This window comes from Fontibacillus phaseoli, from assembly GCF_003337355.1.
Taxonomy (GTDB): Bacteria; Bacillota; Bacilli; order Paenibacillales; family Paenibacillaceae; genus Fontibacillus; species Fontibacillus phaseoli.
On the sequence record NZ_QPJW01000007.1, the window covers coordinates 57,672 to 115,342 of the forward strand.

The window sequence follows — 57,671 nt, forward strand, 5'->3', positions numbered from 1 at the left end:
CGTGAAATCCCGCAGTAATCAGCGCACCGCCGAAATCCCGAACCACCGTGTCGGGCCCAATCCAGGCATCCGCTTCTTCCTTCGGCCCGACCGACGTTATCACATTTCCCGAAACCGCCACATATCCGGGCTCCGGCTTATCCGCCAGGCCGGTAAACAGGCTATCCGAGACCAACACCAAATCTGCCCGTTCCGTCATCATCATCGCCTCCTTTTAGAATATGAACCCGGCCGCCAGATAAGCTCCCGCGGAAAGCACCAGTGCAATCAAAGCATACGGAATCGTGGAGATACCGTGCCTGTATAGATCGATTTTCCCGGAAGCGGAAACCACGATACCTGCATCCGAGTAGAAGCACGCATTGCTGCCCCAAATCCCCGCCGAGATCAGCGCGCCGATCGTGAGATAAGGATTGGCTCCCGTCGCCTCGCAAAGAGGGATCAGAATCGGAATCGCCATAATGTACAAGGCCCAGTTCAGCGATACCAGGAACTCCGTAATCGAGAATGCCGCAAAGATCAGGAACGGCAGCAGAGCAGCAGATACCTTCGAGCCCGTAATCCCGACGATATACTCGGTAAATCCGATTTCATCGACGGAGTTACTTACGACGAAAGAAACGATCAGAAGCACGGTAAGCATCAGCATGTCCTTCATACCGCCCAACAGGGTTTCGATATACTCCTCAGCATTGAAAATACCCTGAGCAATAAACACAATCGCCGTAACAATCACCGTGACGATCAGCCCCATTTGAATGTTCATGTCAAAGTAAATCGTGGAAGCCAGAAGCACGATGATCGGAATGAAGAAATTGATGATCTTCGCCGGCTTTTTCACCGGTTTCTGCGCCACGTCCTCTGCAGCAACAGCGGCAACGGCGTCCGCAGCTTCCGGCGTCTCGTCTTCAGGGATTTCCTCCGGAGATACCGAACCCCCGGCGGCAACGCGTGCATAAGCCTTTTTCATCGGTCCGATCTTCGGAATAATACCGATTATTGCGAGCAAGGTCACTAGAATAATGATGATCGGATAGAACAGGAACGGTACCATTTTCATATACTCTGCCATGCCCTTACCGGGCGCCGCGAAATGGTTGGCGACAAGCAGACTGGCGATAAATATCGACCACGAGCCGATCGGATGCAGCGTACATGGCGGAACCGCGGTCGTTCTCAACACCATGGCGTTCATTTCGCGCGGAGTTTTGAACTTGTCGTTGACCGGCGTCATGCAGGTTCCGACCGTTAATGCGCTTAGGTAATCATCGATCGACAGCAGCAGGGTCATCAGATAGGTGATGAACAGCCCCATTTTGCCGCCCTTCGCTTTTTTCGATGCCCATTCGCCGAATGCCGCCGCCACGCCGCTCTTCTCGAACACGGCGATCAGACAGCCGAACAGCATAAAAATCACGATCAGCGACAAATTATCCGGATCACTAAGCTGCTCGATGAGCTTATCATTGTAAACGGTCAACGTTTGCGCCTTATATTTCATAAATACGGCCAGAAAGCTGCCCCACAGGAAGCCTTCCAGAATTTTTCTCGTGGTAAGCACGAACAAGAACATGACTACCGGTGGAACCAGCGTCCAGACCCCGTAGCTTTCCGCACCCTTCGGCGCTGCAAAACCGATAACTATAAATACGATGAGAATGGCCAAATAAACGACTTTATTCTGCTGAACCGCCCAGAATCTTTTGGCTTTTTCCATGAATATGCTCCCCTTTGCCCTTCAAAGGATTAGAATCTTTCAGACATAAGCTTTGCCGTAACCGAACGAGCCTTCCACCAGGCAGATTTGCGCCGAAAACGCCGCCGCCTTCCGCAATCCCTCAATGACTGTCCCTTCTCCAGGGAAATGCCCCTTTCTCCAGCCGGAATCCAGCAAATGGATCAGAAACGCCGTTACGAAAGCATCTCCGGCCCCCATCGTGTCGACAGGAACGACATAATCGACTTTCCCTTCATAAAACCGGACGCCGTCATAGAAGAGCGAACCTTTCGAGCCCCGGGTAATCAGGGCCGCGCCAGCGCCAAAACCGGTTACCCGCTTCAGCATTTGCTCGATCTGCGAAGTCGTAAGCTCGCTGCACGACAGCAACGCAAAATCTATATAAGGACAAACCTTCGCCAAATAAGCGTCATCATGGAACTGGGGTTCATCCGAAAAGTCGAACGATACAAGCGCATCCAGCCCGCGCAGCTTCGGCAGCTCATTCTCCAGTCGCGAAAAGCAACTGGAATGAATCAAACGAAAATCCTGCAGATAATCAAACTGTGCCTGTTCCACCTCGATGGGCTGCTCCGTGGAGATACCGCCTTCGTTCCAATCGACGAATACCCGGTCCCCATCCACCAAATTGACCTGGCAGTAACCGCTTACACCATTGCGATCAATGCATTGTGAAATATCGATTCTTTCTTTCAAAAGCGATGCTTTGATCAAATCCGCTGCTTCATCACGCCCGAACACGCCCAGATAGGCCGAATTCACGCCCAGCTTTTGGGCGTAAACCGCAAAATTAACCGCATTCCCTCCGGGATACATCACCCCGGTGTGCTGATATTGGTCGACGACATTGTCACCGAATCCGATAACTTTCATGGTTCCTTATCTCCTTTCCCCTCGTGCGAAAATCATTCCGGTCCGGTCCGAAGCTCCTGGCCTCGGACCCGATCCTACCTTAAGCATCCTTGAATCTTAATATTCCACGGTTCTGTAATATCTGCGGGTCGACAACGGATGATTGCGCTGCGCCTCCAACTGCACGCTCACACGCTCAAACAGCGAGGCGATGATCAGCGGGGACAAATACTTGCGGAACTGGTCGCTGATTCCCTTCAACTCGTATTCCTTCGTATCGAATATGCTCAGCTTGTCCGTATATTTCCGGGCAAAACGTTCCACCCGCTCCATCAGCGGACGGCTTTCGTCTTCGCCGGTCATCAGGATCATGCTCGTGTCCCGTTCGACCAGTTCAAGCGTGCCATGGAAAAATTCCGCGGCATGAACCGATTTGGTGCGGATCCATTGCATTTCCTCCAGCACGCACATCGCATAAGAATACGTCTCTCCCCATACGCTTCCCGATCCGATCAGCATATGGTAGGTTTCATCTTTGTATTTGTTGACGAAAGCTTCGGCCGGCCCCTCCGTTGCCCGTTTCACGTCCAACAGCACTTCGGGCATGGCCTCCAGTTCATCCGCAAACCGCGCATATTCCGGAAACTCGCCCCGGGCGGCCAGCAATTTGAAAATGAGCAGGTACAGCTGCAAATAAATCGAATCGGAGGCCGTATCGTTTTCCGAATAATTTACGAGCGTATAGTCGGTTAAGTCAGCCAAAGGCGTGCCGAGCTCGCCGACGAGGCCGATGGTGGTAGCCCCTTTATCTTTGCAGAATTTCGCGGCCTCCACGGTTTCCTTCGTGGTTCCGGACAGCGAGGACAGGATCACCAGGGAATCCGGACCGAACTGCTTGTGGTCGTAAAGCACGAATTCCGCTGCGATTTCCGCATATACCGGCAGGGTTGACGTTGTTTTGATCATATATTCAAAAGGATACATAATCGCGATCGACCCACCGGAACCGATCAAGAACAAGTTTTTGTAGCCGCGTGCCGTGAGCTTCTCGCCGATCTCCTCGATTTGCCCGCGCAGGCCGACCGCACCTTTCGTTACTTTCCGGAAATTGTCTTCGTTAAAGTTAAACATGCCTGTTTCCTCCTTCTTAAGCTGCACTGAAATCGCTTTAATGGTATATACCATATTGATTGGTATATACCATTTATGGATTTAGTATAACTTCATAGTTTAGAGGAAGTCAATGCTTTTTCCGATATTGGTATATACCAATATCGGAAAAAGTTAATTTAAAGACTCAATTCGGTATAAAAGCTGACGATGTCGCCGCGCGTGACCGATTGCGAAAATTCGATGCTCCGCCCTTCCGTATCATAGGCGACCGTTTCCAGTAAAATGCAGGCGCTTTCGTTTTGGATCTTTAAAAGCCGGCTCTCCATCTCGTCGCTGATCGCAATCCGGGTATACTGGCTCGCTTTATGCAGCTGGATCGAGTAAATGTCCTCCAAAATTTGATACAGGGATACATTTTCATTCATGTACTTCTCGATGCCCTGGCAATAACGGTACGGAATTTGCGAAAGTTCGATGGCGACCGGAATCCCGTCGGCCAGCCGCAATCTTTTCAGCGAGAAAAGCATTTCGTCCCCCGACAGATTCAACGCCTTCGCCACCGAAGAGGTTGCCGGCACCATCTTCATGTCCAGCGTCTGCGTCGTCGGTTTCATCCCGATATCAAGCATCGCTTTGGAAAAGCTGTTGAACGTAAAATCCATCCGGATTTTCTTGTTGGATACAAACGTGCCGGCCCCGACCGTCCGTTCCACGAAGCCTTCCCTCTCCAGCAGCGAAAGGGCGTGCCTGGCCGTCATCCGGCTGATTTTGTGCCGTTCCGCGAGATCGCGTTCGGACGGAAGCTTGTCTCCCTGCTTGAGCTTGCCGCTCTCGATGTCCTCCACGATCATTTCCTTCAACTTCTTGTAAAAAGGCACGGATTCCTCCGTTTCAAAATTTTTCATAAGGTCTACCTCTTAAATTTAATCATAGTATGAGTCCTATTCCATTATATGGAGGGTTCGAAATAAAGTCCATGGCCCCTGCCGTTTTCTCCCCCTCCGTGCAATTACTTCAATTCGAACCCTCGCCGCCGCAAAAACTCCCGCATATGAAGCCGGGCGGGCTGGGCAAGCTTCTCAGCCATCAACACGGACCATGGCGTATCCTTCACTCCGCCGGTCCGCTCCCTGAGGTACTTCACCATTACTTCATCGTATTGCTCCACGCCGTTTTCCGAACGCTCGCGGTCATACTCGTTCCAATGCAGCACCGCTTGCTGAGGCAGGCGCGGGCGGTGGCCCGGCTCCTGGTCGGGATAACCGACGCACATCCCGAACACGGGATATGCCAACTCCGGGAGGTCAAGCAGTTCGGCGACTTCCTCGCTCCGATTGCGGATTCCGCCGATGTAGACGATACCGAGCCCGAGCGATTCTGCGGCGACAGCCGCATTCTGGGCCGCCAGCGCCGCGTCGACCGTAGCCACGATAAAATTCTCCGTCGTGTCCTCATAGGTTTCCTGCTCCGGCAGATGCCGCTCCGCGGCGGACTTCAATCGGGACAGGTCTCCGCACCAGACGAGGAAAACCGGGCATTCCCCAATGTAGCTTTGATGTCCGCAAAGCTCCTCCAGCTTGTCCTTCCGTGCCTGATCGGTGACCGCGATCACGCTGAACGCCTGGACATTGCTTGAGCTGGATGCCATCTGGGCCGCCCCTACGATATCCTCAATCTGCTCCCGGGTAACCGGCTGCGCGGTGTATTTCCGAATCGAGCGGTGATTTTTAAGCTGCGCGATGACGTCATTCATTCCTTATTCACTCCAAACGTCTTAATATAAATTGTACCGCTTGCGCAAGATAGGTTTCCGAAAAGTCTTCCCGGATATCCGTAAGTTGTTCCAGTCCCTTTAATATAACCACTAGTTTTATTATCAAACTTTCATCTCCGGCGCGCAAGGTCTTCAACTTGAACACCGGAATGCTGGCGATGGGGACAGCCAGCAAAAAACATCCGGAATCATGCAAGCAACCGGTAACTTGGCGTTGTTGACTTGCGACCGACAACTCCATCCGGGAGCAAAGTCTTATTTACGGCCCCATTACTCCTGGTTTGGCGGTCCTGGGGAAACTAATGCTTTTTCCGGAACGTCTATATGTTGAAAGGGAGGTTATCTCATGAGGGTCAAACAAATTGCGGTTGTTCTGCTAGCTTCTTCCCTTCTTCTGAGCGCCTGCGGTAACCATAAAGACAGCGAATCCAGCACGTATGCCGAATCCGGCAATAACCCGAAAACAAACAGCCGGGAGATCATCGACAAAGGGGATTTAAACGATTTGTCCGGCAGTTTGAACGGATCCCAAATGCAGCCGGACGGTTCGGGTTCAGCCCCCGACGGTGGAACAACCTCAGAAACCGATTCAAGTGAGGGTGATCCGCCCTTGGACAAGGAAATGAAGGGGACGGCCGGACAGCTGTACAGCCTTGCTTTTCATGCCATGTTTGAGATGGATGAAGGTTTGAATTCCGACATGAAGTACATTGCTATCGATTTCAGCGAAATGACGCAACTAACGGAACAAGATAAAACCTACATTTTGGCCTCCTTCGATTCCTATGGGGTGGAAGTCCGGGACGCAGCCTTTGATGAGCTAAAACAGGAAGAAGGCTTCAAGGACAAAATGGTGCTGGAGGGCATCCTGCTGCAGGTCAAAAAGGTAGATGTCAGCGAAGCTGCCGCCGTGATCGAAGGTTCCAAGTATCGAGCCGGTAACGGAGCCGTCGGGACCAAAATTACACTAAAGCTTGAAGACGGGTCCTGGAGCGTAAGCGATGCCGGAACGACCTGGATTAGCTAAATGGGTTCAAGGCACGCATAGAGTTTCCATTCTGAAACGAAAACCGATTGTCCCCAAGTCATGCCAGTGACTGCGGGGATATTTTTTTAAGTTAGTAATTTACAATATATTCAAAAAGTAATATCATATAAATATCAAAATAATATTTAACTCAAAGGAGTGCTCGGACATGTTGAAAGAGAGAGAACTTTCTTATTTAAACGGCTTTATCGCCCTGGTGTTCATTCTGGGAATTACGGGTGCTGGCGTTTATCTGATTACGTTGGGGGACGTCCTTCCTATGGTCATCGGTATTATCGCTTGCTGTGCTGCCTTCGTGCTGCTCACCGGCTTAACGATCGTACAGCCGAATCAGGCCAACGTCGTGACCTTTTTCGGACGTTATATCGGCGTCATCCGCAAAAGCGGCTTCTACCTGGCGATACCGTTTTCCACCCGGAGAAGAGTCTCCCTGCGGGTTCGTAACTTTAACAGTGCGAAGCTGAAAGTAAACGATGTGAGCGGAAATCCGATTGAAATCGCCGCCGTTGTCGTATTCTCGGTGGTCGATTCGGCCAAAGCCCTGTTCGAAGTCGATGAGTACGAAACTTTCGTCGAAATTCAAAGCGAAACGGCCCTGCGCCATGTGGCCAGCAAGTATCCGTACGATCAGCCGGATACTACCGGATTCTCCCTGCGCGCCAATACGGAAGAGATCGCACTGGAATTGACCGATGAATTGCAGAAACGCCTGACCATTGCCGGAGTAAAAGTGATCGAATCACGGCTGACCCATTTGGCTTACTCGACGGAAATCGCCAGCGCGATGCTGCAGCGTCAACAAGCCGAAGCGATCATCGCCGCCCGGGAAAAAATCGTCGACGGCGCCGTCACGATGGTTCAAATGGCCATCGCCCGCCTGCAAAGCGACAATGTGGTCGAACTGGACGACGAACGGAAAGCCGCCATGATCAACAACCTGCTCGTTGCCGTCGTATCCGACCGTTCCGCCCAGCCGGTCATCAATGCGAGCACGTTGTATTAAGGGGAGCTATTTACAATGGCCGGCAAAAAGAGCTTTCCGCTGCGCCTGGACCCCATTCTTTATGAAGCTTTGGAGCGCTGGGCAGCTGACGAATTCCGAAGTGTGAATGGTCATATCGAATATCTGCTCCGGGAAGCTTTACGGAAAGAAGGGCGTCTTCCTTCGCCACGGGGGACGGCCCGCAAGGAGGATAAGAGTGATGCAGAACACTAAGAAGATCCGCAAGCCATGGTGGGTATCGAAATCAACGGCTCTGCTGCAGGAGTACGCGCCTTCCGCACGCGGAACCTATGTCCCCGCGTCGTTCAAAGACTGGAAATACACGGGGCAGCATGTAAAGATACCATTAGGCCATGGATTGGGTACGATTATTGTAACAGCAACGGATTCCGATTCCGATTCTTCAAACCAACTGGTCGTCGGCATGAAGTACAGCTATTCTCCCCGGCGTAAACTGGAATTCCATCTATGCAAATTAAGTCGTCCGCTATTTCTGCCGTTTCATCCGCAGCTTCGCCACGTTACGCTGCCCAATACGGCCATGAATAAGCAGTTTCACGCCAAAGCCTCGCATCCCAGCCTGCTCCGTTCCATATTGAAGCAAGATGGGCTGCATGAGGAGTTGGAAGCCCAACCTTCCGCTTATATCAAGCTCCAGCCCAATAAACAGATGGCGATCCTGAGCTTGGACGAAACCAGCAAAAAGCCGGATACTCACCTCTTGGACCGCAATATCAAGCTGATGAAGCATTTCATTGCCGCACTCCACGAACAAGGCTATATCCGGGAAAAAAATAAATAGCAAGCATACAAGAAGCCTTCCGCGAACCGAAGAATCTTGGTTCAGGGAAGGCTTCTTTCTTTAAAAATTCATTTACAATTTGACTCTTTGCAGACGGAGTGCGTTAAGCACTACGGACACCGAGCTGAGCGCCATGGCCGCCCCGGCGAGCCAAGGGGCGAGGAAGCCTATGGCGGCTACCGGGATGCCGATGGTGTTGTACGCCAACGCCCAGAAGAGATTCTGCTTAATATTGCCCATCGTGCGCTTGCTCATCAGGATGGCATCCGGAACCCCTTGGAGGTCGCCGCGCATCAGCGTGACGTCCGCAGCTTCCATGGCCACGTCCGTGCCGGTGCCTATAGCGATCCCGACGTCCGCGATCGCCAGCGCCGGGGCATCATTGATGCCGTCGCCGACCATGGCTACCTTGCGTCCCGACTCCTGCAGCTTCTTCACTTCTGCGGCTTTGCCTTCCGGTAGTACCTCGGCCAATACTTCATCGATGCCGACTTCCCCGGCAATCGCCTTGGCCGTTCTTTCGTTGTCGCCGGTAATCATGACGACGCGCAAGCCAAGCTCCTTCAGCCGGGCGACTGCTGCCTTGGAGGTTTCCTTCACTGTGTCGCTGACGGCAAGCATCCCGGCGTACACCCCGTCGATGGCGATCAATAGCACGGTCTTCCCCGCTTCCTCCATCGCCGTCATTGCGGCGAAGGCGGCGCCGGCGTCAACGCCCTCCCGCGCCATCAAGCGGCGCGTTCCGGCCAGCACGCGGCGGCCTTCCACCACGGCGGCGATGCCATGGCCGGGCACCGCCTCGAATGCGGAAGCTTCCGGCAGATCGAGGCCCCGTTCCCGGGCCCCGGCTACGACCGCTTCCGCCAGCGGATGCTCCGAGCTGCGCTCGGCACTGCCGGCCAGGCGCAGCAGCTCTTGCTCGTTCCAGCCTGCGGCCGGAACGACTTCGTTCAGCTCAGGCTGTCCGCGGGTGATCGTGCCGGTCTTGTCGAGCACGATCGTATCCAGCGCCTGAGCGCTCTCCAGATGCTCACCGCCCTTGAACAGGATGCCGTATTCGGCCGCCCGGCCGGATCCGGCCATAATCGAGGTCGGCGTCGCCAGACCCAGGGCACAAGGACAAGCAATGACGAGGACGGCGATCGCCTTCTCCAGCGCTTCCGGGAAGTTCCCCGGCTGCACCAGGAAGAACCAGACCAGGAAGGTTACTACGGCGATGCCTACTACGATAGGGACAAAGATACCGGAGATGACATCGGCCACCCGCTGGATCGGCGCCTTCGAGCCCTGAGCCTCCTCAACGACCCGGATGATCTGGGCCAGGGCGGTTTCATGGCCGACCTTAGTCGCCCGGACGCGGAGTGCGCCGTTTTTATTAACCGTGGCGCCGATGACCGTATCGCCTTCTTTTTTCTCCACCGGAATGCTTTCCCCGGTTAGCATCGACTCGTCCACGGCCGATATGCCAAACACGACTTCGCCGTCGACCGGGATTTTCTCACCGGGCTTAACGATCAAAATATCACCGGGTACCACCGCCTCAATCGGCACGGTCGTCTCCACCCCGTCTTTAAGCACAAGCGCCGTTTTGGCCTGCAAACCTATCAGCGTTTTTATCGCCTGCGATGAACGCCCTTTAGCCAAAGCCTCGAACCATTTGCCGAGCAGAATCAGCGTGATCAGAATAGAACTAGTTTCATAATACAGCTGGGGGGTATGCCCGTGCGGCATCGACAGGGCTTCGAAACTTAGATAGAGGCTGTAGAAATAAGCAGCCGATGTACCCAGCGCAACCAGCACATCCATATTGGCACTGCGGTTGCGCAGCGCTTTATAGGCGCCGACATAAAAACCGCCGCCGATGATGAATTGGACCGGCGTCGCCAGTACGAGCTGAAACCAGGGATTCATAAAAATCTCGGGGGTCCAAATGAACGAAGTAAAGGAAAAGTGTCCAGCCATGGCCCACAGCAGCGGAAAAGACAAAATCGCCGACAAGATCAGCTTGACTTTTTGCCGGGAAATTTCCTTGGCCCGGGCATCCTCGGTCTCCTGCTCGGATTTTTTGACCGCCGCACTGTATCCTAACTGACTCACTTTTTTCATGATGTCATCCAGGGAAACATCACCGGGCGAAAATTTGACCTGAGCCGTTTCCAGAGCAAAGTTAACGTTCGCCAGCTCTACCCCTTCAAGCCGGTTTAACCCCTTCTCGATCCGGTTGGCACAGGCCGCACAGGTCATTCCCGTAATTTGCAATGTCGTCGACTGATCATTTTTTGAAGCGGATATTGCCTTATCCATCTGTATTTCCTCCTTCACGCATACATACCGGGGGTATATTTCGAACGACAGAAAATAATTCTGTCTCACTTCTGGCTGGATTAAAACTTTGCTAACAACAAAATAATGCAGCCTTCACCGTGATCTAAGTTATAATGAGAGCCATTTATGAAACTACGTCGTACCCTTGCTCCTCGATGGCTTCTTTAATAGCTTTTACAGTCAGCTTGCTTTCGTCATAAGTGACGGCTACGCTTTTTGCCGAAAGATCTACCTTCGCCGTAGCGCCAAGCTCCTTCATAGCCCCTTCGACCGAATTGACGCAGTGATTGCACGACATGCCTTCCACTTGCAGCGTAACGTTTGTCATAAATAAGTACCTCCTAAATTAAGTTATTATTTCATTAATTTATTTACCGTAATCAGCAGTTCATCGACGACTTCCATCTCGCCCGCCTGAATGCGTTCAATGACGCAACTCTTCATATGCCCTTCCAAAAGCAGCTTGCCCACGCTATTCAATGCGGATTGAACCGCCGCGATCTGATTAAGGACATCGTCGCAGTAAGTATCCTTCTCGATCATTCCCTTGATCCCGCGGATCTGACCTTCAATCCGGTTAAGCCGGCTTGTCAGATTGCTCTTGACCGCTGCCGAGTGATGGCTATTTCTTCCGTGCCCCCCACTCTCGCAGCATGTCTCCGCCGCTTCGTGAGTTGTCTTCGTCGGCTCAAGTTCAGCAGCCATGCTCCACCTCCTTCCGCCTGCCTGCAAAAGGCTGGCGTTTTGTTGTCTTTTGCATCCTTATTATATTATACCCCCAAGGGGTATGTAAAGTCCTTTTTGAAAAATGATTATTTCGCTTATCATTCGCTCTTGGTCTCTGAATCTATTCACTTTAAAGTAATCGTTTACCATGTAGCTATCACCTTCCCAACAACAAAGGTAAATTTAACCATTTGTTCAACCGATATTATTTCAAAGTCCGTAAAATCACATTTTCACTAAAATCAATTTACATAGAATCAAATCTGCCAGGAGGTCTGAAATGAAAATTGATCTTTCGTATCAAGGCGCTTATTCTGCCCGCTTGAAAAATTCCGTGGATTGGCAGGACAATGCCGATTCCGCGGCAGGAAAAGAAATAGCAGTTTCAAAAAACGGACAATCCGTCAAACTAACGTATTCCAACGAGTTGATCCGGTTCAAAGATTATACGGGTGAAATATTCTTAATGGACATCCATGCACAGAACGGCGATCCTAACGATATTTTCTCTTACAAACCGAAGGAACAATGGCCGGTATTCAGCCAATATTTGTCCGAAACGAAATATTTTGATTCCTATGATGCAAAAGAAATTACCGAGATCGAATCGGCATTGCAAAAAATCATGGACGGCTTGGACACACTCCCTTCGCAGGAGGGTGAATAGATGTCGGAGAATAGCTTCTTCAAAGCATTATCTTTCTTTGGCAAGAAATCTGCCGAAGCAAAGATCAAAGGCCCCGCAAATCATCCTTCGGCAGAAGAAGGGGCGACGCTTCTTACCAATAGGGATAGATTTAACAGGGCCATCGGTTTTGCCATAACTTTCAAGAATTCCGAAGAAGGTCTGAGGTTCATAATCCAGGCGTTAGCCCGGGAGCATCAATCTCGCCTGATTTCCAGATTGATATTGGGAGAGCATAATTATCACGGCGGCGGCAATAGCCATGCAGCTTCCTTCGATAAACTGTTCTTCCCTTTAAACGAAGCCGTAACACCCGATGGCAATAGAGCGTCCAATTTGCTGGTCGGAAAGAACACTTACGCCGGAAAATTAAATTTAAAGAGAGATCCGCTTATATCTTCTCCCTGGAACGTAGGGCGCCTAAAAAGAGCGATTCATAATATCAGAGCAGATGATTGGCAGCCCGACGGAAATCATGACTATGAAATTTATTATCCGCAAAGGCTGGGTTTAGTGATCGGTGGCACGCATTCCTCTTCCATCGGTATCGTGAACGCCGAGGATGTCTATGTATCGGGATGTACGGAATATGACATGGGCATCCTTTTCCGATATGTCCATACGGATGGGGAATGGTATTATACTTCTCATGATAATAAACCGTTTCACAAAGTCGAATTCATTGAATTCGCGATCATTTATGAAATCGGCAAACTGATGTCCAATGTTCCCGTGATATCCTATATCCCTCCGAAAGACCCTTACGCGGACAATCCTGTTGTCCAAGAAATAAACCGGCTATGCAGCTCAAGAAACGACTCTGAATAGCAAAAAAATAAGCCGCAGCCTCCTTTCCCAAGGAGGCTGCAGCCTTTATATTATCCCTTCTTCCCTCACGCGGTGAAAAGAACGGAGAGAAAATTTGGAGCCGGAGAAGCGTCAGCGGTCGCCTTTGCCGTTGGATTGTAACCATCAGGATCAAATCAAGAAGTAATCCAACGGCAACAGCGATTGAAGGCCCAAAGTTTCTCTGAGTTCCGCCTTCACCGCACCCTCTCTTACCGATATCCCCAAATCATCGTGAACAGCGTACCGAATATAGTGACCAGGCCGACGAACAAAGCGTAGGCGATATTCGTATACAATTCCTTTTTGGAGCCATTCTCGCCGATGTGCATAAACAGGATGAGTTGAACTCCCATTTGGATGACCGCACTTACGAGAAGAATGGTCATTCCGACAGCCAGAGACAAGTCGAAGAAAACAACAGACAATGCAACAATGGACAGGATCAATGAGAACAAATATCCCATGACGTGTTTAACAGGGAATAGTTTTTTCATGTCACATCAGTCCTTTCAAATAGACGAAGCTGAAGATAAAAATCCAGACCACGTCCAGGAAGTGCCAATACAACGAGAATATAAACGACTTGTTCGCCGTATCGGACGTGAAGCCTTCACGCCCGATCTGAATCATCAGCCCGATGCCCCACAGCAGCCCCAGCGTTACGTGGGCGCCGTGCGTCCCGAGCAGGACGAACAGGCTGGACAGGAACGCGCTCGTTTGCAGCGTCGCACCTTCATTTACATAAGTTACAAACTCCATGATTTCGACCCCGAGGAACCCGGCGCCCAGCAGCAACGTGATGAAAAAGAACACCAGCGCCGGCTTTTTCAAGCCCTGCCGCATACTATTGATAACCAGGCCGATCGTAAAGCTGCTTGTAAGCAACAGGAACGTTTCGATCATGACCGGTCCGATTTCGAAAATCTCATGCCCCGACGGTCCGTTGCCCGTACGATTCCAAAGAGTAAAGTAGACGGCAAACAAAGTCGAGAACAGAACAATTTCAGCTCCGAGGAACAGCCAGAATCCGAAAATACGGTTGCTGTTTTCTTCGGAACGATACTCCAGCGGTAACGTATGATCTAATTTCACGCCTGTTCACCCCGCAATCTTGATTCCGTCTCCAGAATTTCTTTTACCGGGATATGCCGCCCATGGTCGCGTTCAAACGAGCGCACCGCCAGCATAACCACTACGCCGATGCCGGCGACGATCGCCGGTACCCACCAGCTGAACACCATGAAGAATCCGAAGAAGAAGAAAATGATTCCCAAAATAATCGGCTGCCCGCTGTTATTCGGCATATGAATTTCTTCAATTTCACCTTTGTAGAGCTGATGTCCGCCTTTTTTGGCTTCCCAGAACGGATCCAGCCCCTTAACTGTCGGTACAATCGCGAAGTTATACTCCGGAATCGGGCTGTGCGTACTCCACTCGAGTGTCCGCGCATTCCAAGGGTCACCCGTCTTATCTCTCGGAGCATAACGGAAGCTCCAGTAGATATTATAGACCAGCAAAATGAAGCCGATGGCAAGACCGACAGAGCCGATCGAAGCAAGTAAATTCAGCGGACCAAAGCCCGTACTTTCCGAATAAGTGTACATCCGACGCGTCATCCCTTTGAGTCCAAGGAAGAACAGCGGGAAGAACGTGACATTGAAGCTGATGATAATCCACCAGAAAGCACGTTTTCCCTGGCGCTCATTAAGCCGGAACCCGAACAATTTCGGGAACCAGTAGTAGAATCCGGCAATAACGGCGAACACGGTACCTGGAATAAGCACGTAGTGGAAATGGGCCACCAGGAACATCGTGTTATGGTATTGATAGTCGGCGCTCGCCATCGCAAGCATAACGCCGGTCACGCCGCCGATCGTGAAGATCGGGATAAAGGCGAGCGAGTACAGCATCGGCGTGGTGAACTCAATTCGGCCTTTCTGCATCGTAAAGAGCCAGTTGAATATTTTAACCCCGGTTGGTATCGCAATCGCCATCGTGGTAATCGAGAAGACACCGTTGACCATCACGCCGTGGCCCATCGTGTAGAAGTGGTGAGCCCATACAAGAAAGGACAGCAGCGAAATGACGACCATACTCCAAACCATGGATTTATAACCATACAAATTTTTCCGTGAGAACGTGGAAATAATTTCACTGTAAATACCAAACGCAGGCAAGATAACGATATATACCTCAGGATGCCCCCAAACCCAGAACAGGTTGGCCCAAAGCATATCCATCCCGCCATTGGCCATCGTAAAGAACTGCGACCCGAATAAGCGGTCGAACATCATTAACGCCAGCGCCACGGTCAATACCGGGAAGGCGAACAGGATAATGACGCAAGTAATGAGTACCGACCAGGTAAACATCGGCATCTTCATCAGGGTCATCCCTGGTGCACGCATTTTCAGAATCGTTGCGATAAAGTTGACGCCTGTCATCAGCGTACCGATACCCGCAATCTGAATCGCGATCGAATAGTAGTTATTCCCTACCGTCGGACTGAACTCCAAACTAGCCAGCGGGAAGTATGCCGTCCAGCCCGCATCCGGCGATCCGCCGATGACGAAGGAGATGTTGAACAGCATCGCTCCGGCAAAGAACAGCCAGAAGCTGACCGCATTGAGCCGAGGAAATGCCACGTCGCGAGCTCCGATTTGCAGCGGCACTACGACGTTCATCAAGCCGATAATAAACGGCATGGCCATGAATAGAATCATGATGACCCCGTGGGTCGTGAAAATTTCGTTATAATGCTGCCCGTCGAGCAGCCCATTGTCCGGCATAGCCAGCTGTCCCCGCATCAAAAGCGCATCAACGCCGCCGCGGAACAACATGAGCAGCGCGGAGATAATATACATGATCCCGATCCGCTTATGATCCACGGTAGTCAACCATTCGCGCCATAAGTAGCCCCATTTTTTAAAATAGGTCAGGCCGATCAGAATCGCTAACGATGCAACGACGATGCTGACCATCGCGCCATAAATCATCGGCTCGCCAGTGACGAAAAATTCGTCCCATTTCATGTCTAGCTAACTCCCTTCCGTTCTATTAATTGCCGTGCGAGCTATGATTTGCCGCTCCGGCATTGTCTGTACCTGTTTGTTCCATATCCATCTCGGAGTGGTCCATCTCGGAGTGGTCCATCTCGGAGTGGTCCATTTCTCCGGACTCCGAATCCATATTATCCATGCCTTCCGAACCCCCATGATTGTGACCGCCATTTTCGCCCTCTGGAGCCGGTCTGAAAGTCAGATGCGTAGACGCATACGTTTTTCTGCCGACATGGCTTTCTTTAAGCAATGCCTCGAATTCCTGCTCCGTCAGCTCCGGAGCTGTTGTTTTTACTTCTTCAAGCCATTCTTCGTATTCCTCAGGCGTCATGGCCAGTGCCTCAAACTCCATGTGAGCGAAGCCTTCGCCCGAGAAATTGGAGTTTTTGCCCATGTATGATCCCGCGTGCTCGGCCACAAGGTTAAGCTTGTTGACCATGTCGCTCATCGCATACTTCTGTCCGCCAAGCTGCGGGATCCAGAAGCTTGTGATCGGCCCATAGGCATACAATCTGAACTCAACCGGACGGTTCGTCGGGAAGTTCACATAGTTGACCGTCTCAATCCCTTCCTCCGGATAACTGAAGTGCCACTTCCAGTTGGAAGACGCCGCGTAAATCACGAGCGGTTTTTGATCTTCGTAGCCTTCAGGCACCTTCTCTACTGCGGAAGTACTCCGAACCGTAACGACCGATAAAACCGCAACAATAATGACCGGAATCGCAATCCAGGTGATCTCCAGCCATTTATTCCCCTCCACATGAGGCGGCTCATAGTCGGGAGCGGCTTTGGAAGCACGGTATTTGGTAAGCATGTAAACGTACAGAATATAGACAACCAGCAAAACTAGCGCCATTACCAGAATCGAGAAGATAATGACATTAGATTGCGTCTTGGCCACCGGACCTTTCGGGTTAAGTACAGCTAAATTGTTGCATCCGGTCAGGAGGACAAGAAACGCTGAAAAAACAGCTAACAGCAATCCCTTCCTTTTCATAGGATTCCGATACCCCTTTCTAAATTGCGAACCTCATCATCATGAGCGAGATGAATTCTTATATATCAGTTAAGTTTTATGTTAGGGAAGGAGCGAAATAATGACAATTCATAGAGATAGGTATATTTTCAATATTTTTACATTTAACATCTTGTCTCTTTCTCTCTTCTCTTCCTCCAATTCCGATTTAGGGTCGTTTAAGTTCGAATTTCGCCAAATTCGGCGATTTTGATAATTGTTCACATTGCTTCATCCAAAGGCTTGAGTTCGCAAAATTGTCATATATAGAATGGTTGTACGTGATATAAATCACTTACTTCTTCGTATCATTTGAATGACAGGCTTATAAATGTTCAGGGTCATAAAAAAAGAGCCGCCCGGCTAAATGACCCAGGCAGCCCTTGTAATACTGAATTAACCAGTTAATTTAGATGTTAAACTATAGCAGTTCTTTGCGAAGTTGTTCCGGCGTTTTCGGAGACAGCAGCCCGAACGGAATATCGAACACGGTTTTCGCTCCCGATTGTCCTTCTTTGGAGAGCTTGTACACCGCACGTGCATAGGCTACGAGCACACTTGCCGTAAATTCCGGATTGCTGTCCAGCTTGAGTCCGAATTCGATGATTTGCGTGCTGTTCTCCCCGGTACGTCCGCTGCGGAGAACGGTACCGCCGTGTGGCATGGTGGAGTGGTTTTGCTTAAGCTCCTCTTCACTGATAAAGTTTACGGTCGTCAAATAATCCGCAAAGTAATTTGGCATTTCTTTAATTTCCCGTTCGATCTTCGCCAAATCCGCTCCTTCTTCAGCTACGACGTAACACTCACGCAGGTGCTTCTCTTTGGTCGACAACTCCGGATTCTCACCGCTACGGACACGCTCCACAGCCGATTCGATCGGGATCGTATATTGCACTCCGTTCTTCACGCCCTGTACGCGACGGATGGCATCGGAATGCCCTTGGCTCACGCCTTTGCCCCAGAAAGTATACTCTTTGCCTTCCGGCAAGACGGCCTCGGCCAGCAAGCGGTTCAAGGAAAACAAGCCTGGGTCCCAACCGGTCGAGATCACGCTGACATTTCCGCCTTTGACCGCAGCCGCATTGACTTGCTCAAAATAGCCGGGGATTTTCGCATGCGTGTCGAAACTATCCACCGTATCAAACAAAGCCGCAAGTTCCGGTCCTTGTTCAGGAAGGTCGGTGGCCGAACCGCCGCAAAGGATCAGGACATCGATCTCGCCCTTGTACTTCTCCACCTCGGAAATATGTACGACGCCGTTTGCCGCCGCAACATCATTAGGGTGTCTTCTTGAAAAGATCGCGCTGAGTTCCATGTCCGGGTTTTGCTTGATCGCCTTTTCTACGCCACGACCCAAATTTCCATATCCTACTATACCCACCTTGATGTTCGATGCCACTAACGTTTCCTCCTTCAAATGTAAATATGTTTATCATTTTAACGCACTCCAGCGGATTTTTAAATATCTAACATATGGGGTGAAGAATTATCCCTCTTATTCATAGTACAATAAAGGGCTAATATTCACATTTTAGACATATTGAGCTTCAATATTGGATTGGATTAGAAGTTTTAGCTATACTCAACCGGAAATAATAATTGTAAAATGGTATCGAAATGTTAAATATGTCATTGCATTTGCGGGTGATACTCTTTGGTTTTCGTGAAAATTCGAAAAATCTTCTTGATCTTGATGCTCCTCTTGGGAAGTTGGTTCGCTGTGGGGCCGTCATCAGTTGCCGCTCACGCTCATGTCGTATCTTCATCTCCCGCATCCAATGAAGTATTGGCGGAATCCCCCACCTCGATCTTCATTCAGTTTGATGAGTCGATTGAGCCTGCCTTTTTCTCGCTGAATGTGCTTAGCCCTACTGGAGAGCGGGTAGATCAAAATAATGCCGCCATCGATCCGCAACATCCCGACAGGCTTGTCGCGGGACTGAACCCCCGGTTGGCTAACGGGGCCTACACCATCAAGTGGAAAGTCGTTTCCAGTGATGGACATCCGGTTAAGGGGACTATTCTTTTCCAAGTCGGCCCAACTGATGCAAATGCCGGTCCTCAGAGTAGCTCGGGCGAAGGGGATGATGCGCCTGGCGGGCCCAGCGGGGACCTGCTGGTTATCCGTTGGCTTTGGTATGCGGGAATGGTCATGTATTCCGGAACTATACTCTTCCATCTTGTTTTGCTGCCGCGCAGAGCGCGAGTTTCGGGACAGTTACTTACGCCCCGCAGCAAATCTGTGCTTCTCCTCGGCCTTGCGTTTACTGCTGCAGGCATCATCATTAGCCTGCCCCAGCAAGCCGTCAGCATTGCAGGCAGTTCATGGACACGCGTCTGGAATTGGAATCTGCTAAGAACAACCCTGGAGCAGACCAGTTTCGGTACCGTCTGGTTCATTCAGTTGTTGCTACTGTTGTTGCTAGCCGGGACAACGCTGCTCTTAACCCACAGCAGCCAAGCTCGCCGCCCGCTTCACGGTCTCGGCAGCCTTGTTGTTGCCGGAGCCGCCTTTCTTTTCAGTCAGGGGCTCTTTCTCTCCAAAGCATTCATCGGCCATGCGGCCGCTGCGGAAGGAAAGACTCTGGCCATAGCCGCGGATTATTTGCATCTGTCTTCTTCATCCCTTTGGCTAGGCGGCCTGATGGCGATTGCCTTCTTGCTGCCGGATGCGGTAAAAAGACATATACCTGGCGACTTGTCGTCAGATGTCTCGTTGCAAGCTGCGGCGGAAATCGGCACGGATGGCGATTCGCCGCCGGACACCCGCACGACCCTTTACTGGGAAACGGTCAACCGCTTCTCGGCAATGGCTGCCGGATGCGTCGCCGTACTGCTGTTATCCGGCTCCTACGGCGCCCTGCTCCATATTCCGTCGCTGTATGCTCTTTTTCATACCGGCTATGGACTGGCGCTGGTCGCAAAAATTGTCTTGTTCCTGGTCATGCTCGGCTTGGCTTTGTCTGGCTTCATTCGCGGCCGAAGACGCCGCCGCCCTCTGGGCCGCGCCGTATGGACCGAGCTCGCCCTGGGCCTAGTCGTACTGGCACTTGCCGCATTGCTTGCAAACCTGCCTCCAGCTTCCACAGGTGGAGCCGCTAAGTCGGATCAAGCCCAGGGACAGCTTGAAACCACGGTCCAAGGATACCGGATTGCCTTAAACGTCACGCCCAATAGGATCGGCAAAAATCAATTTGCGATCGACGTGAAAGATCCGTCTGGAACACCTCTCGAAGATATCGAACAAGTCACCTTACGCCTGACATCCAACGAAATGGATATGGGGGTTATTGAAGTAGTGATGCCTGGCGGAAGCCAGGAAAGCGGTGAGAGCCTCATTACAATGGGGGGCAGTTGGAATATAAACGTCCATATTCTGTTAAAAACCCTGGACACGATTGACCATGATTTTACACTTCAAGTGGAAAGTCCTTCATAATGAAAATCATTTCGCCATTAGAAAGGGGCAAACTTATGAAAAAGCTTATATCCCGTGCTATTACGCTATGTTCGACTGTTGTAGCAAGCTTGCTGCTGTTTTCCGGCTTAGCAAGCGCCCATGTTACCGTAAAACCCGGCGTATCCGCACCAGGAGCTTGGGAAACCTATACCATCAAAATTCCGGTGGAAAAAGACATTCCGACCGTGAAGGTCTCGCTTAAAATGCCCGAAGGGTTAGATTTTAAACAGTATCGGCCCGTCCCCGATTGGAAGGTCGAGCTTACCAAGAACGAATCCGGAAAAGTAACCGTAGTAACCTGGTCTGCTGAAGGCGAGGGCATCGGTCCCGGAGAGTTCCAGCAGTTTGACTTTGTCGGCAAAAACCCGGCCGGAGAAGCCTCCCTGGCTTGGGATGCCTTTCAGTATTACAGCGACGGTTCGATTGTGGAATGGAGCGGAGAAGAAGGCGCAGATACGCCGCACTCGATCACGAAGGTCACCGCGGATGCGGATGCTGGTTCGTCGAATGGCTCGGATAGCGGCCATGCCGATCACGGGCATGACAATGAAGCTGGCGCAGCGAACAGCGCTGGAGCCGTAGTGAATAACGGCGCCGATAATGGCGCCGGAGCGAACGGTGCTGCGGCCGACAGCTGCGGCGCCTCCGCTGTCGAAACGGCAACGCTGGTACTATCGGCAGCCGCGCTGCTACTCTCGCTCGCGGCGCTTTGGGCCGCACTGCGCTCCCGCAAAAGAGCCTCCTAAGCGGAGGTCTCTCGTTCTTGCTGTGCTGCTTCTCCCCAACGGGTGAAGCAGCGAAAAAAATAACGAGCTTCCCTCCTGCCTGAACATTAACTGGAAAACCTACAGTTAATGTGCACCAAACTGCCGGATTATCGAAATTAACTGTAGAACCTACAGCTAATCCAATGCAATAAAGCTGAATCCGGCAATATCGTCAATATTAGATGGAGTTTTTCCATCTAATATATTTCAAAAGCATATACCTGGAAAAATAACTGGAGAAAATCCAGTTATTTTTCTTTAGCGTGCCCGGTCTTTCCCCGGCCTTGGCCTAGCCTAACCAAAAACCTCCGAAACCCGGACATCCATTCGTCCGTTTTCGGAGGTTTTTTAAACAATCGATTCCTAAACGCACTACTCCACGGTTATCGGCGTTCTGTCCAAAGGCCCTTTCCCTGCGGGCCTCTCTTCGGAGGAAGCCCCAAACAGACAGCCCAGCGCCAGGAGCAGGCCAACGGAGGCGCTGATGAATAGCGCCGGGTAGCCAAACGTGTCGATCACCCAGCCGAGAAGCGGCGGAGACACGATCGCGGCAAGCGAGGAAACGAAGTAGTAAATCCCCGTCCGCGTGCCGATACTCTCTTCCCGTCCGGTCGAAATGACCCACGGATAGGAATTGATATTAATACAGGCCCAGAAAATGCCGCCAATAATTAGCACCACCCTGAGCAGAAGCACAGAATCTACGAACACCACCGAACCGAAGACGAGAAACAGGCCTATTACGCCGATCATGATGATTTTTTTCTTGCCGAATTTGGCCCCCAGCCATCCGCTCGGAAGTGCAAACAGGAGAAACGCCAACGAGAAGAAGGTCAGCGAGAACGAAGCCTCCCCATCGGTCATTCCGACATGCTTCGTACCGTATAGGGTGAACAATGCCTCCACGCCTTGATAAGCCACGAACCAGAAAAAAATCGCGCCCAAAATGAACAATGTCGTCCTGTCGAGTTGGTCCTTGATCCGCACCGGCGGACCGCTCCGCTTGGCGTCGGGATGGCTTTCCAGAAGGATCGGTTCTTTGATCACTTTTTTTAGAATAAACATCGAGCCCAGCATCACTATGCCGGCAAACAAAAACGGTATGTATGAGCCGATTCCATATAGCATCGAACCGATGCCAAAGGCCAATACCGAACCGATCCCGCCCATGAAATTGATGATGCCGTTGGCTCTCGTCCGATTCTTTTCCGGTGTGATATCCGGCATTAACGCCACCGTCGGTGCCCGAAACAAACTCATGGACAAGTTCATTAACATCATGAACAATACCAGGGTCACTAAGCCCGTATGTAATGGAATCAACGTGGCGAACACGGCCCCCAGCGGCATGCCAATGAGCAGATACGGCATCCTCCTCCCGTACTTGGTAGTCGTCTTATCGCTGCGGTGACCGATCCATGGCTGCAGAAACATCGCGAAATAGTTATCGATCGTCATCATGAACCCGATCAATGCCGCACTTTTCAGGTAATCGTCCAAAAACAGCGGTACGAAGGCGTTATACAACGCCCAAGTCAAACTGATGCTGAAAAAACCTAGTCCCAGCAGCCATGTTTTTTTCATCCGGTCACGCTCCTTGAGAGGACAGCAGCTCGGCTAACCGGTCAGGGTAATCGGTGATAATGCCGGATACTCCTGCCTGAATCAGCGCCGCCATCTGATTTTTTTCATTCACCGTAAAAGGATGATACACGACGCCCTGCTCGGCGGCAGCGGCAACAAATTCCGGCCGGACTGCGTAATGAAAAGCGTGCAGCGCGTCAGCACCGATTTTCTTCGCATACTCCCACGGTTCATACAAGCCTTCCCCATACAAAATGCCGGTCCGGATTTCCGGCGCAATCTTTTTGCAATCCACCAGAGAATAATGATTAAAGCTCGAAATAATCGTGCGATCCGCCAATCCGTACGCTCTTACCGTTTCGATAACCTTGCGCTCCAGTTCAGGGTACTGCACAAACCCGTTTTTCATCTCCAGGTTAATGATCGTGTCCGTGCCCCGTACAAGCTCGAGCAACTCTTCCAGCGTCGGAATTTTTTCCCCTCTGTAATCCTCATGGTACCAAGATCCGGCTTCCCGGGAGCGAACTTCCTCCAACGTCAGATCCTTAACCCAGCTCGGCGTTCCCGCTGTCCGCTGCAAGGTTTCGTCATGGATTAGCACCAGGTGTCCGTCCTTCGTCATCTGTACATCCGTCTCGATTCCGGTTGCACCAAGCTCGAGGGCGTAGGCGAATGAGGCAATCGTATTCTCCGGACGGTGTCCGGCTGCTCCGCGGTGCGCAAAGTTAATGAGTTTAGTCAATGGATGTTCCTCCTTGGATGATATGTTAATTTTATTCTTTAATTTTAAGTATTATCCATCTCTCTACTATAATCCTGCTATGTTAATGCAATATAAAAAGATAAGTGATGCGAACATCACGCTTAGGCAAAAAGAAACCCGAGGCCCCGCCCCGGAGCTGGAGCCCATCATTCCGCAACCACCAGCCCAAGCCAGGACGCGCCCAGGGACAGCCTCACTCCTAATTGCACATTCGGCAGCGCACCTTCCTCCGTTCATCGTACTAAAGTAGTGTTAGTGCGGCAGTCGGTAAAAAGCTTCGCGCTAAAAATATGGCAAAGCAGCTGGGTTCGGGGAAGACGGCTTCCGCTTCTTCTCATTGCGATATGGCAATATGCGAGCTCGGCAGGCCGGATCCCGGGGACGCTGCTCCCATCGCCATATGCCATTGCGGTGCAAGGGTATGAGCTGCTCGTTACCGGAGAACTGCTCCGCTACTGAGGATCAGCGTCGCCCGTGCGGTTTCGGGCTTTCTGGTCGGCGGCTCCATCGGCTTTACGGCCGGGCTTGCGGTAGGATTTCTTCGCCCGGCCGAGCAGGCGCTGAATCCGATGCTGCAAATTTTGCGCCACCCGGATCATATACTCCAGCGTAGATTCCCGCTCGGGCTTCACCCCGATATGCCTGCCTAAACCAACCCAATTCTACTTTTTCAGCTGCAGCCATACTCTCCTACCTCCCTGATTAAAATAAAATCCGGAGACCTCCGCCGCCTGAACAGGCAGCAACAAGTCTCCGGTTGACCGTTAGAATTTTAATCTATTCCAATCGGGTAGGTTTGATTTTTATCATATACGGCTATCCAATTACTGAAAACCTCAAATTTTTCAATTCGGCATTGAGCCATTCCGCCTCTTGAATCGCCCGTTTGTCATTCAAAATCTCTCCCGGCTTGCTTGCTTTGCCAATAATATAACCCTCGAGCGGCATGCTCACAAAATCGAAGGTATATTTTAGTTGCTGAATGAGCGGCATCGCTTTAATCCTCGGATTATCCCCGCCTACAACAAGGACGTACGCTTTTTTTTGCGCCATCGCGGTTTTGAAATCAAAGCGGGAATCGCGGAGACTTTGGGACCAACGATCGATGAAGTTCTTCATAACTCCCGATATGGTATACCAGTAAACCGGAGTTGCAAACAGAAGCGTATCATGCTGCAGCACTTCGCGAATGACGTCGTCATAATCATCATCGACAGGATCAAACCCACCCTCCGTATGACGCTGGTCATTAATCGGCAGGATACGTCTGTCCCGTAATAAAATTTCCTTGTGCGGAATTCCCTCCAACACCAGCTTGCTTAACTGTTCGGTATTCCCTTCGTCTCTTGCGCTTCCCTGCAAAACCAGAATACTCATTCAGGCACTCCCTTTCCATCCATAATCGACTTTTCCACGAATTGCGGCTCTTTAATGTTATACTGCAATCCCGCAAATTTATGCCGCTTCCGTCTCCTGGCGAGGATTGGGCCCGACCAAGGTCCAGTTCAGAAACCGTCTCAAGCCCGTTATGCCGCAATATGAATCGCGGTAGAATAAAGACATCAACAGCGGACTTTAATAATATTCCAAACTGACATAAAAAAGAAAGCGAGTGTTCAATCATGAAAAAATTGTATCGTTCGGCAACCGACAAACAGATCAGCGGCCTTTGCAGCGGCATCGCCCGGTGGTTCGGAATCGACCCTACCGTAGTCCGGCTGATCGCCGTTGTAGCGGCACTGTGCAGTTTCGGTACCGTTATCGCCCTTTATCTCATCGCCAGCGTGATCGTTCCGAAAGAGCCGATCGGCAACTTCGGATTCGACGACCATTTCACGCATTATTAAGCAGCGGTTACCCTATTCGTTTTTACCAAATTTAAACTACTATCCAACCAAAGGAGAGAATTACGATGAGTCTATTCAACCGAATTGCCAACCTGACAAAAGCTAGTCTGCATGAAGTATTAAACAAACTGGAAAATCCGGTCATCATGACGGGGCAGTATTTGCGCAACCTGGAGGACGATATTCGCATAGCCGAAAATATGCTGAAAGAACAGCAGATGAACGCAAGCATCCGTCTCCGCAAAAGCGAAGACGCCGCCAATGCGGCCAAAGAGAGCGAGTTGCGTGCGCTGGCTGCCCTTGAAGCCGGAGATGAAGCCGGTGCAAAAGTGGCCGCTGCGGCCAAAATCCGTTATGAGGAACAGGCGCAGCAATACGCGACGGAAGCGAAAGAAGCTCAGGATCGCGTAGCGGAGCTGGAATACCGTTTGAAAGAAGGAAAAGAAGAGCATGCCCGCCTAAAAGAAAAGCGCAACGAACTGGCGACGCGGGTCCGCAAAGTGGAAGAGCATGAGCAAATGGAACGGCCGAATTTCAGCCGTGGCATGGATTACGGCGCAGCCGCACGCGGCTTTGAACGCATGGAAGAAAAAATTCTCGAATGGGAAGCCGGAACCCAGCTTTCCGGTCAATCCTATACGGGAAGCGGCGCAAGTTCCGCAACAAATCCGGAAGACAACACAGCCGTCGCGGAAGAACTGCAACGCATGAAGGAGCAATTGGCTTCCCGCAAAAATTAATCGGTCAACAGGTTGGACTTGGTTATCCTTGTCCAACCTTTTTTTGCGGTTTTTGCGGACCGGAACTCCTTCCCGTCGTTTAGGCTATCGTCTTCTATACGTTCCCGATCTGCGTTTCCGATCTGCGTTTCCGACAAATTAACTGGAATTTCTCCAGTTAATTTGTGTCGGTTCTGCTTCTTTGCACCATTAGCGGGAAAATATACAGTTAATTTGACCATTCTGGCAAATTTAGCCGTGAATCCTTCAAATTAGCTGTAGGTATTCCAGTTAGTTATTGATATTGGGCTGTTTTGGCCAAATTACCTGTAGGTATTCCAGTTAATTATCCCGGACCAAGAAACAAATTTTGAATGCTTCAGCTAATCGAAGCCAGCTCCGCCCTATAGAATCCCTTAACCATACATTAACAAGTCCCGCAGTTTATGTTATGGCTTATATGTTAGGGCCTTCCACCGTATCCATCGAACACACACTGTGATTATGTTACAACTTTAAATAAGTTCATCATTATCCATCGTCACAGCATCTCACATCCCTCAATCCGCTAGACACATCAAAAAAGCCTCCGGAACCACATCCACAGTGGTTCCGGAGACTTTTGCAGTTCAAGCTTATTTACCTTCTTTGCCGGCTTTGAAAATTTCGCCGATCGCACCGAGGCTGCCCAGCGTTTCGATCGCGTTTGAAGGAATGAACACTTTGTTGGCTGGACCCTTCGCCACTTCTTTGAGGGCTTCGAAGGATTGGTAAGCCAACACTTGCTCGTTGAGCGCGGCATTACGCAACATTTCGATCCGCAGCTGTTCAGCCTGTGCTACGGCTTCAATTGCCTTCGCTTCCCCGAGCGCTTCCAGTTCCTGCGCCTGGCGCAAGCCTTCCGCTTCGCGAATCCGCGCTTCCTTGTCACCTTCTGCCTTAAGGATCTTACTTTGCTTATCCCCTTCGGCGCGAAGAATCATATCCTGCTTAGCGGCTTCGGCTTCAAGGACGATCGCCCGTTTGTTCCGTTCGGCCTTCATTTGCTTATCCATCGCTTCTTGAATGTCGAGCGGCGGCTTAATATCAATAACTTCGACCCGCTCGATCCGCACGCCCCATTTTTCGGTCGCTTCGTCAAGCGCAAGCCGGATATCCGTCGAAATCTTTTCCCGTCCGGACAACGTCTCGTCGAGCTCCATCTTACCGATGATTTGCCGCATTGTCGCAGTCGAGATGTTCCGGACCCCGTAAACGTAATCGGAAATGCCGTACGTCGCCTGCTCCGGTCCGACAACTTGATAGAAAATGATCGTATCAATTTGAACCTGAACGTTATCCTTCGTAATTACCGTTTGCGGCGGCACATTAGCTTGTTGAATCCGCAGGTCATGATAAGTACGAACCTGATCGATCACCGGAATCAAAATGTTCAGCCCCGGGTTCATCAACCGGTTGTATTTACCGAGCCGCTCCACTACGCCCACCCGCTGCTGAGGCACGATTTTGACCGTGAGTGAGATAAAAACAACGACAACTACGACAATGACGGCAATAATTGCCCATTCCATTAAGTAAATTCCTCCCATCGTTCTACTTCGATAATCGTACTGCTCCGTTTCAGCACCCGTACCCGCTCATCTTTTGCCAGAGTTTGAGCGGCCGTGGCACTCCAGGTGTCTCCCCCGATTTTGACAATGCCATATTGCCCCTCTTCAATCGCTTCGACAACGACTCCCTGTCTCCCTACCAGTTCGGTACCGGTATCCTCAAATCCTTTGGCAACGCGAAATTTTCTGGAAATCGGTTTTGTAAAAACCGTCAAAATCAGCGCTACCACACTCCCTGCCACCACTTGAATCAAATACGCATCCGGCGCAATCCATGCTACCAACGCCGCAACCAAGGTTCCGATACAGAACCACAGCATGTAAAATGTCAGCGTAAACATTTCAAGCACCAGAATAATTCCTGCGGCAATTAGCCATAGTACCCATGCATCCATCTTGGCAGATGCACCACCTTTCCGCATTATAGTTATATATACGGGACTACGGGCAAAAAGTATCAAGAAAAGTAAGTTTTCGCAAAAAATAACGAACGGCCCCTATACATCAAGAGACCGCCCCATGTTTAGGTAACAGTCTCCCGGAGTATTCATCGCATAATAGGCTAAAGATTGCTTAAATCTCGATAAAAAGTGGTGATGGCTACGGAGGACTGCTTCTTCCCCATGTTATCTTCTCCAAAACCGAAAGTTTGAACAACTTAGCGCCGTTCAGCATGCTGCAGATTGGTAGCAAATTGTTTGATTTGGGAAAGCGAAGCTTCTAACGGACTTCCCCCTTACCGGGAGCAACCCAGGTTAGCCTGTTCCAGCATCCCTTTAAGGGCGGGGCTTACAGTCGAATGGTTTCAGGATGAGAGGATATGCGTATGATGCTGGATAAATTCCAATAAATCCCTCAAAAAACAGCCCGCAGGAGGAGCACTTTAAAGTGTCCTTCCTGCGGGCCTATCTTCTTCAAGCGGCCTTTATTTCACCGATTCGGCGATCTTGATCAGTTCGCTTTTCTCAATGGGTTCTCCCATCCTTTTGGTCATGACGCTGTAAAGAATGCCATCAGCCTCCCAATCGATTGATTTCTCGTTAATGATGACGGCGTCAACTCCATTTACCTTCGCACTCTCGATCGTGCCGCTTGTCGATTGGTCATAGGCCGTTTCCTCGTCGGCATAACGCTCCTGAATATGGATTTGTTTGCCGCTATCCCCCTTGGTGAAATACAAATCAATGTATTTAGGGCTGGTGTTCCCCTGTTCATCCACGTATTGCTCCGCCCGATCGAAAGCATAACCATCAGGCAGATAACTTGGGAGTCCTACCTTGAAGTTGGTATATTCGTCTAAAGCGGCCGGATCGGTCAGCGTCCGGATTCCTTCTTTTAGCTTCGCCTCCGCTTCGGCCTTGGTAACGATCTCACCGTTCTCGATCCCCTCGATTTCCTCGCCGTCTGCCGTATACATCGGCCCCGTCTTTCCGTTCACCTCAAACAGCACCTGATCATCCTTGTCGAACAGTTGACCCACCAAAGACTCCGGAACCGGGTAGGACGCATCCTCCGGCGGCGGCTCTACCTGGAACGCCGTAATATGGCCCAGCGAGATCGTGGAGACGAATTTTTGCAGCAAACCGCTGGCAAACGACGGTTGAGCAAACAGGACTCCAATCAGCAAGACAAACGCTGCCGCAACGGCCAAGCCTTTGGGGAATTTGTTGCGCTTGCGCTCTGCTCCCGCCTTCCGAGACGCCGTAGGTTGCAACAATCTGCGCTGTACGCCTTCTTTATGATCTTCGCTGCCGAGATCGGCGGCGGCCAGTCTTTCTCCTAGTTGGAGAAGCGCCTGGTATTCCTTCGGTCTATTAAAAGAAGCAGGCGCCTTGCCGTTCAGGCATGCGTCCAGATCTTCGCCAAACTGCTTTTCCGTTTCTTTCCCGTTAATCATGTGCCCCCATCCTCTCCAGTTCGAATTTCAATTTCTTCATGACGCGAAACAAAGTCACGCCGACATTGCTCTCACTCATCCCGGTCAATTCGGCGATCTGCACATTTTTCAGATCAGCCCCGAATTTGAGGGCAATGATATGCCGCTCCTTAGCGTTAAGCGATAATAACGCCCGGTTCAAATGTTCCTCCGATTCCTTTCCCATAGCCAGAGACTCCGGTCCTTTTTGCCCGGATACGGCCTCTTTGAACAGGTCCAGGGAAAATAACCGCTGACGCCGTTGCCGCCGGAAATAGTCGTTCACCGTATTTCGGGCAATGGCAAACAGCCATACTTCAAACGGAGAGCGGTCAGTCCGGAAGGTGGACCGTTTGGCCATTGTTTTCTCGAATACCTGGCTGGTCAAATCCTCGGCGGTATACCGGCATTCTACCCTGTACCGTATATAATTAAAGATCCGTTCGTAATATGCTTCAAAAATAGCGGCGAATTCCGTATCCCCGGACACCGCTTCCCGTTTGTCCATTTCCGGCAAAGGATGAGACAGCGCGCGCTGCTGTATCATGTCCTTCCCTCCTTTCGCTATTGTGTAATCCTTTCTTTGCCAAAACACGTGTTTCCTACAAATCCATATAGAATGAACTATTGATAGATGTGGAGGGCAAATCCGTAAAATGTTCCTGCGATCGCTGCCGTTTCTTCGGAATCATTTTACTCCCTTTCCTGCATCCTAATCTTTAGTTCATCTTATATAGCTTAAAGGACTTGATTGGGTGCCGCGGCGGGTGTGTACCCGAACGGACGCATCTACTTCACTCGCGCCCAAAAGGGTTACACGCTCTCCCTATATTCAAGCCTTCAGCAGGTTAATACGCTCAGCCAAGGCATTTCATTACAAATTAAAAAAAGCCCCTTCCGGGACGAAACAAAAAAAACCGCCGGAGCTCAGGGCTCCAGCGGTTTCGACTGATAAATTAAGCCTGCACAACATCCAGATCCACGTTGCGTTTGAATACATCTTGATCGTTCTCTCCAAGCACCTTACCGGTTATGACGCCGGCCGTGATCGAATCGTTGACGTTGAGCGCCGTACGACCCATATCAATCAACGGCTCAACGGAGATCAGCAAGCCTGCGAGGGCTACCGGCAGGTTCATCGTGGACAACACGATGAGCGAAGCGAAGGTCGCGCCGCCGCCGACGCCGGCAACGCCGAAGGAACTGATCGTTACGACCAGAATCAGCGTCAGGATGAAATCCCAGCTGAGCGGATCGATCCCGACCGTAGGTGCGATCATCACGGCCAGCATGGCCGGATAAATACCGGCGCAGCCGTTTTGGCCAATCGTTGCCCCGAACGAGGCCGACAGATTGGCGATACCTTCCGGTACGCCGAGCCGTTTCGTTTGGGTTTCCACGTTAAGCGGAATGGTGGCGGCACTGGAGCGCGAAGTAAACGCGAATACCAGCGTCGGCAGCACTTTTCTCACGTATTGTACCGGATTGTATCCGAACAGCGCCAGCAAAATCAGATGAATGATAAACATCACAATCAAGGCTACATATGAAGCCCCTACAAACTTGATCAGCTTGAGGATTTCCTCGGGATTAGTGGTTGCGACAGTATTGGTAATAAGCGCCAAAATCCCGTAAGGCGTCAGCCGGAGCACCAGCGTTACAATCCGCATCACGACAGCGTACACGGAATCCACAATTTTACGGAACGTGTCGGCTTGTTCGGGTTTCTTTTTATCCAGTCCAAGTACGGCTACTCCGATGAATGCCGAGAAAATAACGACCGCAAGCGTTGAAGTGCTGCGCGCGCCGGTCATATCCGCAAACGGATTCGTAGGAATGAAATCCAGCACCTGCTGCGGAATGGATCTGTCCGCAACTTCGCCCACACGTTCCTCAAGTTTCGCGCCACGAGCTTGTTCCTGCTCACCGGCTTCGATTTCGATCGCCTTCAGGTCAAAGCTCAAGCTGGTTACGATACTTACGGTTGCTGCTATCGCCGTTGTAATCAGCAGCACGGCAATGATCAGTCCGCTGATTTTACCGAGGTTTTGTTTCCCCTTCAGCTTCGTAATGGCCGAAATAATCGAGACCATGATCAGCGGAACAACAACCATTTGCAATAAGCCGACATATCCGCGTCCCACCAGATTAAACCAATCCGTCGACTTGGCCAGCACTTCCGAATCCGCCTGGTAAATCAACTGAAGAATAACTCCTAACACGAGGCCCAGACCCAGACCAGTAAACACCCGCTTCGTAAAAGATATATGCTTCTTCTGCATCCAGAGAAGTACGCCAAGCAGTACAAGCATGACGGCTACGTTAATGATGATCCACAATGTTTCCATCTTCCGATTCCCCCTATAGAACCAATAAATATTGATGACTGCTGTATGTTTGATCAGCTTCACAAACGTATCATAACATAAACACTAGTAATTTTATAGGATTAATTTGTATGTAATATTTTGTTAATTTTTACCCATTATTTATGTATTAAAATACATGTCAGTAAGCGTTTGGTATACTATTAAGATTAGAACAATCTTACCGCTAGTATAAATCGAATTGGGAGAAACAGTATGATCCAAGTGTACGGCGTCAAACTGGAGCAGGAGCCTGATCCGCTGCTAAAGCGCAAACTTCTTGAAGCTCTACCGTTCCAAAAACAGGAGAAAATAAGCCGGTTCATTCACCGGGCTGACGCGCTGCGTTGCATGACGGCCGACATCCTGTCCCGGTATATGATATGCCGGACTCTCGCCATCAAAAACAGTGAAATTCGAATAAATTGCAACCGTTTCGGTAAACCGCTGTTATCCGGAGATACCGGCTACCATTTCAATCAATCCCATTCGGGACAATGGGTTGTCGGCATCCTTGCGGACTCCCCTTGCGGCATCGATGCGGAAGAAATCCGCGAAGCGGACCTGGGCATTGCGGAGCATTGCTTTGCAAAGCAGGAATTCCGGGATTTGCAGGCGGTGCCAGTCGAGCTAAGAGGAGAGTATTTCTTCGATTTGTGGACGCTAAAAGAAAGTTACGTTAAAGCCTCCGGGTTCGGATTATCGGTCCCGCTCGCTTCCTTCGCCATCCGGAAACACTCCACCGGCATCACACTGCAGACGGAACATGAATTCAGGGACTGCCACTTTAAGCAATATCATATTGACCCGGCTTATAAGCTGTCCGTTTGCGCCGGCGTCAGCAAGTTTCCTGAGCAATTGGAGCTCATCGGCCAAGAACAGCTTTATATTCAATTTATGAATTATTTATAACATGAACTATTAATAACCATTAAAAACAGACTACCTCGGCGTTTGATTGCACTGAGGTAGTCTGTTTGATTAGAGCTGCACGTTTTTCAGCGTTATACTTCCAGCGAGTGACCGGCAGCCACGGATTGATTATTCTTCACTTGGCTATCCAGCCTGGCTTGCAAAGTATCGCGGTCTTCGATGACCGCATCGGGCACGGCGTCCTCCAAATCGTCCTCCATGTTGCGTAATGGCTTGAAGTTAAAACCGACAATCGCCCAAGCCATGGCCAGCACGCCAACGCAAATGATCAGCAACCCGATGCCCCGGCCCGGCCCTGTACCGATAATCGGCCCCAGCGTGCCTACGAGCACTCCGCCGGGATTCATCGCCGTATTGAACACGGAGTCGGCCAGCGTACCGGCCAGCAAATAGCCTACCGGCATACTGGACATCGCGATCATCTGGTTCGTCGCCAACACCCGGCCCTGCAGCTCCAGCCCCACCTTGGTCTGGATCAGCGACTGCCAGTGCGTATTCACCAGCGTCACGGAGAACCAAATCCCGAACACTCCTGCGGCGGTGAGAATGACATTGGGACGGAGTCCGGCGATAATCATGGAGAGCCCCTCCAAAATAACGAAACCGACCATCCCCGTTGCCATTCGTTTGGTTCCACCCCAGATACTCATTAGCAGGCCGCCGGTCATCGCGCCGACGGCGCCCAGCGTCGTCACTGCAGCAAGGTCCGGCGCCGAACCGAAGGAAAGAACCAACGGCTGGATCAGTACGGTAGCCAGGCCGAACAAAATATTGCCTATCAAGAAAAAGGCGATCATATACAGCATGCCCGGCCGTCTAATAATGAATTTCCAGCCCATCAGCACTTCCTTCAGGAACGTCTCTTCTCTTCTTCTGAACAGGGTATTCGGGAATCTTACGATGGCCAGCGTTGCAATCGCCACGATAAAACTCAGAAAATCCAGAACAAAGATGTTAGCCATTCCGATGGTCGTATAAAGCGCGACACCGACAAGCGGGGCAATCATTTCGCTACTCGAACTGGCCAGTTGCACGATGCCGTTCGCATGCCCCAGATACTGCTTCGGAATAATCTGCGCGATCGAAGCAACGAAGGCGGGCCGATGGAAAGACCGAGCCACGGAACCGACCGCGGAAGTCACATAAATATGCCAGATCTCAAGCGATCCGGTAGCCATTAGCACCGCCATTACGGCGATGGGAACCGCCATCATGATATCGCTGAACAGCATCACCAGCCGCCGGTCGTAACGGTCGACGATCGCCCCGGCTATGGGCAGAACAAGAATGCCGGGAATGAGCGAGGCGGAGGAGATAGCGGCAAAATCCCCTACGGCTCCGGTCTGGGCGAACACCCATACCCCGAGCGCAATGCCGGTGAGTCCTGAGCCCAGGACCGACAATAGCTGCCCGAAGACGACCAGGAAAAACATATTCAGATTCGGGACTGCCGCCTTCCTTTTGACAACCGCACGCTCCGCTCTCTCCGTTCCTTTCAACGTATCCGTCTCCGGGTCGTAAGGATCCAGTTCGTTCTTCGCAAGAACGATATCATTGATCCAGCGGGTCACTTCGTCTGCCTGATGCTTGATAAAATAATGCCCGGATTTTGGAATCACGATCAGATCGACCCGGTCGCTGAAAAACTCCCACTCTTTGTACCGCTCCTCATACAGCTCGGTGGCCCGGTCCTTCTCTCCAATGATGCAGGTGACGGGACAACTGAGTTTCGGCCACGCCTTCTCCGCATACGCCCCGGTGAAATAGTCCTCGCTTTCCCTCGCGTCATGCCGCAGACAGCGAATCATGAAGTCCCGCTCCTCAAGATCCTCCACCTCCGTAAACCCGCCGAGCGCCTTAAGGAAGGCGTGATACGACTTGTTGGACATGCTTCGGTCGGACGGAAATAGCTTGGAATACCAATCGAAGAAACGACCGGGAATGCGGGCAATCGGGAAGGTTCCTCCCAGAAATACCCGAAGCAGCGGGTACTTCTCCTCATCGAGCTGCCGGGCAATTTCCATCGTCAGGGCGCCGCCCACGCAGTGGCCGTACAGCACGACAGGACCATTCACGGCTCGCTTGATCTCCTCGATACATTGGCGGGCCACTTCCCGGATGGGCAACAGCGGCTCTTCCTTGCGGCTGTAATCGTGACCGGGCAAATCCAGCGCATAAAGGTCTATATGCTCCGGCATTTGCGCCGCAAACGGCTGGTACGTAATCGCGCTGCCTCCCGCGTAAGGAACGCACACCAACGAAAAATTGGTCCTGCTCCCGGAGGAATGTCTAGTCAGCTTGTGCAACAAATGACGGTCCGAAGACTTGCCCCGGTCGATATATTCCGCCAAGGTCCGAATCGTCGGATGCTTGAAGAAATCCATAATGCCGATCCAGTCGCCAAGCCGTCTTACCGCCTTTAGCGCCTTGAACGATTCGCCTCCCAACTCGAAAAAGCCGTCGTCTATGCCGAACGTCTCCAGGCCGAGAATGTCCCTCCAAACTTCATAAACGGCCTTTTCCGTGGCCGTACGCGGGGCCTCGCCCCCTCTCCCTGCTACCGCCAGGTTTGGAATCTCCATGGCTTCCAACTGACGAACATCCACTTTGCCGTTCGGGTTCAAAGGAAGTGCGTCCAATTCCACGATATGGGAAGGAATCATATACTCCGGCAATTTATCCTTAAGCAACCGTTTGAGCTCGGAAAGCGGCTGTTCCAACTCCGAATCCCGCCTGTAAACCAGATAGGCGACGATCTTTTTCTCTCCGGCGGCGGTCTCCTTAAGCTGGACGGCGGCATCGGAGACAAAGGCAAATGAAGTCATTACGGCTTCGATTTCCCCAAGCTCGATCCGGTAGCCGCGAATTTTAATCTGGCGGTCCATCCGGCCCACGATTTCCACGGCACCGTCACGCAAATAACGCACCCGGTCGCCCGTCCGATACAAAGTACCTCCTTCCTCATCCGCGGCGTACGGATTTGGCAGGAAGCGTTCCTTCGTCAGCTCCGGCCTGCCGTAATATCCCCGGGCGACCCCTAAGCCGCCGATATACAGCTCCCCGGGCACTCCGACCGGCACAGGCCGGAGCCTGCCGTCGAGGATATACCGGCGCACATTGCCGAACGGATAGCCGATCGGCACATGGGTAGACCGGTGCTCCGGTACCTCATCCGGGATCTCGTAGGCGAATGCCGACACGGTCGTCTCCGTCGGGCCATAGTGATTTTCCAATCTGACTTCCGGCCGCAACGCCCTGATTTTTCTCACGGTTTCCCAGCTTAAGGCCTCCCCCGCTAAAATCAGCACCTTCCGCGGAACGACCTTTTCCGGATTTGCAGCCTCCAACAGCACTTCGAAGTGGCTCGGTACCACCTTCATCACATCGATCGCGTGGTTTCCGAAATAGCTTGCTACCCCGTCGGGATCGCATGACAGTTCGTAAGACAACACATGCAATATTCCTCCGGTACATAGCGCCCCAAATACATTACTCATTCCAAGATCCGCCGCAAAGGTCGAAGCCATGGCAAAGCTGAGCGGCTCCGTTAATTCCAGGCGGCCGATCAGCCCCCGGATATAGTTGTGGAACTGGGCCAGTTCCACCGCGACCCCCTTCGGGGCCCCAGTCGTTCCGGATGTGAACACCATGTACATCAGGTTGGAGGCATCCGTTGCCAATACCGGATTGTCATCGCCGAAAGACTTCAACCGTCTGACCGATTCCGGATCGTCTATGGCAAAAACGGTAACGCCGGATTCCGGCAGTTGCAGATCCATGGCTGCTTTGTTCTGCGTCAGAAGCATTCCCATGCCGGACTGGACCACCATGGAGGCCAGCCGGTCCTTGGGATACGAAGGATCCAGCGGTACAAAAGCGCCTCCCGCTTTCAGTACTGCGAGCATGGCGATGACGAAATCCGCGGACCGTTCCATGTAAATACCGACCGTTACTTCGGGCCCGACACCCTGGGTGCGCAAGTAATAGGCAAGGCGGTTAGCGCGCGAGTTCATTTCCCCGTACGTGCAGGAGACTCCTTCAAAGACAAGGGCAAGATGATCTCCTCTGGCGGCCGCCTGCGCTTCGATTTGCGATACGACATGAAAGCCTTCTTCATAGTCTGTTGCCGTATCTCCCGCCCACTCTCCAAGCAGTTGATGACGCTCAGAACCGGACAACAGATACATATCCGCAAGGACCTGATGCGGAGATGCACAGGCACTGTCGAGCAAGTAAAAATAGTGGTCAAGCATTCTTTGTACGGTCGATTCCAAAAACAAATCTACACTGTATTCCACTTGCAAGTTATATGCATTAGCCGAAAAGGTGAGATCGAACTTGGAACTGCTCGTGGGCACCGAACTGCTGAACCGGAGCGGAAACTCCTCCGCCTCTTCCCAGCCCACATGCATGTTCTGCAGGACAAACATCACTTGGAACAAGGGGCTGCGGCTTATATCCCTTTCGATCGGCAGCAATTCAATCAGCTTGTCCAGCGGGAAATCCTGATGTTCCTGCGCCTCAAGCGCGAGCTGCTTGACCTGCCGCACCGTCTCGCGGAAGGTGGAAGCTTCGTCAAGCTTGATCCGGATCGGCAACGTATTGACGAAAAAACCGATGTTCGGTTCGATTTGTTCCATGCTCCGGTTAGCCGTCGGGGACCCGATAATCAGATCGGTCTGCCCGGTATAACCGTATAAAAGCACGGCGTACGCGGCGAGCATCAGCATGTATGGCGTGACGTCTTCTTCCCTGCACCACGCCTGCAGCCGGGAATGGAACCCCTCCGGAAGCGGCTTGATGATATGGGCCCCGCGGGAAGATTTCACCGGCGGGCGCGGCAGATCGGTCGGAAGCTCCAGCACCGGAAGTTCTCCCTGAAATTGGCGGAGCCAGTACTCCTTGTGGTAATCAATCTCTTTGCCGGCCATGAATTTCCGCTGCCAAACGGCATAATCGGCGTACTGCACTGCCAAAGGCGGTTTCTCCATAGCCTGAGCCTGGCTCCGGCCTAACGCCACGTAGGCCTCTTGAATTTCGCTCATGATGATACCGAGCGACCAGCCGTCGCAAGCGATATGATGAATATTCAGCAGCAAATAATGCTCCCGTTGACCCAGCGTAAATATATAAGCCCGGATGGGCAGTTCACTCTCCAACTGGAACGGGATAGCGGAATTGCGTCTAACCAGCGCTTCCAGTTCGGTACTGTGTTCCTCCCCCTGTCCGCCAAGGCCGTCGAGATGGTAAACCGGCACATCCAGCGGCGAAAAGGGCTGAACCACCTGCACCGTCTCTTCTCCTGAAGCTTTGTAAGTCGTACGCAAAATTTCATGACGCTCGATGAGCCTATCGACGGCTTGCTTCAACCGGGGAATATCCAGTTCCACCGGAATGTTGAACAAGCATGGAATGTTGTAAGCCGGGCTATCCGGCTCCCACTGATACATGAACCAGAGCCGTTCTTGGGAAAAAGAAAGCGGGAATTCATGAAAGAACCGGGATCCGACCCTGGGCAGTGGCTCGATCACCGGTCTTGTGCCCGCTTGCCCGTTCGTCTTCGCTTTAATTTTGTTCAGCAATTGCTGCCGTTTTTCCGGGGGCAGCATGCCGATCCGATCCATTAACTCGCTCAAAGACTCACCTTCTTTCCTGGAGCATCGCGAGCAGTCGTTCGCGCTTCTCGGACGGAAAAGTTTGAATTCGCTCCAGCATATCCCGCTTTTGAAGGTTGTTCGCTTCGTTTGCGGCCGACACTGCTTCAGACAGCCGTACGACACGGTCCTCAGCCTTGTCGATGACTTTCCGGAAATAGGCCTCAAACGGCTCAATACCTAACGAGGCATGAAACCGGTTGGCGTGTTCATAAGAAGCCGCCGAAAGCGACTCATAATGATCCCGGTCCGAAGCCAACCGGTCCAGGGCTCCCACCCAAGGTCCGAGTTCCTGCTCCGGAATGACCGGAATCGGGACGCTGTTCGCAAGCACCTCTTCCTTGACGTACTGCCGGATGGGGCGGACCGGCAAAATGTAATCCAGTTGCATCTTCGCTTCCGGCAATCCGCCGACATGGCTGGCGAGGACGGGAATACCGCGCAGCATCGCCTCGACGACGACCTGCCCGAAGGATTCCCCCCATAACGAAGGCATCAGGAATACTTTGGTTTGCTTGTAAATATCGTTAATATTTTCTGCCGGCTTTAAAATCGTCATGTTCGGAAGGGTCCTCATTTCCTCCAGTTCGTCTTCCTTCGTGGCCCAGGTCGGAACCGCCGCAAAGTTGAGATGAGGCATCCTCCGTGCCAATCCGATAAAGATCGAAAAACCTTTGATCGCCGAAGGGTTGATTGCGGTAATATACATATTGTCAAAGCTCGCCAGGAAAGGAAACGGGCCCGGACCATACGACGGGAAATAGATGACCTCGGAATCGACGCCCGCGTAGGCCGTAAAGTAATCCTTCAAATATTGGCTAACCGAAATGATGCCGTCCAGCCTCTTGTACAAATCTATCTTCGACAAGTCTTCCTGAAAGCACTCCGGCCCGAACGGCAGGGTGGCCTGGCTATGCGAGAGGAAAATCGTTCTCGTACGGGTTTCCAGCACCGTTTCCAACAGTAAATGAGTATTGTCTTCCGATACGACCGTAATGTCCGGGGAAAATTGTTCGATCATGCTCCTGATGAACGGGAATACTTTGAATCTTTCCTTTATCGTATAGGAGATGACGCCGCTTTTTAAAATGACCAGCTTTTCGCCGGGATGATCCTCCAGCACTTCGAATGCACCGGAACGCCGCTGCGCCGCCAGAAGTTCTTCAAATCCGGTTATTGACACCGCAGGAGAAATTACACGGCATTCGTGCCCTTTCGCTGCGAGTCCTTCCATCAGGATACGGTTAGCTTTATGAGCTCCGCCGTAAGGATACAGGTATTCCATCGACTGAACCAGCAGTATTTTCATGTTCTCCCTCCTAGGCCTGGTTTTCCAGCTCGGCAAGCAGCAGCTCTAGCTCGTCCGGATCAAGCTGTTCCAACTGATATTGCTCCAGCGTTGCAGCCATTTGCTCAATGGTCGGCTGGGTCCCGAAAATGATGTGCAACGGAACGTCCCCTCCGACAACTCCCCGGATGCGGGATACGATTTGCGTCGCCATTAGCGACTGTCCGCCAAGTTCGAAAAAGTTGTCGTGAACGCCCACTTTATCGAGGTGCAGCACTTCACCCCAGATTGCGGCAAGCTCTTTTTCCAGGTAACTGCTAGGGGCGACGTAAGGAACATCGAGATCCGGCCGCACATCTTCCATGGACGGAAGATGATGACGATCGATTTTGCCGCTGGTCAGCAGGGCAAATTGCTCCAAATACAAATAGCGGGTAGGAATCATGTAGCTCGGGAACTTCGACAGCAGGTAACTGCGTACCTCCCTGATATTCGGCTTGGCGCCGTACGCCGCTTTCAAATAGGCACCCACGTAATTTTTTTCCGCATGATAAACTACTACTGCCTCTTCAATTCCGGCATATTCCCTCAGCGCATGCTCCAATTCTCCGAGCTCGACGCGGATTCCGGACACCTTCACCTGATGATCGGTTCGTCCTACCCATTCCAACGCTCCATCCGGCCTCGTCACGCACAGATCACCCGTACGGTACAATCGGTTACTGAAGCCGTCGTCAAAGGGATTATCCAGAAAGACCTTGTCCGTCAGTTCCTGTGCATCCAAATATCCCCGGGCCAACCCTAGACTGGAAATGAATAGTTCCCCGATTTCGCCGGGTCTTACTGGCTCCATACGGGCATTCAGCAGATAGACCGCACTGCCGGTCAGCGCTTCCCCCAGCGAAACCGAGATATCGTCGGCGGTGCAATGATGGATGGTGGCGCAAACCGTCGTTTCTGTAGGGCCATAGGCATTAAGAAAACGCACTCTCGGCGCCCAATACTGAATCAGCTTCCTCGTGCAAGCCTCGCCTGCTGTGATCAATGTCTTAAGTTGCGGCAGTTCTTCCTGCGGCAGACCGTTCAACAAAGACGGCACCAAGGTAACCACGGAAATCCGCCGATCCTTCAACAGCCGGTGCAGATCTTCCCCGGCGTAGGTTCCTTCACCCGGCAGGAGTACGAGCGTTGCTCCGGCAATCAGCGCCGTGAAGATCTCGGAAACGGAAGCGTCAAAAGAGAGGGAGGCATATTGCAGCACTCTGTCCCGGTCGTCCAGGTGAAATTTATCGATTTGCGCGAGCACAAGGTTCGGAATGCCGCGATGCTCGATTTGGACCCCTTTGGGTTGGCCGGTCGAGCCTGAGGTATAAATGACGTAAGCCAAATCGGAAGGAGCGCTATTGAGCTCAAGATTCTCACCGGATAGCGCAGAAATTTCATCGCTTTCTTGATCCAACAACACCCGGCCGGTCGAACTGGCCGCCCCGGATTGTCGAACCGCATTTATTTTCGATTCCAGGCAAGCCTTCGAAAGGATGAGTTTCAGTTTGGCCTCGCCAACCATATGCGCAATCCGTTCTTCCGGAAGGGCCGCGTTGATCGGTACGTAGGCGGCCCCGGATTTCAGCACGGCAAGAATCGAGACAATCAGGTCAGGCGAACGCTCCAGATAAATTCCGATCAATTGCTCCGGTCCGGCGCCTTTGTCTTTCAAATAGCGGGCAAGCCGGTTCGCTCTTTCATTAACTTCCCCGTAACTCAACCGAGTTTCGCCGAATTCCAGACAGCAATGATCGGAATAACGGCTTGCAACGTCTTCAAACATCTTGTAAATCGCGGAAAAATGATGATCCATGCTCGTCCCCCTTTGAATTTCCTGCCGATCTTTCCGGCTCTTCTTCTTTCAGACTTTCCTGTGGACTAACCGGTTTGCTTACTTGCGCAAACGTTAGCACCATCGTTTTTTATCTTATCAATTCGAGTTAAAGTTCAGTTAAAGTCCAGCCAAGAAGATAGATAAAAATTATTCCGGGTTTCAAAAGATCCATTGGATCATTGAGCGGCTTTCCCGTTAAACTTATATCCGGCGCCTCTGACGGTGTGGATATAGAATGGTTCGCTGGGGTTGACTTCAATTTTTTGCCGCAGGTTATAGATGTGGACCATGACCGTCCGGAGATCGCCAAGCTTGCTGTCGCTCCAAATCAAGTCATACAGGGATTCAATGTGAAAAATGCGGTTGGGGTGTTTGGCGAGGAGCACGAGAAGTTGAAATTCTTTGGCCGATAGCACGGTTTCCTGGCCATGAGAAGTAACCGACTGGCTCGACAGGTCGATTTCTAAACCCGGAAAATGCAGCAAATGCCGCTGATTGACCGGAAAAGCGCCTTTATATCTGCGGATCAGCGCCTGAACCTGTGCAAGCAGCAGTTCACGGTTGAGTGGAGTACAGATGTAATCATCTCCGCCTGCGCTTAACCCGGAGATGGTCAAAGCCTCTTCGGAACCGGCGCAGACTAGAAGAATCGGACTATCGCTGAAACGCCGGATTTCGGTGCATAAATCAATGCCCGCCATAGCGGAGGTCGTCATGTCGACCATGATCAGGGTTGGAGCGTGGGCACGTATCGGGCGGATGACGGCCGAATGGTCAGCCGGACTGCAAAAGACATCAAATCCGTGCTCAGACAGAAATCGAAACAGAAAGCGGCATAAACTGTCATTGTCAGAGACAACAATTATTTTTTCGCGGCTCAATCTCCGTATCCCTCCTAATGATTTAATGCAAGCGTTATCACCTCTCTATATCATTTACAAAACCCTGCTATTCGTCAACGATCAATTGGGACTTTATGTAAGAAATAGTTCTAAAGATCTACTTTTTCTTTAAAATAATTTAAATAAGTCCATTTTATTCCTTTTATTGCGAATAAAGTCGAAATTAAACGTTTAATATTTACAGCTTTAATATAAAAAATCCATAGTAATAACCCGAAAACTAGAGAAAACGGGTAATATTTATGTGTAAATCAATATAAATCACCCTAAATGAATATTTACAGCAAATTATCAGTGTGCAAACGTTTTAACAAAATGATAATCTCAAGTATGATGAAGACAATAGCAATGTATGTAAAAGGGGGAATGAAGATCCATGAATAGGCAACAAGCCAAGCTTTTACGCCGATCCATAAAATGGATTGTAAGCGCTACCTTAACGGTTGTTCTTCTCACCGGCTGCACCTCAGGAACCGGCAATAACGTCTCTAACGCCGGAAATGCCAATACGGCTTCTGCCAAGCCCGTCGCCATAGACCCACAACCGTCGACGGTTTTTTACGAAGTGTTCGTCCGTTCTTTTTATGATTCCGACGGAGACGGGATTGGAGATTTCAAGGGGTTGACGGAAAAACTCGATTACCTGAACGACGGGAATCCCGAAACGGACGATGATCTCGGGATCGGCGGAATCTGGCTCATGCCGATCAATCCTTCGCCAAGCTATCATGGTTATGATGTGACCGATTACCGCGACATCAACCCCGACTACGGGACGATGGAGGATTTTAAGGAGTTTCTTGATGAGGCGCACAAACGCGGAATCAAAGTGATTATGGACCTGGTCGTTAATCACACCAGCAATGAACATCCTTGGTTCCTCGATGCGGCCCGGAACAAGGACGGCAAATACCGTGACTGGTATATTTGGGCGGAAGATCAGAAATTGAAGACCCGGGGTACGAGTTCGGCCAGCAGCAGAAATCCATGGCACAACGCAGGTGGAGACCATTACATGGGCATCTTCTGGGAAGGCATGCCGGACCTCAATTTCGACAATCCGGAGGTTCGCCAAGAAATGAAGGATACCGGTCTATTTTGGCTGGAACAAGGCGTTGACGGCTTCCGGCTCGATGCCGCGAAGCATATTTACGAGGATCTCCGGACCGACAAGGGGCAAGAAACAACCGATGCAAACGTGAAATGGTGGCAAGAGTTCCGCGGCAGCCTCGTGGAAAAATATCCGGATACTTATCTTGTGGGAGAAATTTGGGACCCCTCAGCCGCCTTGATTGCAAATTATCTGGACAATGCGCTTGAATCCGGTTTTAATTTTGGCCTGTCGGAAAGTATCATCCAGGCAGCAAAAAAAGAAAAAGACAACAATATCGGTTTAACACTGGAAAAAACCTATAGCTTGTTTAGAGAAAAGTCCGGCGATGAGTTTGTGGATGCCACTTTCCTGACCAACCATGATATCAACCGGGTTATGACTCAGCTGGACGGGAATGTAGACCATGCAAAAATGGCAGCCGGCCTGCTGTTGACTCTCCCGGGTAATCCGTTCATCTATTACGGGGAGGAAATCGGCATGCTCGGCGCCAAACCGGACGAAAGCATCCGCGAGCCGATGCAATGGCATGCGGGGGGCAGCGGCCAGGGGCAAACCACCTGGGAAGCCGTGAATTTCAACACGGGAGCGGAAGGCTCCAGCGTTGAAGAGCAGGTTTCCGATCCCGACTCGCTCCAGTCCCATTACCGCAAACTGATCGGAATCAGAAGCAGCGTGCCTGCGTTAAGAGACGGTACCATCGGAGATATTGATTCCGGCAATGACTCTGTTACCGCTTATCTCCGCCTGACCGATCAGCAGACCGTGCTGGTCGCGCATAATCTCACGGAGACCGAGCAAAGTATCGATCTTGCCAAAGCCGGAGAAGAGTTCAGCTTCAAGTCTATTCTGAAATCTACCCGCGAAGGGGCAACCTTGGAAGGAAACAAACTGACGATTCCGGGGTATACGACTCTGGTTATTGAATAAAAAGAAACGCGGCCTGCGGTTGCCAAGTCCCTCTCGGGTTACAACAACCGCAGGCCGCTTCTTTTTCTCTTTTTTCACAAGCCGTCCCCGCTGCTGTCCATAGAGCTCCGCGGATAAATTTGATAGGCCACGGCCCCTGCACACCTTCTTGTTGCATTATATTAAGATTGTAATGCAGCCGCCTCTACCTGAAATACACTTAACGACTTTTTCAGCGATTCAGACAGCTCCTCCAGACGATTCGACAGGCGTACAAGTTCTTCACTGACTTTATATTGCTCGGTTGACATGGAAGCTACTTCCTCGGTGGAAGCGTTCGTTTGCTGAACGACCGAGCTTACGCTCGTGATGAAATCCCTAAGCGAAGTTTGGGAAACCATCAGCTCTTTTACGGAAGAGGAAGACGCTTGTATTTCTCCGATAAAGCTCTCCATTTCCCGGCTTACGTTCTGGAAAATCGAAGAAGCTTCTCTAACGGAGACCAACTGCTCGTCAAACATCGGCGTCACGCTTGACAACACGTTGACCGTATCTTCGATGGCGGCCTGGATCTCCTCAGTCATGGCCGATACGTTCTGGATCGAATCATTCGATTGAGCCGACAATTTGCGAATCTCCTCAGCGATCACCATAAAACCCTTACCCGCAGAACCCGCGCGGGACGCTTCAATCGAAGCATTCAACGACAGAATATTTGTCTGCTTTGTCATATCGATCATCGGAGCCAAAATGCTGCGGATTGAATAAGTGCTTCTGCTAAGCTTGCCGGAGTTCTCTTCGATCATGGTGGTCATTCGGGATACCGCCTCGGTCTTGTCCACCAACTGCTCCATATAATCCCGGCCTTGGCGGCTGACTTGGATTACCCGGCTTGCCGACTCATCCAAAGCGTCATTCAAATCGACCATCCGGTTCATCTGGGTACCGATTTCTTCCGCCAGTTCCGTGCCCTTCTCCGCTTCTTCGGCCAGGCTTGAAGCACCTTGGGCGATTTCGCCCGTTGCGGCTGCGATTTCACCGGCTGTCAATGAGGTGTCACGCGAAGCCTTGGTCAGATTTTCGGCAGTTTCCAGCAGTTCCTGGGTGGAACCGTTGGTCCGGTCGACCAGTAGCGAAATCTGTCCCAGCATGTTATTGAAGCTTTGGCCGAGGCGCCCGATTTCGTCCTTACCCTTGAAATTCGTGCGTACCTTCAAGTTCCCCCGTTCACCCTCTTCCATCAAACGGGACAGCTTTTGCAGCGGCTTACCGACCATTCTGAATAGATAGTAGCCGATGGCGGATGCGACCAGAATTGCCAGAATCAGAACAAACAAAGTCACATAGATCAATCTGTCGGCCGCGCTCAGAAAGTCGCTTTCCGGGGCATATCCGATAAGCCGCCAATTTACAGTTTGCAATTGTCTGAATACAACAAGCTGTTTCACGCCTTTTTCATCACTGACATCAAAAGAAGTTTCGCCACTCTTTATTTGTTCCTCCTTCAAGCCGATAAAGGACTTCGTTTCAATCAGACTTGGATCGGAAGAATGGACAATGGTGTTATCGCTTGTAATAATGCGTACTTCGCCGGCTTTCCCGATCTTCAGGTTTGAGAGCATATTTATCAAGGCTTTGTCTCTAATCTCTATAAGCAAAATATACTCGGCTTCCGGAGTCTTCAGGTTTTGCAGCACTCTCCCCATCGTAATCGTCGGTTCGTTGAAACTTTCGAAAAAACCCTTTTGCAAGCCGGGAATCCACACCGTTTTTCCTGCTCCATCTATTATGCTTTGGATTCTGGCTTTTACATTTTTATTGTCTTGCTGGGTCCCGCTCGCCCCGGACGATGCATAGATACGGGAAAGGTCTTTATTTACCAGACGGATCCCGAGCAATCGGCCATCTGAACCTTTCATAGAATCCAGCTTGTTCTTGATTCTCGTTTCCGCATTAGTCTTTTTAATGATCCCAATATCCTTGGTTACTACCGTTTCCAAATCCGTCTTTAAAATTTGATCCACCGCCATTTGCCGGGAGATCGACTCATATTCCGCAAAGATAATATCCAGCTTGTCCGCGGCCTGTTCAATCGCTTGCGAAGAGGCAGACCCAACTTGACCACGAATAATTTCTTTCGACATCATATAAGAGCTCATTCCGAGAATAGCTGACATAAGAACTACCGTAACGAACAGGATGATAAACAGCTTCATGCCAACCGACTTGAATTGAATCGGACCCCTAAGCTTCACTTATGTATCCCCCTTTTGACGGAAAAACGTATGTATTGAAAAGGGTATAGGATCTCAGAATGCTTAGGTTTCTGAGGCTATACCCTTGTCAAAACTTTTTGTTTAACCTTTGCTCGCGCCGGAAGTCAATCCGTCAACAAGCAATCGTTGCATAAACATGAACAAAATCGTAATCGGTACTGCAATTAGTACTGCTCCAGCTGCGAACACGGTAAAATTCGTGTTCTGACTATTAGCAACCATATCCCACATTCCTACTGCCACCGTCCAGTTCGGCTTAGAACGAAGAATCAATCTTGCAAAGATAAAGTCAACCCAAGGGCCAACAAATTGTAATAAAGCAAGATAAGTCAAGATCGGTCTAGACAACGGCAATATAATAGATGTGAATATTTTGAAGTTACTTGCTCCATCGATACGAGCCGCCTCATCAAGTGATCGTGGTATCGTATCAAAGAAGCCTTTGGTAATAAGGGTTAATCCTAAAGGAGCCCCGGCGGCGTATACCATAATAAGAGCGATATGAGTATCTAATAGTCCCATTTCCTTCAGCAGAAGGAAAATGGCGATCATACTCATAAATCCAGGGAACATTCCTAGTATTAACAGTATTGACAAAGAATTTTGACGACCGCGAAAACGAAATCTTGAAAGTGCATAGCTAGTCAACAGAGTAAGCAATACGCCTAAAACCATCGAAGCTAGGGAGACTTTTAACGTGTTCATATACCATTGCGGGAACATGATTTGTTTTGAAGTAAATAATTCACTAAAATGATCTAACGTAAATTTCTCTGGGAACAACGTTTTACTATATAGCGATTTCCCTGGGCGAAAAGCTCCAAGTATGATCCAAAGAGCAGGATAAATCGCGGTAATAGCCAAAATAATCAACACGATATAACTCGAAGTTAAACGAATACCATTCCGTACTTTTAGCCGGCTCATTGGATCATATCCTCCTCTTTAAATGACTTAGTTCTGCGATAGTTGTAAATCGAGAATGAGGCAATGATCAAAAAGATAATGATACCTATTGCTGAAGCCATATTGTATCGATTATTGGTCAAGGTAAGTTTATACAACCATGTCACCAGCAAATCAGTAGCTCCTGCGTTTTGATACGTCCCTTTGACTGGATCGCCCCCGGTTAGGAGGAAAATAATATTGAAGTTATTAATATTTCCTGCAAACTGTGTAATTAAGGTTGGAGCAGTAGTAAACAAAATCATTGGCAATGTAACAATTCTAAATTTCTGATATCCCGTAGCCCCATCTACATCTGCAGCCTCGTACAAATCTTTCGGAATAGTCGTCAACACTCCCATAATTAGCAGCATGGATACTGGCACACCTACCCACATATTAACCAGAATAACCATTGCTCTTGCCCAGGTTTCATGTGTCAGCCACGGCGCTCCAGGTATGCCAAAATAGTTCAGATACTGATTGATCGGCCCAAATTGGCCGTTAAACATATTTCTCATAACAAGGAGTGAAATGATTTGTGGTATTGCATAAGGAATAATTAAAATGGTTCTCCAAAAACCTTTAAATTTAATTCCTTTTTGGTTAATAAGCAATGCTACAAACATACCGCCGAAGTATGTAGTTACTGTTGATAATACCGCCCAGATGATCGTCCAAGTAAGAATTCCATAGAAGGTTTTACTCCAGCTTTTAAGAGCCAATAAATTTTTAAACGTATCGAATCCGACCCAATCTACCAGCATGGCCGGCGGAATATGCTTTGGGGCCGAATAATTTGTAAATGCCAGCATGATCATAAATATAATTGGCATTACTGTAAAAAACAAAATACCAAGTGCAGGCAAAGTCAAAAGCGTTACTGCAAATTTATAATCCAAAACGTAGCGAATGGATTGTTTGAAATTATTAGGCTTTTTGCCACAATCTCTTTCATTACCAATTTTTCTTGCATCTCGAATATTAAAGTAATATGCAATCAAGAAAACAACAAGATAGATTAGCGTAATCAAGCTTTGAATCATTATAAATATCGAATGGTCGTAATTGTGAAGATTAGAGGAGGTTCTCGGTGTATCACCTAATGTAACAATTCCCCATAAAGCAAAACTTAAATTATTAATGAAATAAAGAATACTAACAGCTTCAAATGCCAAAAAAAGTAATCCCTTAATAAATTGGCGGTTATATATTTGTCCCAATCCCATGAACAGTACTGACAGTATCGTTGCTTTGTTCCGATGCTGACTCATTCTCTACCTGCTCCTCTCCCTCGGAAATCAAGGTTACCCGCCACTAATAGCGGCGGGTGATAAATCATTTGGGTGACCTGAATTATTCCCCAGCTACCCCGTTGTTCAAATCAGTAATTTGTTTAACTGCATTTTCAAGGGTTGCTTTTACATCTACATCCTTGTTCCAGATGTCTGCAAAAGCTGCATTAGCCGGGCCCCAAACGTTATTCATTTCAGGAATAGAAGGCATTGGCTGCGAATTCTTAGCCTGCTCTGCAAATCCGGAAATAAACGGATCGTTTTTGATTTGGTCAGTTTCCAAAGCTTCCAGGTTAGTAGGAATTGAACCGATCAATTCACTAAGAAGTAATTGTCCGTCTTTGTTTGTTGCAAAGTCAGCATACAATTTAGCGGCATTTGGATACTTAGTAAATGAACTTACATCATAAGTTTTGATACCGGAGAAAGTAATAGCTGTTTTACCAAGAACCGTAGGAACCGGAGCCAGACCTAAATTGTCCCCGAGAGCTTCTTTATATGCCGTCAGTTCCCATGGACCGTTGATATCCATTGCAACATCTCCTGCAGTGAACAAGCCGCGTTTGATGTCGCCGTTGATATCGCCACTAGGTACAGGGAGAATTTGTTTAAGATCTTGGAAAACTTTCATACCTACAAGTGATTCCGGGTTTTCAAGACCGATATCATCTTTGTTCGTACCGTTATCACCGAAGAGATAACCGCCATTACTTGCTATGAATGGGTAGTTGAAATACAGGTTACCAGCTTCCCACATAAGAGCATACTTCTTCTTTTTTACATCAGTGAATTTTTTACCAAACTCAATTACTTCTTCAAACGTTTTTGGAGCCTCTGGGATAAGGGCTTTGTTGTAGTAGAGAGCTGTTGTTTCAGCCGCTCTTGGGTATCCATACAACTTACCGTCGTAGGAAGCACCCACAATAGACGCCTCTGTATTTCTTGCTTTCGTTTGCTCTGCAAATACGTCATTTTCCAAGATCAATCCGGAAGTTACCGCATTACCGATGTGGTCGGAAGGAATTACGATGATATCTGCTCCAAGACCAGACGGACCGTCAGTAGTCAGTCTGCTGATTTGGTCTGGAACCGGTACCTCTTCAACACTAACCTTTACGCCGTATTTTTCTTCAAACTGTTGAGCGATTTGCTCGGTAAACGCAATCTCTTCTCTACTTTCCCAAACAAGAAGCTCTGCGCCTTCTTCAGGTTTAATTTCCTCGGTTGTCGCTGCGTCGGTTCCCGTATTCTTATTTCCCTCTGTCGAGTTTGTCGTCGGCGCAGGCGTATTTGCTGTGTTGTTAGTTTTGTTGTTGCCGCCGCCGCACGCCGTAATTGATGCAACCAACGACAGCGTAGCGATTAAAACCAGTGTTTTCTTGAATTTCATAAAGCTAACCCCTCCCAAATTTTATACGAAGCAAGGTTTACAGAAACTTTGCGCAAACGATTTCAGAGATGATCGAGAAAATTCCGTTTTATATGTGTTTCTTATGGAATTATTCATCATTTCTGAGTAGAAAGCGCTTTATCGATGGGATAATCATACAACATAGCACAGACATTGTAAAAACGTTTGCACATGATGTTTTTAGGCATATATGCTCATATTTCTCAAAAACACTCCCGTATGCTCCTATTTTCGCAAAATTGCTGTTTTTTATTGCTTGTATCACCTTTAAAATTGTGTGCATCTTTCGCCTATTCGCAAGGCATTTCCGAGAAACTCATGTTCTTATTCAGGAAAGAAAATCCCTCCGTATTCCCCTATCTTGTGCAATGGTTTGAACAATGCTATAATCCTGAACCATGAGCGGGTCCCGATCCGCATAGCAACCGTCATGCTTCCCGTCTACAACTTGAAGGCAATGTTATCTCAAAGGTACATCCTCGGCTTTATCATTGCCGGGATGTGCCTTTTTTAGTGCGGCCCGATGATATAGCGTTACCCTAAATCGGTTACTATATCTTGTAAGAATAATATCGTGCCCTGAGCATTGTCTTCGACAAATCAGCGAGACGGAACCACACTATCCAAGACCAAGGAGGAAATTTATCATGCTGCTTGAAGCTGTCTACCACCGTCCCAAACTGAACTGGTCCTATGCCTACGATTCCGAGACGATCCATCTTCGCCTCCGCGCCAAAAAAGACGACCTTACCGAAGTTTACGCCTTTGCGGGCGACAAATACATATGGAATCAAAGCAAAGAGCTGATCCCCATGTCGAAATTCGCTTCGGACGACTTGTTCGATTACTGGGAATGCGCAATCAAGCCGGCCTACCGCAGATTAAAATACGGCTTTCTGCTGAAATCGGATGATGACGAAATTTGGATGACGGAGAACGATTTCTCCAAGGAGCGTCCTCCGGTCCCGGACCGGCTGTTCGAGTACCCGTTCATTAACCCCGCCGACGTGTTCAAGGTACCGGCTTGGGTAAAGGACACCGTATTCTATCAAATTTTCCCCGAGCGCTTTGCCAACGGAAATCCGGACAATGATCCCGCAGGCGTATTGCCTTGGGGCGGAAAACCGGAACGGGACAATTTCTTTGGAGGCGACCTTCAAGGCGTCATCGACCATCTCGATCATCTCAGTGAGCTCGGTATTACAGGCATCTATTTTACCCCCTTGTTTGAAGCAACGACAAACCACAAATATGACACGGCCGACTATATGAAAATCGATCCGCACTTCGGCGATACCGAAATGGTGAAAAAGCTGGTCCAGGCCTGCCACGAACGCGGCATTCGCGTCTTGTTCGATGCGGTCTTCAATCATTCGGGCAAAACGTTTGCTCCATTCGTAGACGTGTTGGAGAAAGGGGAGCAATCCCGATACAAAGATTGGTTCTCAGTTCGCGAATTTCCGCTTGAGGTCAACGATGGAGTCCCAACCTACGATACCTTTTCATTCGAGCCGCTCATGCCGAAATTAAATACGGACAACCCTGAGGTCAGAGAATACTTGCTAAACGTAGCGGAGTTTTGGATCAAGGAGGTCGGCATCGACGGCTGGAGGCTGGATGTTGCCGATGAAGTGGACCATCAATTCTGGCGCGACTTCCGCAAAACGGTGAAAGCCGCCAATCCGGATGCCTACATTCTCGGCGAAATTTGGCATGAATCTTCCCCTTGGCTTCAGGGCGACCAGTTCGATGCGGTCATGAACTATCCTTTTACCGACGCGGTGCTCGATTATGTAGTCCGCGGCACCCTGGATGCCAAAGGCTTTGCCAACGCCATCGGCAGGCAGTTATCCCGGTACCCGCAGCAAGCCAGCGAAGTGGCCTTCAATCTGCTGGACAGCCATGACACGCCGCGCCTTCTGACGCTCTGCGAAGGCGACAAGAACAAAATGAAGCTGGCCGCCCTTTTTCAATTCACCTACGGCGGTACGCCGTGCATCTACTACGGCGACGAAATCGGCCTCGATGGCGAGCAGGATCCCGACTGCCGCAAATGCATGGAATGGAATCCGGACAAACAGGATCGGGACCTGTTCGAGTTCTACCGCAAGCTGATCTCAGTCCGTAAGGACCTTTCTGTGCTGCGTACCGGCTCCATCACCTTCCTGCATGCGGAAGAAGGCGGCAGCAAGCTTGCTTATGAGCGCCGGCTCGGCAAGGAATCCGTGCTCGTACTGCTGAACAACTACGATGCGGGACAGACTTTGGAAGTTCCCGCCGCCGGACAAGCATGGCACGACGCGATGAGCGGGGATAGCTATGAAACGGACAACGGTAAACTCGCCGTAAAGCTCCCGGCTTACGGATATGCGGTATTGACGCAGTCACAATAAAGTATAAAACATTCAAAAAGGCCTCCTTCCAACACGGAAGGAGGCCTTTAAAGATGTCTTTTAAATTTACATTGCCGCTTTTTCCATAAAAAGGATCAGCACGGCTGCTACCTGCTCACGCGTAGATGTCGCCGCAGGTTCAAATACGTTCTGCCCCATTCCATTAATAATTCCCAATGCTTTTGCCGCCTTGATGCTATCCACGGCATATGCGGATGCCTCGCCCAGATCGGAGAAGCCGGCCTCTTCGGCCCCGGCGACTTCACTTGCCGTTTGCCCGGTCACATGGGCATACGCCTTCATCAGGATTGTCGCCATTTGTTCTCTGGTTATCGTCTGATTGCTGCGGAACGTACCGTCCTCGTACCCCGTTACGATTCCCAGCTCGTTCAACTCCGCGACATAGCCGGCATAATAGCTGTCTTGGGCGACATCGCTAAGGTTAGAAATCCTACCTTCGGCATTAAGTCCCATGGTCCGCCCCAGGAACGCCGCGAATTCGCCGCGGGTCACGTTGCCTTTCGGGTTAAACCGGTCGGCATCCACCCCGGAAGCGATATGTTTCGCCGCAAGCAATTCAACATACTCCTTGGCCCAGCCGCTCGTCACGTCGCTGAACGTTTTGTTGTATTCCATGACCACAAAACTAGCCAACCGGTCACTCAGGAAAGTAATGCTGTTGCCATCCCATTTCCCGCCTACATATACCACGGACCCGTCTTCGTTTACCGCATAAACTCCTGCCTTGTTTTTGTCCCCAATTCCCTTCAAGGCTGCTTCATCCAGAGTCAGCGTTATTTTAACCTTGGTCCCCGGCTTTACTTCAACAGCTTGTTTGTCTGAACCGACACTGAGGAGTTTAAAATCATAAATGTCCCCAGCCGGAGAATATGCCCGGTCTTTTTCGACGATTTCGCTTTTCAGTTTCTTCGTTGCCTCGGAACTCGGCACTTCTTTGCTGAATACGATTTTTCCGTTTGCATGAATCGCTACAGCGGGAATACTCCCGGCAGGCATTTCAATCGTTACGTCAGGAAATACGAGCTGAAGTGCGGCCTTTTGCTCCAAGGCCTTTTCTACAGCGCTTCCCGGAATCACGAGCTCCGCCGCTTCTCCCGCAGCTACTCCGGAGACTTGAATGGTTACTGCCTTACCGCTGTTCACGGCAACCGCAATGGCTTTCTCCAATTCGGTAGCACTCACTTCGGCCGTCTTACGGCCGTTCTCGCTGGCTTTAGCCGTTACCTTTACGGATTCGGAAATTGCCGGAGTTGGAGTGCCGGTGCCTGACGAAGAAGATCCCGCCGATCCGGAATTCGGATTCGATGTTCCCGGAGGAGTTACCGGGCTCGAAACCGCGGCCAGCACGATCGTCCCTCCGTCCAGACTGGACGGCAGGGTTAACGTCACTTTACCGTCACTATCCGCTTGCACCGTTTGATTGCCGTACTGTTCAACCCATTTCGTATTTTTGTAACCCGGTACCGTAAAAGAAATTTGCTGTTCAGTGGTTTTTGTATTAATACCAACGACTACGCTCTTGCCTTGGTACGTCCGGGTAAACACATCATATCCGTCCTGGTCGGATCCGCCGATTTGCGCACGGGTTCCTTTAGAGAAAATCTTCGAATAGCTGTCGCGGATATGCAGCATTTTCTTATAGTGTTCGTAAATATGGCTGTAAGTCGGATCGCTCAACCCGTCCCAGTTGAAGTCGTACCTGTTTTCGCTAAACTCGCCGTTGGACATATTCCCGGCGTTCATGCCGGACTGTCCTACTTCTTCGCCATAATAGATGACCGGTTGGCCCTTGGCCGTAATTTGCAAGGAAGCCGCGATCTTATGTTGAGCCTGCAAGCCCTTCAATGCCTCTGCGTCCAGAGTTCCGTCCTCGAATTTTTGGCGATCTCCCCCCGACAGCAAGCTTACCATGAACCCGTTCTCGTCATGGCTGCTCAGGAACTGGCCGAGCATGGCCGCATTGTCGATCTTCCCGTTGCGGTCCTGAAGCTTCTGTTCGGCTGATTCAATTTCGCCTTCTACGAATTCTTTCGCAATTCCTTTAAACGCGAAATCAAGCTCGGAATCCATCGTGCCCGTGCGCAAATAACCGCCATCATTATCCACGCTTGCCCCAAAATTTTCCCCGATCATTTTGAAGGCCGGATTGATTTCAGTCATTTGGTTCTTGAATGCCATCCAGGTTGCATTTTCCACGTGCTTGATCGTATCAACACGGAAATAGTCGATCGTGTTGCCGCTGGCGGTCTTGGACTTCTCGATCCAGTCGGACTGCCATTTGATAATTTGCTCGCGCACCGCAGGATCTTCCGTTTTAAAGTCCGGAAGTCCGGCAACTCTATTCTTGATGATGGGATCCTCGTCGGCATCCCGCAGCATCCCGGCGAACACTTCACGTTCAGGCTGCGTAGGGAGGTTATTCAAATCGCCCCAATTCGGACTCAACTGGTCCATGCCGTAACCGGTATGGTTCAAAACAACATCAACCATCACCTTGATGCCATTGTCATGAGCGGTATCCAGGAGCTTCTGGAAATCTTCCAAATCCCCCAAGTGCTCATCGATTTCAGTAAAGTCTTTAGCCCAATAGCCATGATAAGCATACTGATTGCTGTTAAAATCGATACCCTTGTTAAAGTCGATGTTATCGACGATCGGCGTAATCCAAATCGTATTGATGCCGAGATCCTTCAGATAACCGATCTTCTCGGTAACGCCTTTGAAATCTCCGCCATGATAAGTTTCCGCGTGGCTGAGGTCGTAATTCTCCCCGTTCGGATCATCATTGCCGGTATCCCCGTTCAAAAAACGGTCCGTCAGCATGAAATAGATCCGGGCCTCATCCCAGTCAAAATCGTCTTTTCCGACCGATTGGCGCGGTTTGACGGTTACAGCGGCATCATGCGTATATTTATTGCCGTATACGTCTACCAACGTTACAGAAATTTTCTTCACGCCTGTCGGAACCGAGTCCTTCACCGCAATCGTCAGAGCCTGGAGATCGTTATCGATCACCGTCTCCGTTTTCCCGCCCAATGCGGACAAATCCGCAAAAATACTGCGAATTTCATGATCTTCGATTCCGGCCAAGTTTAGAGAGAGCACCGAATTTTCATTAAAGGAAATCTCGGCAGGCATAGTTTCGGATTGAATGGCTGGAAATAGCTGCTTGTAAGTGATCTGGGACTTGCCATCTACAGTATTTTTAGGATCGAGAACTTCCTCGGTGACTCCATCTTTAGTCACAAGATAAGAATATTCGAAGGTTCCTTCTTCAAGGTTCCGCAATGTGTAGGTAAACCGTTCATCTTCCCGACTGTAATCCATCGGATACTCGTTGCCGTTGATTTTCAGCTTCACGCTTTCGATCTTATCCATTTTATTCATTTTGAATAGTCCAAAGTCCCGATAATAGAAGGTGGCACTGCGATCTTCCAAGAACGGTGCCGTTGTTCCAGGCAGGGTGCGGAACGCGCCTTTCCCCGCATCGACAACGACTTTGGTTAGCACTTCGCTGCCAGTTTGAATCTCCCGGTCATAGTCCTGGTCAATCAATGCCCATCCATCGCTTCCGACCCTCTTATGGATCTTGAATCCGATTTTGCCGACTTCGGAAGTGATCGGAATGATGACGGTCGATTTGTTGCCATCGATTTCGCCGCCTGCAAATGAGAAATCCTTATTTACATATCCGGTATACCATGTCCAAACGCTCCAATCGCTAAAATCGGCGCCGTCTTTGACGTAAGTGAACTGAACTCTGCGATATTTTTCGGCCTCCAATTTCTCGAGATCCGGCTTTTCATAAAATACTTCGCTGATCCCTTGTACGATCCAGACTACGACGTTCTTGCCCTCTTTAATCCGGACTGTTTGTTCGACATCTTTGTCAGCCCATTCACCTTCGGATGTAGACAGCCTTGGGATCACCCCAATTTGTTTGTACGGAAAATAATAAGTTGCCTTAGCATACCCTTCCGGGGTTTCATTCAATTTGCCCCGTTTGCTCTTTCCAACGTCCGGTGTCACAGGAAACATATATAGATTCCATTGATTCGCTGTCCCGTCAAAACGATAGTAGTTAATAGTGTAAGCATTTAGATTGTCCACCATATTGACCATTGTTTCAGTTGTGTACGTGTCATAGCTGGCTATGATCGTAACTTGACCCAAAGCCGTACCTGGTTCAACGGTTAGAATATTTTGATGAATCGCCACCCCAGGTACCGGATTCTTCAATGACCAGGTTGGCGTCACGTCTGTATAATTGCCTTCGGCATCCAATAGACTGGCTTCCAGTTCCAATTCTCCGCCGATGGCGACGTTCTCATCGGATTCAATCACGATGCCGGGAACGATCGCTAACGAATTTGGAGGGTTCCCGCCCGATTTTCTCGGGTTTAACGGATCCAGGAAGTCTCCGCTCCAGCTGCCTTGCTTGGGAATGAATTTATATTCGTAGATGCCGGCCGAGAGAGGAATAGTAAGACTGTAAACCCCATCCTTCAAAATTAAGGCCTCGGCCGTTTTTTCGTTCCAGCCATTCATTTGTCCTACCAGATGGGCCGCTGTCACTCCGGATGGCAGTTTATCCTGCGGTATGTTAAACGTCACCGTCCCGTCATTGTTAATAA

At 50.3% G+C, this 57,671-nt stretch carries 46 protein-coding genes and 1 pseudogene (2 of these 47 cut by a window edge); 14 read left to right on the forward strand and 33 right to left on the reverse strand.

Annotated features, from left to right (window positions below):
* From DFP94_RS16765 to nfsA, 6 genes are all read right to left on the reverse strand, one after another.
* Positions 1-199, reverse strand: partial view of an amidohydrolase gene (locus DFP94_RS16765; protein WP_245954921.1) — the start only. The gene continues 1,358 nt to the left of window position 1, outside the view; the window shows 199 of its 1,557 coding nt (coding positions 1-199); it begins with the start codon at positions 197-199; the stop codon falls past the left edge of the window.
* A gap of 15 nt (positions 200-214) precedes the next feature.
* On the reverse strand, positions 215-1,717 hold the full coding sequence (locus DFP94_RS16770; protein WP_114497622.1) for a Na+/H+ antiporter NhaC family protein: 1,503 nt from the start codon (positions 1,715-1,717) through the stop codon (positions 215-217).
* A 39-nt stretch (positions 1,718-1,756) separates the two neighbouring features.
* Entirely contained in the window at positions 1,757-2,611 is an 855-nt protein-coding gene (locus DFP94_RS16775; protein WP_114497623.1) for a PfkB family carbohydrate kinase, read from the reverse strand.
* Positions 2,612-2,707: 96 nt separating this feature from the next.
* Positions 2,708-3,721, reverse strand: a complete 1,014-nt coding sequence (locus tag DFP94_RS16780; protein ID WP_114497624.1) for an SIS domain-containing protein — start codon at positions 3,719-3,721, stop codon at positions 2,708-2,710.
* A 158-nt stretch (positions 3,722-3,879) separates the two neighbouring features.
* Complete coding sequence (locus DFP94_RS16785; RefSeq protein WP_114497625.1) at positions 3,880-4,608, reverse strand: GntR family transcriptional regulator; 729 nt, start codon at positions 4,606-4,608, stop codon at positions 3,880-3,882.
* Between the two features lie 104 nt (positions 4,609-4,712).
* Positions 4,713-5,456: an oxygen-insensitive NADPH nitroreductase gene (gene nfsA / locus DFP94_RS16790; protein ID WP_114497626.1), complete on the reverse strand. Its 744-nt coding sequence runs from the start codon at positions 5,454-5,456 to the stop codon at positions 4,713-4,715.
* A 367-nt stretch (positions 5,457-5,823) separates the two neighbouring features.
* Between nfsA and DFP94_RS16800 the strand changes: the two genes are divergently transcribed.
* The 4 genes from DFP94_RS16800 (at position 5,824) to DFP94_RS16815 (ending at position 8,330) form a co-directional block, all read left to right on the forward strand.
* The gene (locus DFP94_RS16800; protein ID WP_114497628.1) at positions 5,824-6,504 is read left to right on the forward strand and encodes a hypothetical protein; all 681 of its coding nucleotides are present in this window, start codon (positions 5,824-5,826) and stop codon (positions 6,502-6,504) included.
* A 172-nt stretch (positions 6,505-6,676) separates the two neighbouring features.
* A complete protein-coding gene (locus tag DFP94_RS16805; protein WP_114497747.1) occupies positions 6,677-7,528 on the forward strand; it encodes an SPFH domain-containing protein in 852 nt (283 codons plus the stop codon).
* A 15-nt stretch (positions 7,529-7,543) separates the two neighbouring features.
* Entirely contained in the window at positions 7,544-7,741 is a 198-nt protein-coding gene (locus DFP94_RS16810) for a type II toxin-antitoxin system antitoxin (protein ID WP_114497629.1), read from the forward strand.
* Positions 7,728-8,330: a hypothetical protein gene (locus tag DFP94_RS16815; protein WP_114497630.1), complete on the forward strand. Its 603-nt coding sequence runs from the start codon at positions 7,728-7,730 to the stop codon at positions 8,328-8,330. The genes DFP94_RS16810 and DFP94_RS16815 overlap by 14 nt, the downstream gene beginning before the upstream one ends.
* A gap of 72 nt (positions 8,331-8,402) precedes the next feature.
* Here the strand turns inward: DFP94_RS16815 and DFP94_RS16820 are convergent, their stop codons facing one another.
* From DFP94_RS16820 to DFP94_RS16830, 3 genes are all read right to left on the reverse strand, one after another.
* On the reverse strand, positions 8,403-10,634 hold the full coding sequence (locus DFP94_RS16820) for a heavy metal translocating P-type ATPase (RefSeq protein WP_114497631.1): 2,232 nt from the start codon (positions 10,632-10,634) through the stop codon (positions 8,403-8,405).
* A gap of 145 nt (positions 10,635-10,779) precedes the next feature.
* Positions 10,780-10,983 (reverse strand): copper ion binding protein, encoded by a 204-nt coding sequence (locus tag DFP94_RS16825; protein WP_114497632.1) that lies wholly within the window; start codon positions 10,981-10,983, stop codon positions 10,780-10,782.
* Between the two features lie 26 nt (positions 10,984-11,009).
* Positions 11,010-11,360, reverse strand: coding sequence for a metal-sensitive transcriptional regulator (locus tag DFP94_RS16830; protein ID WP_114497633.1), 351 nt, complete (start codon positions 11,358-11,360; stop codon positions 11,010-11,012).
* Positions 11,361-11,661: 301 nt separating this feature from the next.
* Between DFP94_RS16830 and DFP94_RS16835 the strand changes: the two genes are divergently transcribed.
* Positions 11,662-12,048, forward strand: coding sequence for a hypothetical protein (locus DFP94_RS16835; protein WP_114497634.1), 387 nt, complete (start codon positions 11,662-11,664; stop codon positions 12,046-12,048).
* Positions 12,049-12,894 carry a DUF6710 family protein gene (locus DFP94_RS16840; RefSeq protein ID WP_114497635.1) on the forward strand — a complete coding sequence of 282 codons (846 nt, stop codon included), beginning with the start codon at positions 12,049-12,051 and terminating at the stop codon, positions 12,892-12,894. It abuts the gene before it with no gap.
* Positions 12,895-13,124: 230 nt separating this feature from the next.
* Here DFP94_RS16840 and qoxD read toward each other — a convergent pair whose 3' ends face one another.
* The 5 genes from qoxD to DFP94_RS16865 form a co-directional block, all read right to left on the reverse strand.
* Entirely contained in the window at positions 13,125-13,409 is a 285-nt protein-coding gene (gene qoxD / locus DFP94_RS16845; RefSeq protein ID WP_114497636.1) for a cytochrome aa3 quinol oxidase subunit IV, read from the reverse strand.
* 1 nt (position 13,410) lies between these two features.
* Complete coding sequence (gene qoxC, locus DFP94_RS16850; protein ID WP_114497637.1) at positions 13,411-14,007, reverse strand: cytochrome aa3 quinol oxidase subunit III; 597 nt, start codon at positions 14,005-14,007, stop codon at positions 13,411-13,413.
* Entirely contained in the window at positions 14,004-15,947 is a 1,944-nt protein-coding gene (qoxB, locus tag DFP94_RS16855) for a cytochrome aa3 quinol oxidase subunit I (RefSeq protein WP_114497638.1), read from the reverse strand. The genes qoxC and qoxB overlap by 4 nt, the downstream gene beginning before the upstream one ends.
* Before the next feature lie 25 nt (positions 15,948-15,972).
* A complete protein-coding gene (gene qoxA, locus DFP94_RS16860) occupies positions 15,973-16,971 on the reverse strand; it encodes a cytochrome aa3 quinol oxidase subunit II (RefSeq protein ID WP_114497639.1) in 999 nt (332 codons plus the stop codon).
* A 439-nt stretch (positions 16,972-17,410) separates the two neighbouring features.
* Complete coding sequence (locus tag DFP94_RS16865) at positions 17,411-18,388, reverse strand: diaminopimelate dehydrogenase (protein WP_114497640.1); 978 nt, start codon at positions 18,386-18,388, stop codon at positions 17,411-17,413.
* A gap of 321 nt (positions 18,389-18,709) precedes the next feature.
* Between DFP94_RS16865 and DFP94_RS16870 the strand changes: the two genes are divergently transcribed.
* Both DFP94_RS16870 and DFP94_RS16875 read left to right on the forward strand, forming a co-directional pair.
* The gene (locus tag DFP94_RS16870; protein WP_181873188.1) at positions 18,710-20,428 is read left to right on the forward strand and encodes a copper resistance protein CopC; all 1,719 of its coding nucleotides are present in this window, start codon (positions 18,710-18,712) and stop codon (positions 20,426-20,428) included.
* A 35-nt stretch (positions 20,429-20,463) separates the two neighbouring features.
* Positions 20,464-21,195 carry a YcnI family copper-binding membrane protein gene (locus tag DFP94_RS16875; RefSeq protein ID WP_114497748.1) on the forward strand — a complete coding sequence of 244 codons (732 nt, stop codon included), beginning with the start codon at positions 20,464-20,466 and terminating at the stop codon, positions 21,193-21,195.
* 393 nt (positions 21,196-21,588) lie between these two features.
* On the opposite strand, the gene DFP94_RS16880 is transcribed toward DFP94_RS16875, so the two are convergent.
* The 3 genes and pseudogenes from DFP94_RS16880 to DFP94_RS16890 form a co-directional block, all read right to left on the reverse strand.
* Positions 21,589-22,800: an SLC45 family MFS transporter gene (locus DFP94_RS16880; protein ID WP_114497642.1), complete on the reverse strand. Its 1,212-nt coding sequence runs from the start codon at positions 22,798-22,800 to the stop codon at positions 21,589-21,591.
* A 4-nt stretch (positions 22,801-22,804) separates the two neighbouring features.
* Positions 22,805-23,542 carry a glycerophosphodiester phosphodiesterase gene (locus tag DFP94_RS16885; protein ID WP_114497643.1) on the reverse strand — a complete coding sequence of 246 codons (738 nt, stop codon included), beginning with the start codon at positions 23,540-23,542 and terminating at the stop codon, positions 22,805-22,807.
* Positions 23,543-23,686: 144 nt separating this feature from the next.
* A pseudogene (locus DFP94_RS16890) lies at positions 23,687-23,784 on the reverse strand (ABC transporter permease); the annotation flags it as partial.
* A gap of 34 nt (positions 23,785-23,818) precedes the next feature.
* On the opposite strand from DFP94_RS16890, the gene DFP94_RS16895 reads away from it, so the two are divergent.
* Positions 23,819-24,022: a hypothetical protein gene (locus DFP94_RS16895; RefSeq protein ID WP_114497644.1), complete on the forward strand. Its 204-nt coding sequence runs from the start codon at positions 23,819-23,821 to the stop codon at positions 24,020-24,022.
* Here DFP94_RS16895 and DFP94_RS16900 read toward each other — a convergent pair.
* Both DFP94_RS16900 and DFP94_RS16905 read right to left on the reverse strand, forming a co-directional pair.
* Positions 24,016-24,195, reverse strand: coding sequence for a hypothetical protein (locus DFP94_RS16900; protein WP_114497645.1), 180 nt, complete (start codon positions 24,193-24,195; stop codon positions 24,016-24,018). The two genes, DFP94_RS16895 and DFP94_RS16900, sit on opposite strands and share 7 nt — an antisense overlap.
* 184 nt (positions 24,196-24,379) lie before the next feature.
* Complete coding sequence (locus DFP94_RS16905) at positions 24,380-24,940, reverse strand: flavodoxin family protein (protein ID WP_114497646.1); 561 nt, start codon at positions 24,938-24,940, stop codon at positions 24,380-24,382.
* Positions 24,941-25,185: 245 nt separating this feature from the next.
* Between DFP94_RS16905 and DFP94_RS16910 the strand changes: the two genes are divergently transcribed.
* On the forward strand, positions 25,186-25,410 hold the full coding sequence (locus DFP94_RS16910; RefSeq protein WP_114497647.1) for a PspC domain-containing protein: 225 nt from the start codon (positions 25,186-25,188) through the stop codon (positions 25,408-25,410).
* 65 nt (positions 25,411-25,475) lie between these two features.
* Positions 25,476-26,150, forward strand: coding sequence for a PspA/IM30 family protein (locus tag DFP94_RS16915; protein ID WP_114497648.1), 675 nt, complete (start codon positions 25,476-25,478; stop codon positions 26,148-26,150).
* A 614-nt stretch (positions 26,151-26,764) separates the two neighbouring features.
* On the opposite strand, the gene DFP94_RS16925 is transcribed toward DFP94_RS16915, so the two are convergent.
* The 5 genes from DFP94_RS16925 to DFP94_RS16945 form a co-directional block, all read right to left on the reverse strand.
* Entirely contained in the window at positions 26,765-27,700 is a 936-nt protein-coding gene (locus DFP94_RS16925; RefSeq protein WP_114497650.1) for an SPFH domain-containing protein, read from the reverse strand.
* Positions 27,700-28,134 (reverse strand): NfeD family protein, encoded by a 435-nt coding sequence (locus DFP94_RS16930; RefSeq protein WP_114497651.1) that lies wholly within the window; start codon positions 28,132-28,134, stop codon positions 27,700-27,702. Before DFP94_RS16930 ends, DFP94_RS16925 begins: the two co-directional genes overlap by 1 nt.
* Before the next feature lie 530 nt (positions 28,135-28,664).
* On the reverse strand, positions 28,665-29,636 hold the full coding sequence (locus tag DFP94_RS16935; protein ID WP_114497652.1) for a DUF4367 domain-containing protein: 972 nt from the start codon (positions 29,634-29,636) through the stop codon (positions 28,665-28,667).
* Positions 29,629-30,201 carry a sigma-70 family RNA polymerase sigma factor gene (locus DFP94_RS16940; RefSeq protein WP_114497653.1) on the reverse strand — a complete coding sequence of 191 codons (573 nt, stop codon included), beginning with the start codon at positions 30,199-30,201 and terminating at the stop codon, positions 29,629-29,631. The genes DFP94_RS16935 and DFP94_RS16940 overlap by 8 nt, the downstream gene beginning before the upstream one ends.
* A 409-nt stretch (positions 30,202-30,610) precedes the next feature.
* Positions 30,611-32,002 (reverse strand): L-cystine transporter, encoded by a 1,392-nt coding sequence (locus DFP94_RS16945; protein WP_114497654.1) that lies wholly within the window; start codon positions 32,000-32,002, stop codon positions 30,611-30,613.
* A gap of 234 nt (positions 32,003-32,236) precedes the next feature.
* Here DFP94_RS16945 and DFP94_RS16950 point away from each other — a divergent pair, with 234 nt between their 5' ends.
* Positions 32,237-32,932 (forward strand): 4'-phosphopantetheinyl transferase family protein, encoded by a 696-nt coding sequence (locus DFP94_RS16950; protein WP_114497655.1) that lies wholly within the window; start codon positions 32,237-32,239, stop codon positions 32,930-32,932.
* A 92-nt stretch (positions 32,933-33,024) separates the two neighbouring features.
* On the opposite strand, the gene DFP94_RS16955 is transcribed toward DFP94_RS16950, so the two are convergent.
* From DFP94_RS16955 to DFP94_RS16970, 4 genes are all read right to left on the reverse strand, one after another.
* Positions 33,025-38,589, reverse strand: coding sequence for a non-ribosomal peptide synthetase/MFS transporter (locus tag DFP94_RS16955; RefSeq protein ID WP_114497656.1), 5,565 nt, complete (start codon positions 38,587-38,589; stop codon positions 33,025-33,027).
* A gap of 4 nt (positions 38,590-38,593) precedes the next feature.
* The gene (locus DFP94_RS16960; protein ID WP_114497657.1) at positions 38,594-39,916 is read right to left on the reverse strand and encodes a glycosyltransferase family 4 protein; all 1,323 of its coding nucleotides are present in this window, start codon (positions 39,914-39,916) and stop codon (positions 38,594-38,596) included.
* Positions 39,917-39,926: 10 nt separating this feature from the next.
* A complete protein-coding gene (locus DFP94_RS16965) occupies positions 39,927-41,753 on the reverse strand; it encodes a non-ribosomal peptide synthetase (RefSeq protein WP_114497658.1) in 1,827 nt (608 codons plus the stop codon).
* A 197-nt stretch (positions 41,754-41,950) separates the two neighbouring features.
* Entirely contained in the window at positions 41,951-42,655 is a 705-nt protein-coding gene (locus DFP94_RS16970; protein WP_114497659.1) for a response regulator transcription factor, read from the reverse strand.
* 397 nt (positions 42,656-43,052) lie between these two features.
* On the opposite strand from DFP94_RS16970, the gene DFP94_RS16975 reads away from it, so the two are divergent.
* On the forward strand, positions 43,053-44,717 hold the full coding sequence (locus tag DFP94_RS16975) for an alpha-amylase family glycosyl hydrolase (protein ID WP_114497660.1): 1,665 nt from the start codon (positions 43,053-43,055) through the stop codon (positions 44,715-44,717).
* A gap of 161 nt (positions 44,718-44,878) precedes the next feature.
* Here DFP94_RS16975 and DFP94_RS16980 read toward each other — a convergent pair whose 3' ends face one another.
* The 4 genes from DFP94_RS16980 to DFP94_RS16995 form a co-directional block, all read right to left on the reverse strand.
* Positions 44,879-46,951, reverse strand: coding sequence for a methyl-accepting chemotaxis protein (locus tag DFP94_RS16980; protein WP_245954923.1), 2,073 nt, complete (start codon positions 46,949-46,951; stop codon positions 44,879-44,881).
* Between the two features lie 102 nt (positions 46,952-47,053).
* Positions 47,054-47,899, reverse strand: a complete 846-nt coding sequence (locus tag DFP94_RS16985) for a sugar ABC transporter permease (protein ID WP_114497661.1) — start codon at positions 47,897-47,899, stop codon at positions 47,054-47,056.
* On the reverse strand, positions 47,896-49,191 hold the full coding sequence (locus DFP94_RS16990) for a carbohydrate ABC transporter permease (RefSeq protein WP_114497662.1): 1,296 nt from the start codon (positions 49,189-49,191) through the stop codon (positions 47,896-47,898). The genes DFP94_RS16985 and DFP94_RS16990 overlap by 4 nt, the downstream gene beginning before the upstream one ends.
* Positions 49,192-49,273: 82 nt before the next feature.
* Positions 49,274-50,602 carry a sugar ABC transporter substrate-binding protein gene (locus DFP94_RS16995; RefSeq protein ID WP_114497663.1) on the reverse strand — a complete coding sequence of 443 codons (1,329 nt, stop codon included), beginning with the start codon at positions 50,600-50,602 and terminating at the stop codon, positions 49,274-49,276.
* A 668-nt stretch (positions 50,603-51,270) separates the two neighbouring features.
* On the opposite strand from DFP94_RS16995, the gene DFP94_RS17000 reads away from it, so the two are divergent.
* Positions 51,271-53,016, forward strand: coding sequence for an alpha-glycosidase (locus DFP94_RS17000; protein WP_114497664.1), 1,746 nt, complete (start codon positions 51,271-51,273; stop codon positions 53,014-53,016).
* Between the two features lie 66 nt (positions 53,017-53,082).
* On the opposite strand, the gene DFP94_RS17005 is transcribed toward DFP94_RS17000, so the two are convergent.
* Positions 53,083-57,671, reverse strand: partial view of an alpha-amylase family glycosyl hydrolase gene (locus tag DFP94_RS17005; RefSeq protein WP_114497665.1) — the 3' portion only. 676 nt of this gene lie beyond the right edge of the window; 4,589 of the gene's 5,265 nt are visible here — the last part of the coding sequence; the start codon falls outside the window, past its right edge; its stop codon occupies positions 53,083-53,085.

Coding starts and splice junctions, on each gene's coding strand:
- DFP94_RS16770 (WP_114497622.1), bottom strand. CDS start 1,717: ATGGAAAAAGCCAAAAGATTCTGGGCGGTTCAGCAGAATAAAGTCGTT.
- DFP94_RS16775 (WP_114497623.1), bottom strand. CDS start 2,611: ATGAAAGTTATCGGATTCGGTGACAATGTCGTCGACCAATATCAGCAC.
- DFP94_RS16780 (WP_114497624.1), bottom strand. CDS start 3,721: ATGTTTAACTTTAACGAAGACAATTTCCGGAAAGTAACGAAAGGTGCG.
- DFP94_RS16785 (WP_114497625.1), bottom strand. CDS start 4,608: ATGAAAAATTTTGAAACGGAGGAATCCGTGCCTTTTTACAAGAAGTTG.
- nfsA (WP_114497626.1), bottom strand. CDS start 5,456: ATGAATGACGTCATCGCGCAGCTTAAAAATCACCGCTCGATTCGGAAA.
- DFP94_RS16800 (WP_114497628.1), top strand. CDS start 5,824: ATGAGGGTCAAACAAATTGCGGTTGTTCTGCTAGCTTCTTCCCTTCTT.
- DFP94_RS16810 (WP_114497629.1), top strand. CDS start 7,544: ATGGCCGGCAAAAAGAGCTTTCCGCTGCGCCTGGACCCCATTCTTTAT.
- DFP94_RS16815 (WP_114497630.1), top strand. CDS start 7,728: ATGCAGAACACTAAGAAGATCCGCAAGCCATGGTGGGTATCGAAATCA.
- DFP94_RS16820 (WP_114497631.1), bottom strand. CDS start 10,634: ATGGATAAGGCAATATCCGCTTCAAAAAATGATCAGTCGACGACATTG.
- DFP94_RS16825 (WP_114497632.1), bottom strand. CDS start 10,983: ATGACAAACGTTACGCTGCAAGTGGAAGGCATGTCGTGCAATCACTGC.
- DFP94_RS16830 (WP_114497633.1), bottom strand. CDS start 11,360: ATGGCTGCTGAACTTGAGCCGACGAAGACAACTCACGAAGCGGCGGAG.
- DFP94_RS16835 (WP_114497634.1), top strand. CDS start 11,662: ATGAAAATTGATCTTTCGTATCAAGGCGCTTATTCTGCCCGCTTGAAA.
- DFP94_RS16840 (WP_114497635.1), top strand. CDS start 12,049: ATGTCGGAGAATAGCTTCTTCAAAGCATTATCTTTCTTTGGCAAGAAA.
- qoxD (WP_114497636.1), bottom strand. CDS start 13,409: ATGAAAAAACTATTCCCTGTTAAACACGTCATGGGATATTTGTTCTCA.
- qoxB (WP_114497638.1), bottom strand. CDS start 15,947: ATGAAATGGGACGAATTTTTCGTCACTGGCGAGCCGATGATTTATGGC.
- qoxA (WP_114497639.1), bottom strand. CDS start 16,971: ATGAAAAGGAAGGGATTGCTGTTAGCTGTTTTTTCAGCGTTTCTTGTC.
- DFP94_RS16875 (WP_114497748.1), top strand. CDS start 20,464: ATGAAAAAGCTTATATCCCGTGCTATTACGCTATGTTCGACTGTTGTA.
- DFP94_RS16880 (WP_114497642.1), bottom strand. CDS start 22,800: ATGAAAAAAACATGGCTGCTGGGACTAGGTTTTTTCAGCATCAGTTTG.
- DFP94_RS16905 (WP_114497646.1), bottom strand. CDS start 24,940: ATGAGTATTCTGGTTTTGCAGGGAAGCGCAAGAGACGAAGGGAATACC.
- DFP94_RS16910 (WP_114497647.1), top strand. CDS start 25,186: ATGAAAAAATTGTATCGTTCGGCAACCGACAAACAGATCAGCGGCCTT.
- DFP94_RS16915 (WP_114497648.1), top strand. CDS start 25,476: ATGAGTCTATTCAACCGAATTGCCAACCTGACAAAAGCTAGTCTGCAT.
- DFP94_RS16925 (WP_114497650.1), bottom strand. CDS start 27,700: ATGGAATGGGCAATTATTGCCGTCATTGTCGTAGTTGTCGTTGTTTTT.
- DFP94_RS16930 (WP_114497651.1), bottom strand. CDS start 28,134: ATGGATGCATGGGTACTATGGCTAATTGCCGCAGGAATTATTCTGGTG.
- DFP94_RS16935 (WP_114497652.1), bottom strand. CDS start 29,636: ATGATTAACGGGAAAGAAACGGAAAAGCAGTTTGGCGAAGATCTGGAC.
- DFP94_RS16940 (WP_114497653.1), bottom strand. CDS start 30,201: ATGATACAGCAGCGCGCGCTGTCTCATCCTTTGCCGGAAATGGACAAA.
- DFP94_RS16945 (WP_114497654.1), bottom strand. CDS start 32,002: ATGGAAACATTGTGGATCATCATTAACGTAGCCGTCATGCTTGTACTG.
- DFP94_RS16950 (WP_114497655.1), top strand. CDS start 32,237: ATGATCCAAGTGTACGGCGTCAAACTGGAGCAGGAGCCTGATCCGCTG.
- DFP94_RS16960 (WP_114497657.1), bottom strand. CDS start 39,916: ATGAAAATACTGCTGGTTCAGTCGATGGAATACCTGTATCCTTACGGC.
- DFP94_RS16965 (WP_114497658.1), bottom strand. CDS start 41,753: ATGGATCATCATTTTTCCGCGATTTACAAGATGTTTGAAGACGTTGCA.
- DFP94_RS16975 (WP_114497660.1), top strand. CDS start 43,053: ATGAATAGGCAACAAGCCAAGCTTTTACGCCGATCCATAAAATGGATT.
- DFP94_RS16985 (WP_114497661.1), bottom strand. CDS start 47,899: ATGAGCCGGCTAAAAGTACGGAATGGTATTCGTTTAACTTCGAGTTAT.
- DFP94_RS16990 (WP_114497662.1), bottom strand. CDS start 49,191: ATGAGTCAGCATCGGAACAAAGCAACGATACTGTCAGTACTGTTCATG.
- DFP94_RS16995 (WP_114497663.1), bottom strand. CDS start 50,602: ATGAAATTCAAGAAAACACTGGTTTTAATCGCTACGCTGTCGTTGGTT.
- DFP94_RS17000 (WP_114497664.1), top strand. CDS start 51,271: ATGCTGCTTGAAGCTGTCTACCACCGTCCCAAACTGAACTGGTCCTAT.